This is a genomic window from Companilactobacillus insicii, from assembly GCF_003946015.1.
GTDB classification, from domain to species: Bacteria; Bacillota; Bacilli; order Lactobacillales; family Lactobacillaceae; genus Companilactobacillus; species Companilactobacillus insicii.
The window spans coordinates 115,344-159,211 of record NZ_RHNU01000001.1 but is presented as its reverse complement, the minus strand read 5'-3'; the positions used below and the strand labels follow the sequence as shown (position 1 = coordinate 159,211).

Below are 43,868 nucleotides of genomic sequence, written 5' to 3'. Positions count from 1 at the left end.
AGCGTCTTGAGGCGCTGGCTAGTGATGGAGGCTTATAGCCTCAGAGAAAACCACCCGTTTTACGGGTGGTTTTTATTGCTACATATATAATAGAAACATTGGTCTATTTTTGGAGGAATTATTTTGAATGAATTATTCGAAAAAGAAACTATTCCTAAAGCATATTTCACTCTAGCACTACCCGTTGTTCTCGGTATGGTAGCAAGTATGATTTACAACTTAGCGGATACTTTCTTTATCGCACAAACACAAAACACCGATTTAGTAGCCGGTGTTGCACTCTGTACCCCACTATTCTCATTTCTTCTTGCATTAGGTGATATCTTTGGACTAGGTGGTAGTTCGCTAATATCTCGTTTGCTTGGTCAAACCGAGCATGAAAAAAGTCGTCGTGTCAGTAGTTTCTGCTTCTACTGGGGTATTATTCTCGGTGTAATAACTGCCATATTACTTATTATATTTGAAAATCCAATTCTACATATGCTGGGTGCAAATGACTCAACTTACCATTTTGCGGCTAGTTTTTATCACATTATGGCTTTAGGAGCACCAATAATAATTGTTTCATTAGTTCCTAGTAACTTGATCAGAACTGAAGGATTCGCCAAACAATCTATGATTGGTACAATTATCGGAACCGTAGTAACTATAATTTTAGACCCTATTCTTATTTTTCCAATGAATATGGGGGCTGCTGGTGCTGCTCTAGCCACTGTTATAGGTTACAGTGTAACAGATATTATCTTGATTTGGGCAACTTTGAAATATTGTGATGTCATCAGTGTTGATTTTCATAAAATGTCTATTGACAAAAAACTAATAACACAAGTAATTATTATTGGTATTCCAGCTTCTATAACCAATTTAATGCAAGCATTTGGAACAGCTATCATCAACAGATATCTAGAAAATTATGGTGCCGTTCAAATTGCGGCAATGGGAATTGTTCTCAAGATTTACATGATTATTATGTTGATCATGGTTGGATTTGCCTTCGGTGCACAACCATTGATTGGCTATAATTTTGGAGCAAAAAACTTTGAGCGATTCAAAAAAATCATTCGTTTTGATCTGATTGTTGAAATAGTCTATGCATTAGTCCTTGCAGTTATTTTGATGATCTTTTCCCCACAAATAGTCGGATTATTCTTAAAGGACACTGAAGTCATCACAGCTGGTACCCACATTCTGCGTGCGTTCCTATGTACAACGCCTTTTGTTGGCGCCATACTTGTATTCACAACGGTCTTCCAGTCAACTGGTAAAGCTTTAGATGCCTTTATCATGTCAATTGCTAGACAAGGTGTTATTTTTTACCTTGTAATTGTAATAGCATCCAGAATCTTTGGATATTACGGAGTTATCTGGTCACAACCAACCGCTGATTTGGTTACCTTTTTAATTGGATTATTTTTATACAAAGAAACCTTCAAACTGACAAAATAGTCTGCTTGAAGGCTTTTTTTATATCCACCAACTAGAAGTAATATCTCCTAATTTGACAACTTCCTTATTTTCATAATTCAACATAATCTGAATAGATTGATAATTCTCCGCCATTAGTTGCACCATAAATTCTCTACAAGCACCACAAGGTGGGATTGCTTTTCCTTTACTATCAACAGCTATAACTCGACAAATATCTTTCTCACCATTTGTAATCATATTAGCAATAGCATTTCTTTCCGCACACATCCCTAAAGAGCATGCAGTATCAATACAGACACCGACATAAATATTTCCCTTATTCGTAAGAACTGCTGCACAAACACCTCCTGCTTCAATCAAAGAAGATATTTCTCTTTCATATTGAACGTTACGTGCAGCAAGATACATTTTATCCCATGTCCCATCAAATTGTGAGAGGGCTAGTTTTTCTATTTTTTGCACAAAATTCTCTTTTCCATCACAATATCCATCTATGTCATAAGGAAATTTCCTCGCAAGTTCTTTCTTTATCTTTGTATATTCATCTCGTTCCTTCTCATGAGTGCGCATATAATCACGAAAGGCAAGATGTCTTCCAATGTTATTCCAGTCCTCCGCCTGAAAGATATGAATTTGATATGTTCGTTCATCTCCTCCTTTACGAAGATACCGTCTACCTGCAATTCCAAATTCACCAAGATACTCATATCCTATTTTAGAAAAATCAGCTGCGGTATGATCAACCTTTTCAAGACTCTTTACTGCAACCATAATATCAATAATAGGTTTTGCCGCTAATCCTTCAACAGATGTACTACCGATATGGTAGATTGCAATGCAGTTATCTCCGAGAATATTCTTAATCAATAAGGATTCTTCTTCATATTTTCTTTCCCATAATGGATCATAGTCTATAACGGTTATGTGTTGGCTCATTACTTGTCCCCCCCTAAAATCTATTTTTATAATTGTAACATTTTAAAGAAAGCTCTTTTAATCTGCTCAAAAGCGAATACCTTTACAGAAATAATATCAATTGGTACAACAATAAACTCATTTCTTTAAAAAAAAATTTCTAATCATCTTACTGTAGGTATTTTACATAACTACTTACATAATGTCTTTTTTACTCTAAAGGAAAACACAGCAAGTAATTTTTTAAAATAAGAATTCATATATCTATTGTTTGTTTAAAAGCATAATTCTTATAGACATAAATACCATCTACTAAAAAAATAAATAAGAAAGCCAAAATTCCTACAGTTGCCGGAATCCAAGTAATTGAAAGCCATCCATCCTTCATTTGCGTATGTGTATAATATGAAGCTTGCATAATGGGAACATAAAGTAAGGCATTACCAATTGTTCCTTGAATAAAAATAATAGAACCGTAAATACTTGCTTCACCAATTTTCTCAAATAATAAATCCTTCACTGAAAAGCCGATAATACTTAATTGACTAATATTAGAAGACCTTTCAGAACTAGAAATTATTGTTAAAGAAATAGTATTAGCTAGAATTATCAAGAATGGTGCACCCAAAAAAAGTAATAATGTTCCAAAAATCTCTGATAGACTTCTTTTGTTGGAAATATTGGCCAAATCAAATGCCAAATACATAAAAAAAGATGAGACAAGTGAAAAAATAAAACTTGGAAGTGTAAGCGTGCGTAAAAATTCCTTCTTTTCAAGAACATTCCAGTATGCGGTCTGAAACGTCTTCATTAGCTTTGTTGGAATCCAGTACTGAAGAACTTTTACAAACATGGGTAAAATTACACGTTCTATTTCATTCATCGCAATAATCATTAAAATAGCAAGAATTAACAGTATTTGTAAATAAGTATTTTCTATAGTTTGATCACCCAATAGTTTAATAATTTTTCTGGGGCTCTTAAAAAACAGGCTGTATACATAAATTAACCCTCCATAGATAACGATTGTCCAAATAAAATGAGAAAACAAATACAATTCATTTATAATTTTGTGCCTTTTGTTCATATTTAAAAAAACCTTCTCTCCACTGATGAACCCTGTAATACCAATTAAAATACTTAAAATCATCACGGAAAGTATTAATGATTCATAATGCAATCTCATATTAAACTCTGGAAATTCAGTCATTCCAGGATTTGTTCGAATCCAATTATAAAATATATTGACAATAGGATACGCCATAAAATAACCTAGTAACCCTCCAATCATCCCTGTTAATCCCATTTGAATACTAATCATTACAGAAAGTTGTATTGAATTGGCACCTAATAATGACCATAAATCGTAATCGTTTTTGAACTTGTTTATCACTAATCTAGTAATTCCATTAATCAATAATGTTAATGTTATTAATCCAAAAATAGCTGGTGTTAAAAACAACCCCACAGGGTTAAAATTTCCATAATTTAGCTTTGCTTTAATTGTTGAATCCACACCGATTATGGTGAATCCGATGACAAAACCTGAAGCCAGGAATATAATCAATGCCCCGATCCAGGACATCCAAGTATAGCGAAACTGCCACATAGCTAATCGAACCATGATTATCACCCCTTTTCCATTTCTTCTAAAAGCTCTGCCGAGTTTGGTCTGTTCAAAATTTTGATTAATTTTCCGTCTTTCAAAATAAGCGATCTATCAGTTTTGGATGCCAAATCTATATCATGAGTTACCATTATCACACATACACCGCTACCAGCAAGCTTTCTCAAAATTTTAAAAATCAATCTCTTAGAGCTTTCATCAACAGCACCTGTTGGCTCATCAGCAAAAATAATTTTTGCATTTGTTACTAGAACCCTAGCAATAGCAACTTTCTGTCTCTCACCTCCTGATAAAGTATTTACAAAATTCTCTAAATCAGCTGAAAAATTCATACTATTTAGTAATTTTTCTATATTCGTCTTACTAATTTTTTTGCCAGACAGACGAAGTGGCAACACTATATTTTCAAAAACAGGTAATGCTGGAACCAAATTATAGGATTGAAAAATAAATCCAATCTCTGTACGTCTCATTTTGGCAACCTTAGATGGAGACAAAAGATAAGGATCTACTGAATTTATATTAATTGTTCCTTTTGTGGGTTTCAAAAGGCCAGAAATACATTTTAGTAATGTTGATTTACCACTACCTGAAGGACCAACAATACTAATGAACTCATTTGAGTAAGCCGAAAATGATATATTTTTTAAAATATTAACGGATTTACTTTTATCTAAAGCAAAACTTTTTGAAATTCCATTAATCTTTATGACCTGTTCATTCATCCTTAAATCCTCCAGCTATAATTTTTTTGCAATATTACTTTTTCGATACCACCTCATAAAAAATTGAATTAATATTATAACGATAATAAGCCTGTAATATTTTCCATATATATTTTGTTAATTTCCAAAGTACAGGAATCATTATCACTGAAATCAAACAAAGTACCACACTGCTTACAACTCGGAAACTCGTTAATGGTTGTATTTTTATTACTGATAGCCAAATTACGATAATAGGAGACACTAAGAAAGCACAAATAGTTCCCCAAAAAGCTAATTGCATTGTAATTAAGGCGATTGCTACAACTCCGAAGAACAAAAAATTTATTATTAAACTACCAAAAAAAGCAAAAAAATTGAATTTGTGTATAATAACTTCATTTTCTGCAAAAAAATATGAAGTATTTACATCAAATAACTTGCTTAAATCTTGGATAGCACTAATTGGTGGATTATGTTTACCACTTTCCCAACGTGCAACGGTTTGCTGCGTTACGTATAGCTTTTCGGCAACTTGTTCCTGAGTCATACTCTTCTCCATCCTCTTATCTTGGATACGTTGACCTATGGTTTCTGACATAACGGTAAATTTCCCTTCTCTTTATACTTCTAGTAAGACACTTACCCCTGAAAAAATCTAACAATTTTTTTGATACAAACCGTTATAACGCAAAAAAAGTATCTCCTTTCAGAGATACTAATTTAGTCTAGACTTTATTTAATGTAATTTAATAGCTCCTGATTAAAAGTATCAGGTTGTTCCGCCATAACGACATGACCTGATTGATCAATGGCCACATGACTTATATTTACGTTTTTAGAAACAAATTCATCCGCAAATTTACCATCAAAATAAGGACTTTGATTTGCTGTAACTAACAACATTGGCACTTTACAATTAACCAAGGAATCACGCCAATCTTTTCTTGCATGATCATAAAGCAATTCCAAATTATCGTCCTTAACAAAAGGAAATTGTTCCTTGGCAACCTTTAATTTCCAAAAGACATTGTCATCAATACCATTAAGCGTTTCTTTATTATGCATCTTAAGTCGTAATTTATAATTAGCCCTAGTAATATCCATATAACCATATTTCCAAGATGGAGTATTTAACATCTTAGGCGATTGATCAACAGTAACGACCTTTGACAATGGGTAATTAGAATATTTGGAGATGAAGCCATATATGACACTTGCCCCCATTGAATGTCCAACTAAAATAGGTTTATCCACTTGTAGTGAATCTAAAAGATCCTTTAAATCATCAATCAAAATATCAAATCTATCTAATTGAGGTTCTCTATAAGATGCACCATGATTACGTTGGTCATATGTTATTACTTGATATCCTTGCTGATCAAAAAAGTCAATTTGGTCAGTCCAAATTTGTTGATATCCACCAAAACCGTGAATAAAAATTATCGGTTGTCCAGAACCTTGAACATAATAATTTAGCTTCTTACCATCTCTAGTTATTATTTCCATTTGCCAATGCCTCTTTTGTCAATCCCAAAAATGCTGTAACTATTAATAAATCAGCCGTACCACCTAGACTTAAATGCTTCTTGGAAAATTCACTTTGAAGATCATTCAGAATCTTTCTTCCATTATCAGTATCTAATCCACCTTGGTCAAAGAAAGTTTTAATTTGCTCATTTTTCCAATCAATTATGTCAACAGTACCAGCACGTTTAATCAATGTAGAATCTTCAGTATGCAATGCTAAATTCATCAATGTAGTAATCAAGCGTTGATTCATACTGCCTTTTGTACGTAAAAATATTGGTAACCCATATTTAAATACAGCCGGATAACCCGATGCAGCCTCACCACGAATGCCTGTTACACCATACTTCAAATATTGTTTCTCACCTGCTGTTAATTTTTTATTTTCTGTACCGTTAAGTTGGCTATAATCTGTTTCTATTAATCCTCTTAACATTTTTTTAACAGCATCTTGGATAATGTTCTCATTAAAATTACTATCTTTAATATTGACTCCAACAGCTGTTACCATAACTCCAAGTGAGAATACCGCACCCTTATGGGTGTTAACTCCATTTGTTGCAGCAAACATATCCTTTTCCGCTATTTTACCAAATTCTCTTATTTCACGGAAAATATCACGATAATCTGTATCCGTTTGATAATTTAATCCTGCCCAAGCACACTTTCTTAGATAATTCTGTAAGCTCAAACTACTGTCTAAAAACATAAATATATCCATATCAGAATGGGCTCCCCATTCAACTGGATCCACCAAGCCGGGTTTTGGCCATGCAGTTACTTCGTATGTTATAGCTCGTAAGGCATTAGTAACTAGTAAATGTACTTTTTTCTTTTTGTCAGTCAATAACATCGAATCTTCAACTAGCTCGCTGACTTTAGACTGCAATTCCTCAACTGAATGACGTCTGGATCTACCGCACTCTTTAGCCGTTCTGCCGCAGATCAAGCATTTACGTTGAGGGTAACCTATTTCCGTTCTCGAAATAGATTGTACTGATTCCTCATCATTCAAAAAAAGTACGTCCAAGTCAAATAATCTACGATAAGATTTTGATTCCTCAAAATCCGTCGTAACTTGTTTTACCTTCTCAGCATTTCCTTCGACTACGTAAAATCTTTCTGGTCCAGTGGCAGCATCCAACCATTCTGTATTTTTGAAAAATACCAATCCTTCTTCTAACATTATGTCTTCAAACACTTCAAGTTGGTTAACAAAAAAGTTCTTTATTATACTGTTATTTTTTATTGGTCCCGGTGTATTTAACTTAGCCCCAATAACTATCTCTGATGGATATTGGCTTAGCAGTTTATTCTGTACAAACACGCGCTTATCACGATTCTCCAGCACAGCCGGAATGTCTTGCGTCAAGCCACTATCAAATAATTTAAGCATTACTTCACATCCAAATTCTCTATTAATTAAAAAGGAGCAAAAACCATTCACGATTAGTTTTTACTCCTTTAATATTAATCTTTAATTTCTTTAATAGCATCAACTAATGTACCATCACGGTATTCAACTAATGCGACTGTTCTATCAGTATATTGAATTTCTTCTGGCTTACCAACAATCTTCTCAGCGCGCTTTTGAAGTTCATCAATTGAAACAAGTGGTAATCCTGGAACCTTCTTGAAGGCTTCAACTAAATCTTTACGTTTAGGGTTAACTGCAATACCAACTTCAGTAACCAAAACATCGATTGAGTCACCAGGTGTAACTACTGTACTTACCTTGGGAACGACAGTAGCAATACGACCACGTGTCAATGGAGCAGAAATGATTGTCATCTTAGATGTAGCAGCATCTTGATGTCCACCAACGGCACCACGGATAACACCATTTGAACCTGTCATAACATTAACATTGAAATCTGTATCAATTTCAAGAGCTGAAAGAATGGCAACATCCAATTGATCAACCATTGCACCCTTATTATCGGGATCAGCATACCATGAAGCGTCGATTTCTTGTTGGTTCTTGTTATTCTTCATTGAACTAGCAGCACCCTTATCAAAGTCCTGAACATCCATAACTTTGTTAACGAGTCCTTCTTCAAGAAGATCAACGATAGGTTTTGTAATACCACCTAAAGCAAATGATGCCTTAATATCATTATCAATCATTGATTGACGTAAGAATCTAGCAACAGCAAGTGCAGCACCACCAGAACCTGTTTGGAATGAGAAGCCTTGTTTGAAGTATGGTGAATGAATAATTACATCATTAACCATCTTAGCAATCTTCAAGTCCTTAGGATTCTTAGTAAATCTAGTAGCACCTGTACCGATGCGGTCAGGATCACCAACTTTATCAACCTTAACAACATAATCAACTTGTGTTTGTTTGATTGAAGCTGGTGTGTTTGGATAGTCAACTAAGTTATCAGTTAATAAGACAACTTTATTAGCATAATTAGCATCCATCAAAGCATAACCAAGTGAACCAAAGGCAGCATCACCATTCATACCGTTAGCATTACCTAAACGATCAGAATTTGGTACACCTAAGAAGGCAACGTCAATATTGATTTCTCCTTCTTCTATTGATCTAGCTCTGTTACCGTGTGAACGGAAAATAACAGGGTTCTTTAATAGACCGTGAGAAACTGCTTCACCCAAACTACCACGCATACCTGAACTAGTGATATTTGTAATTGTTCCAGCCTTGATTGCTTCAACAACTTTGTCATTCATAACATTTGTTAATGATGAAGGGGCAAGTGTCAAATCTTTGATACCAGCATTGATGATGATATCCATAACTTTGTTAAATACAAAGTCACCTTCACGGAAGTGGTGATGGAATGAAATAGTCATACCATCTTTAACATTCTCTTTAACTACATCTTCTAGTGAATCAACAACCTTGTCGTCCCCAGTAGATACACTAACTTTAGGAGCAACACGTTGTTTTTCTGGATTACCAATATCTACAGACTTAAAAGTCTTATAATCCTTTTCATTTAAAATCTCATCTGGTATTTCGCGTCCGACATTATTCTTCAATGTATTCACCCTCCTCATTAATCAAATGTGATGCTTTGGCTAAGCGCATTACACGTTGTGCTCTCAAGACAACTGGACGATCGACCATTTGTCCATTCATTGAGATAACACCTGAACCCTTAGATTTAGCTTCCTCAATAGCAGCTTCAACATCCAAGGCATTTTCAATTTCTTTCTTAGTTGGTTCGAAGACTTTGTTTACCCAATCAATTTGACGAGGGTTAACTAATGACTTACCATCGAATCCTAATTGATGAATATGTTTAGTTTCACGTTCGAATCCTTCAACATCATTCATGTTTGTGAATACAGTATCAAATGCTGCGATTCCAGCGGCACGTGCAGCATGCAAAATCATGTTACGTGCAAATTCCAATTCTGCTCCATCTGGATAACGGTGTGTCTTCATATCAGTAGTGTAATCTTCGGCTGATAATGCTAAACCGATCATTCTATCTGAGCTTTCAGCAATTTCAAGACATTTCATAACTCCACGAGCACTTTCAATAGCTGCCATAACGTGTGTAGTACCGACTTTGATGCCGAATTTTTTCTCAGCTTCTTCAATTGTTGAAACAAGGTCTTTCATCATTTGTGCTGATTCAACCTTAGGTAGACGAATAACTTCGATACCCGCCTTAACCATTGCAAAAACATCACTTCTGAAAAATGGTGTGTCAATTCCGTTAACACGAACAACCAATTCAGCATTTCCATAATCTTGAGTCTGTAATGCTTCATAAACTAAAATTCTTGCGGCATCCTTTTGGTCCATTGAGACAGAGTCTTCAAGATCAAACATGATTGAATCTGCTCCATAGATACCAGCATCTTTAACCATTCCTGAATTATTACCAGGAACAAACATCATTGTACGACGTAAACGTTCTTCCATGATTAGAGTACCTCCCAGTTTGGTTCGTCAGTTGTACCCAAGGCACGTTGTGCGACTGCCATAGTACGAGCTTTAACTACACAATCCAAGGCACCCTTATCAACTGCTTTGACTTTTGCATCTGTAATTCCATATTTGTTCAATGTGTCTGTGATAACCTTTTTAATTTGATCACCATATAGTGCTTCAACTGAAGAATCCAAATCAATATTGATTCCAGTTCCCTCACTCAAAGTAATTTGAATATCTGATGATTCCAAAGTACCAGCAAGTGCTGTTTCTTTAATTCCCATTTTACTTACTTCCCTTCCTTATCAGTCTTTCTTTTAAATTTGGATAATTATTTTTAACGAATTCCCATGTTGTCTTTGGTAGGAATTCATGTAGTAAGTCTTGATCGTCATCTACAATTGCTTGGCGAACTTTTGTTGCGGAGATGATTTTGTCGTCTGCAGTTTTACGATCAATTATTTCAACATTAACTTCTGGAGGCAAAATATCTAGAAGCTCATGATTATAACTATCAGTTGTCTTTGAATATGGCTCTTTTCCAAGATAACGTGTGGTAATTCCCAGAGGCTTAGCAATTTGGTTTTTGAATAGAATTGCATCCAGTTTTGCTTGATAGGCTCCAATCTCCTGATCAGACTTTAAAAAGTAGGCTGGAAAAGTTGCAGGACTAATAATGTAATCATTCCCAGATACAACTGTCACATTCGTCAAATCCTTAACGTCCTGTTTTACTAGTTCAATACGCTCTGAATAAGTAAATAATGACACATCATTCTTCACGACAAAAACATAAACATGATCATTCTTGGAACTAGCGACTTCAACTAGTCGTCTGTGTCCCAAAGTGAATGGATTAGCATTCATTACGATTGATCCAATTTTACCTTCAAAATGTGGAAGTTTCTCAATGTATTCCGTAACACCGGGTACTCCTGTTTCTAGAATTGCCCCAGTATCACTGACAGCTAACTTTTTAAAGCCAACATATTCAAAACTCTGAACGTATTTTGGCTTGGTAAAAACGAATAAATGGAAACGTCCCATTTGTGCGGCTTGTTGCAACAAGTAACTTACAACTTGATTGAATAATGCACCGCCCTCTTTGTATTTAGAACAGACAGCAACATATTTAATCACATTACCAGCAATTGAACCCGTTGCAGCACGATCACCGTCTTCTTCCCAAAGAAAAGTCTTTTCAATTGTATTCACTTCATTAGGACTGAATTCAGTGATTCCATTTATCTCCATAAATGATTGCCATTTACGACGATAACGAGGAATTGCAATATTAATCTCACGAACTTCCATTTAAACACTTCCGATTACTATTAATTACTTGTTTTCTTCAGCATATTTAATAACTGCCAATGAAACCGTCTCTACAACACCGTTGTCAAATACACCGGGAACAATCTTCTCTGCATCAGGATTGGAAACTAGATCTGCCAATCCTTGAGCAATTGCTTGTTCCAAACCTAAAGTAACTTTCTTCAGACCTGAAGATAAGATACCCTTATATAATCCTGGGAAAACCAAGATATTATTAACTTGATTAGGATACTGACTTGAACCTGTAGCAATTACTGAAGCACCTGCTTCTTTAGCATCTTTAGGATCAATCTCAGGCTTAGGATTAGCCAAACCAAAAATAATTGGATCACTTGCCATCGTCTTGACTTGTTCTTTGTTCAAAACATCAGCGTCAGATAATCCGATGAAAACATCTTTACCAACAATCGCATCATCTAATGATTGATACTTAGTTTGGTTAGAACTCGCCGCAGCAACTTCACGTTGATACCTATTATAGGTAATGTCATCTTTAGATACTGGTCCATGAATATCAACCAATGTTAAGTCTTTAATGCCAGCTGCTAACAACAATCTAGCCGTTGCTACACCAGAAGCCCCAACACCGTTAAGTAGAACCTTCATATCTTCTAACTTTTTACCTGTAACTTTAGCTGCATTGATTAATCCAGCCAAAACAACAACCGCTGTACCTTCTTGATCGTCATGATAAACAGGAATATTAACTTCTTTAGCAAGCTTCTCTTCGATTTCAAAACATTTAGGAGCCGCAATATCTTCCAAATGAAATCCGGCAAATGATTTAGACATATTCTTTAATGTCTGAACAAATTCATCAACTGGAACTTGATCCACTGTCAAAGGAATAGCATCTACTCCAGACAAGTCCTTATACAACAAGGCCTTACCTTCTACAACCGGTAAGCCACCAGCTGGTCCAATATTTCCTAATCCCAATACCGCTGAGCCATCAGTCACAAGTGCAACTAATTTACCACTCATTGTGTACTTTGCTTTCATTTCTGGATAACGTTCAATGAACTTCGAAATAACAGCAACACCTGGTGTATATGCCTCTCCAAGTTCTCGTTTATTCTTTACATCGAGGCTAGGAGAAATACCTAGTACTCCTCGATTTTTGGCATGAAGAGATAAAATCTTATCATCATCTTCCATCCAATCATCTCCTGTTCTTTATCTCATATATAAAGATAGCACTCTTTTAAAATATTGTAAAATTTAGCTTTATTTTTTTAAAACTTTAAAAACTAATTTTAAAATATGAAAAATACTGCGATGATGATATAATTAATAAAAACACGAACAAGGAGATTCTAATGAAAGCAGAACATAATATTTTATTAGGAAATCTGGCGCAAGATTACTACTTAAGTAAAATGTCTATCAACGACATTAGTAAGAAGTACTCCATCAGTCGTTATTTGATCCTAAAATATCTAGATGAAGCATTAACAACTGGAATTGTTGATATTAATATCCATTCTGGTTACGAGAGAAATGTTGAGCTTGAACGAAAATTATTAAACAAGTTCAATATCAATCACTTATACGTCATAAAGGACCCAATAAATCCAACCAAGAGAGACGAATTGATTTCATCTTTCTCTGCGGTTCAAACACAAGCAATCATAAAAAATTGCAACGTCGTAGGGTTATCTTGGGGAGAAACAGTCTATGAAGTCTTAGACCATTTCAATAAAAGTTCTCAAGATGATTTAGTATTTACCCAATTTATGGGTGAAAACATGAAATATAAATCATCATCAGGTTCTATGCGCATGGTTCAACAAGCTGCATCAAAATATGATGTTCCTTACTACACCATGCCTGGTCCATTATATATCATAAATGATGAAGTCAGAGATGGTTTCATGGAGGAACCTTCATCAAAACGAGCCTTCGATATTGCTGAAAAAGCTGATTTGTTAATATGTGGACTCGGTACACTTGCCTCCGTGGATTCCATCGACGTATGGCACGACAACAAGACTAAGATATTCCCTAAAGTTGATCTCGATAAAATTGTCGGGATGGTCTACGGACGTCCATACGATATAGACGGTAATGTCTTAAATCTCGATGACGATAAAACCTTATCGATACCACTGAACAACATCATGAATGTTTCACGAAGATTTGCCATTGTTCAAAGTAAAGCTAAGTACAAAGCTGCACTTGGTGCTCTACGTGGTGACTTCTTTACCGATATGGTTATGACAGAGGCAATTGCTCTAAGACTTGAAAATGAAACTGATTAAACAAAAAGACGATATTGGAGGACTTCCAATATCGTCTTTTTAATGAAATCAACTACCAAAGACCGATAACTTTCATCCACAATGGTCCGACAATTCCGATTACTAATAGGTAGAAAATACCTAGAACAAAGTTCATCTTCCACCAATCACCTTGTTTAACATAACCTGATCCAGCAAGAACTGATGCAGGTCCGTTAGCATAGTGAGTTGTTGAAGCCATAACAGCTGTAATCATAGCTAATAGCATAGCTGACATTTGAGCTGGGGCACCAGCTGAAATAGCAACTGCTAAGAATGGAGCGTACATAGCTGAAACGTGAGCTGTTGCACTAGCAAATAGGTAATGTGAGTAGAATAGAACGATAGCCAATACTGCTAACATAACTACCCAACTAACACCATGTAATCCACTAGCAATACTCTTTGACATCCATGTAATGAAACCAAATTCAGTTAATTTACCAGCCATAAATACTAGAACTGATAACCAAATCAATACGTTCCAAGCACCTGTTTCGTGCAATAAATCTTTAACTGAAAGAACACCTGTAACAAGTAAGATAGAAATAGCTAGGAAAGCAACGAATGTAGCATCCATACCAATAATGCTTGAAAGCATCCATAAAACAAGAGTCAATAGGAATACTGAACCCATGATTTTTTCTGATAATTTCATCTTACCCATATCAGATAATTCTTTTTCAGCCCAACTCTTTGCGTTAGGTGTTTCTTTAATTTCTGGTGGATACATTTTATAGATGATCCAAGGAACAACTGCCAAACAAATTGCAACTGGAACTGATGCAGCAATGAACCAACCCATCCATGTCAAATTGACATGTAACTTAGCAGCTAATTGAGCTGTAACCAAGTTAGGAGCCATAGCTGTCATAAATAATGCACTAGTTAATAAGTTTGCGTGAAATTCTGTAAATACTAGATAAGCACCCATTTTTCTTTGAGTACCATCTTCTGTTTTTGAACCAAATGTTCTAGCAAGTGATTCAATAATTGGATATACAACACCACCAGCACGTGCTGTATTACTTGGAATAGCTGGTGAAGTAACAAGATCAATACCCATGATTGAATATGCTAATCCCAATGTACGTTTACCAAATAATCTAACGAAGTACAAAGCAACACGACGTCCCAAGCCGGTCTTAATAATACCACGTGATAACATGAATGCCATTGCAATCAACCAAGCGGCTGAATTACTGAAAGCTGACAAACTTGTCTTCATGTCTGATAGACCAACACCAACTGTCAATGTAAATCCGATCAGAGTAACACCGGCAATTGATAGAGGTTGTGTGATACATCCAATGATAGTACCAACGAATATTGCTAACATATGCCAAGCTTCAACGCTTACACCACTTGGTCTGATTCCTGTTGTAAACCAGATAATTAATCCAATTACAACAGGCCAAATAAATCCCTTATATTTAACCTTTTCTAACATATCTTCCATCTCCAAGAACTAACATACTTTTTATCAACTATTTTATATAAACTATTTAACCGTTAAGCTATCCAATACTTCTTGCATCTTTGTTGCTGAATGTTGCATTTTATGAACTTCTTCTGAACTCAAGGCTGTTTCAATAACACCGGCAATACCACTACCATTAATTACAGCTGGTGTACCAATATATAATTTTTCTTCCAATCCATAATGATGTTCGATTGGAGCAGATACTGGTAATACAGTATCTTGGTTCTCTAAAATTGCTTTACAAATTTGTGATAGACTACGAGCCACACCATAGAATGTTGCACCCTTCAAGCCAATAATCTTACCACCTTTTTTACGTACCTTAGTTTCGATATCTGACTTAACGTCTTCGGTCAAGTCTAGACATTCACTCAATGACTTACCTGCAACTAAAGCCTCATCAAAATTAACGAAAGAAGTATCACCGTGTTCACCTAAAACATATGCGTTAACTTGGTTGACTGGAACATTACATGTCTTAGCAAGAACAACGTGCAATCTAGCAGTATCAAGTGATGTACCAGTTCCGATAACTTTTTCTCTTGGGAATCCTGACAATTTTTGCGTTAATGTTGTCAAAATATCAACAGGATTACTCGAAACAACAAAAATTCCATCAAATCCGCTATCTACTATTGGACCAACAATTGATTTCAAAATCTTTTCGTTCTTTGCGACAAGATCCAATCTTGTCTCACCTGGTTTACGAGGAATACCAGCAGTAATAACTGCAATGTCAGCATCACTAGCATCATCATATGAACCAGAATGGACATTAACTGGTGAACTCATAGAAGTAACATCCTCTAGATCTAGAGCATCCCCTTGAATCTTATCCTGCTTAATATCGACAATAACCAATTCATCTAAGAAATCAGTATTTTGTAATAATGAAAAAGCAAAGGATGATCCAACAGCTCCATCTCCAACAAGAAGAACTTTGTTTTTACGTACCATATTGAAACCTTCTTTCTACTAATACAAATCCTTGTATCATCTTTCACAAACATAATAACACAAAGTAATGTGATTTTGTTAACAAAATGCAAAATATACCGAGAATTTTTAAGTTTTTAAAAATAGTTGTTTATTTTTTTACAAGTTTTTTAAATTTTCTTGTAAGCGTTGACATAAAATTGTGAAAAAAAAGCCACCTTGGCAGGTGGTTTCTATTTAATAAAGCTAACTTGTTTACTTATCTCTTTAATTTTCTCTTCTTTGCGACGATTGAATTCAACCTTATTCTTTTCGAATAGATTATCCCCATTAGTATCTATTGATACTATCAATGGACCAAAATCCTTAACTTGATTGACCCAAAGTGTTTCAGGCATCCCTAGATCCTTCCATTGTGCATCAATGATACGTTGTACCTTTGTGGCAGCATACACGGCATTTCCAGCTGGATATACCAGATGCAGTGCTTTGTAATTCTTACATGCACGCTCAGTCCCAGGACCCATGCCACCTTTACCAACAATCAATTTAACACCTGTTTCTTTAACAAATTGTTCTTCAAACTTTTCCATACGACTACTTGTCGTTGGACCAACCGCAACCATTTCATAACTGCCGTCATCTTTTTGACGAACAATTGGGCCAGCGTGTAAAATTGCTTTTCCTTTTACGTTAACTGGTAATTTACGTTTTTCCTCAACAACACGACGGTGGGCAACATCACGACAGGTTACAATAATACCATCTAAGTAGACAATATCACCGATACGAATATCTGCTAAATCTTCATCTTTGATTGGTGTTTTTAAGTGAAATTCTCTCATATCTCTACTCCTTTGTTTAATGGTAATTCATAATTTAAATCTCCATCTAATACAATACGACCACGACGATGTGACCAACAACCTACACTCAATCCAACACCAATAGTTGATGGATGACGAGCTGTATTAACAATATTGACTCCCATAACTGACTTCTTGCCACCTAATCCTTGTGGTCCCAAACCAATATAATTGATTCCATCTTCGAATAATCTTTCCATCTTAGCCGCATTAGCATTAGGACTTACACTATCTACACGTCTCATCAAAGCTAACTTCGAATTCATTGCAGCCATTTCAACCGAATTAGCAACTCCGATCCCTACTAATAACGGTGGACAAGCATTAATACCATAACTAGTCATTTGATCCATGACGAAACGGACAATTCCTTCATATCCTTCACCAGGCATAAGTACTTTAGCAATACCAGGTAATGAACAACCACCACCGGCAAGATAGACATACATATCAAGCTTGTCACTATTCCCATCAATCTCAGTAATAATATTGGGAACACCTTTACCGATATTCAAACCAGTATTGAATTCATCAAAGGTCTGAACGGCATTATGACGTAATGGAGCTTCCTTAGTAACTTCGACTACTGCATCTGTCAGAATGTCATGCAACTCTCCAAGTAATGGAAAATTACTACCAACTTTAACGAAGAATTGTACGACACCAGTATCCTGACAACTTGGTCGCTTGAGCTTTTCAGCCAGCATTTGATTTTCCTTCATTGTGCTATAAACCAATTCTTGTAGTGGATCGACTTCAATTTTTGATAACTCCACTAATTTCTTATTAACATCGTCTGGTAAACGACGACTAACAATCTTCATATAACTTACCAACATATCACGTAATCTAATCGCCTTTGGAGACAACGTTTTTGTTTCATACTCATAAGTAGCTACTGACATTTGACTACCTCCCTTATTTCTGACTACATGATACGATGCACAGACAAACTAAACTATCCGTTAGTCATTCAATTTGCGTTATGACCATCTCATTAAATTTGGTCAATTTTGCCATAATTATTTTGAACAATGGCAATTACACACTATGCTTTTGGCGATAAAATTAGTCTTTAATACATCACACAACAATATTTATAGTAAAAATTACCCCTAGGTCTTTTTTGTCATTTGACTATTAGAGTTAATTGCGGGAAAGGAGCTATACATCTAAATTATAAATAAAGGAAGGGATTATTATGCCAGAATACAAGGTAACAGTGAACTATGACGAACTAATTTATGAAATTGGCAGCTATCATTATAATTGGCATCCTGACATTGAACTACTCTGGTTACTAACCGGTACAGTTGAGGCCAATGTCGAAGGTGAAGTCTTTACTATGGCACCAAATGATTTGTTAGTAATCAATCCAAACCGTGGGCATGCGACATTTTCTAAAGTTGCTAATAGTGTGATGCTTAGGATACATATTAGACCAGAGGCTTTGAAAATCACTGGGTCTAACTATAATTCTGGAAAATTTCAGTTAAATACTGTAGCTGAGCACATCAATCCATTATACGAACCCATTCGTTCATCCCTTGCCAATCTAACTTATCCTGATAATAAGTTGTCGCAGACCTCTGCATACTTTGATTTTCTCAAACTGCTATCAAGATTTTATATACCTGATAAATCGTACAATACAACTATGGCAACTCCTAAACATCAAAACGCTATATCGAAGCTAACAGAATACTTAGAAAATCATTTTAGTGAAGAAATCTCACTTTCAATGCTGGCTAAACAAGTTAACTATTCACCGACTTATTTATCTAAGTTACTAAAATCACAACTAGGAATTACTTATTCCGAATACGTCACACGCTGTCGCCTTCAACAGGCAATTCGAGAATTGACCAGAAGTACTGACAATATTTCTTCAATCGCATATCAGGTTGGATTCCACGATTTAAAAATATTTAATCAAAGCTTTAAAAAACACTTCGGTATGACGCCAACTTCGTACAGAAAACAATTAACACCTAATTTGGTCAAATCTGATAGTAAATTCAAGCAGGAGCTTAGTTTAGATAATAAACACTTATCTGAAAAAATTATTAAAAGCCATTTGCAAATTGAAAATAATAATAGTCCATGCCGTACTTGTGAATTTCGTAAATATCAGAAAAAGTATAAATCACTTATGAGTGATATTCAGAGTGTGGTCAAACATAATTAAGACAAAAAGACCCAGGTAAAATATTTCTATTTTTACCTGGATCTTTTTGAATAGTTTAATAGTTGTAAAAAGTTATGATTAGTTCTCATGAATCATTATTTAGCTGTCCAAGAAAAGGCAATACAAGTTGGGCTACCTGTTTCTGCCATTAACGTTGGCTCAGTTAAAGTGCCATCATCTCCCTTCGTGTAACGATAAATAGTATGAGTATTCTTATTGGCAATATACAAATGACGTGCTGTAGGACCAAAAACAATAAATCTTGGATGGTGACCCATGCAACTAACATTGTCAATTAATGTTAAATAGCCTGTCTTTTGGTCAATGCTATACCACGTAACAGAATTATCTGACCTATTTGATACATAAACATACTTACCATCATTATCCATAGCAACGCCACTTGCCCAACAATCTCCAGTCTTAGTGTCCGGCATTGTACTCAAAATTTGCATTGGGATAGCTGCACCATTGACTTCATCGTACGAGTAATAGCCAATAGTACTATCCTTTTCACTTACCAAATAAGCAAACTTACCATTTGGATGCATTGCGACATGACGCGCTTCAGCACCCAATCTAGTCTTACGTTCAAAGACTTGTGTCAGTTCACCACTATCGGGATCAAAATCAAATACAACGACCTTACTTACCCCAGCTTCACGTCCTTGACAAGGTACTAATATTCGTTTACCAGTTTTGTCAAAACAAATCATATGAGGATGTGATACATCATCTTCGGTAATACCTTTAACAATTTTTCTTGATGCAACTTTGATAAGTTCACCAGTTTCAACATTCCGTTCAACTGTCACAACATCTCCAGTTTGTAAAAATGGAATAACTAAGAAACGGTTATTTGCGGACATTATTACATGAACAGGATTCTTTGCATCTAGAGTAATTGAGTTAAGTCTTTCCAATTTCCCATTTTCCAAAATTTTAAAAGCAGTAATGTCCCCAAAATCACCATGAATCGCATATAGGAATTTTTTAGTATTATCAAGTGTTAAAAAAGATGGATTTTCTAAATCCTTAGTTATGTTTAATAAATCCCAGCCACCTTGATCATTAACACCATAAACTGATATTCCTTTACCAATGGCATGACGTGCTTTGGTCGTACGACAGCCAACGTAAACGTACTTACGATAATTCATAATAATATCTCCTAATATAAGTATTTTTATGCTTTGTTGTGTTCAATTGGTTGAGCATCTACACTTGCACTCTCACAGCTAACCGTCTTATGGGCAAGTTTCATGACCAATTTGTAAATGGTCATTATGATAAGTGGTGTCAATAATGCTACGAAAACATCATTTATTCCAAATGGATCACCCATAACAAACCAAACTGTAGAAATAATTGCTGTACCAACTAATGAAATATTTGCTCCACGAGTATCAGTAAAATGTGGTAGGTAGAATGCCACAACGGCAACGATAGCAATTGAAACACGAACTGCTTTAGTAAAGAATGACATAGATAATACTTGTGGTGTGATTGATGCAAAAACAATTGGCAATAGACCAACAACAACAGAAATAATTCTAGTTACACGTAATTGTTGTTTAGGTTCTGGTTTCCAGTGTGGAACATAAAAATCTTGAACAATTAATGACACAGCACCTAGTGACAGTGCACTGACAGCGATGAAAACTGCGGCTAATAATCCAGTTGCGACAATAGTAGCCAATCCGATATTCATATGACCGATGAATACTGACAATGCATACAAACTATTAATCTTAGGAAATAGATAACGGGCACAAACACCAATCAAGGCCAAGATAAATGCTAATGGAAGTGTAATTCCAGCAGCTAAGAATGTTGCTTTTTGCGCACTCTTAGCATTTTTTGATGATGAAACTGACTGCAAAATATATTGTGTTGAAAAGATCGAACCAGTTGAAGTAATGATCCAACCAATTATTGTTCCCCAGCCAATCTTACCTGCTCCGGTGAAATAATAGTGGGGCAATCCGTGCATAACTGGACCAAGTCCTTTAGTTAAGAACAAGGCAACTGCTAATGTAATAACTAATCCTAAATACTTAACAAAAGTATGAATAGCCGTAACATATGCGACACTTTTCATACCACCAATACAGAAGTAAAAGGTACCGACGATACCAACAACGATCATTGCTACGTTGAGATTCATATTTAAAATAGTCGAAAGAATACTTGCACCACTAATATAGTTAGCCACATTAGTTAAAAATAGTGCGTAAATCATAATAATAGAAACGATGTACTTCGTTGATGGACCAAACTTGTTTTCCAAGATACCTGAAATTGTGAAACCGCCAGTTCCATACAACTTCTTAACAATGAAAAGTCCATAAATTATAAATCCTATTGTGGCAGCGATTACAGACCACATAGCAGCAACACCACTAGAGAATGCGGTTTGTGCAGTCCCAACCAAAGTAACTGCTCCAATAAACTGAGACATCAATAAAACACCAATAATAAAGGTTGGCAGCCCACGACTACCAGTCATAAAATCATCATTAGTTTTGCCGCTCCATCTAACACTTAAATAGCCGGTTAAGATTATATACGCGACTACCACGCCAAGAATAATAATGACGGAAGTTGATCCAAGTTTCATAAGTTTCGCCCCCATAAGTTAATTTCAAAATAGTTTTTGGATATTAATTCAAAATCAGGCAATTATTTATTACAAGTTATCAATCAATTTTGTTACATAGTCATTTGTTGTGAAATTATTATCAACGTTTGGTAAATCAGCTTTATTACTCAGCTTATTTAACGCACTGGATAATCGGTTTGCTTGATCAGTGTAACCAATATGATCTAACAGCATTACAACAGCACGCATCAAACTACGCGGATCAGCATAATCTTCCAAATGATGTTCAAATAGCCATGGTGCGGTTCCGTGAATAGCTTCAAAAATTGCATAGTTATCACCAATATTAGCTGATCCAGCTGAGCCAAGTCCACCTTGTAACTGAGCCGCAATATCAGTAATGATATCACCATACAAATTAGGCAGGACTACAACTTGAAGCTGATTACCAAATTTGGGATCATGCAGATTAGCAGCCATTGCATCAACAAAATATGGAGTTAATGTGATGTTTGGATAATCTTTAGCAACTTCTTGGCAAGCTTTAACAAAATTACCATCTGTTAATTTAACAATGTTTGCCTTAGTAACAACTGCAACCTCAGTCTTGCCATGTGCATCAGCATACGCAAAAGCTTTATGAGCAAGTCTAGTGGCTTCTTTCTTAGTCAAAACTACGAAATCAATTGCTAATTCATCGTCCACGGCTAGTCCCTTACTACCAAATAAATATGGTCCTTCAATATTCTCTCTAAAGAAAGTCCAATCCTGATTTCCAACTTGCATTGGACGAATACTTGCATATAGGTCCAGATTTCTACGTAAAAAGGCATTAGCACTTTCAACATTTTTTGATCCATCATTTCCACGTGGTGTGACCATTGGTCCCTTTAATAACACTGGATATGTTTTAATTTGATCCATAACCTCGCTTGGAACCGCCTCACCAGCAGCAGTTCTTGCTTCTATGGTACATCCAGTTATATCTTCAAGATGAAGCTTTCCTGAACCAATCTCAGGAGACATCAAGTAATTCAGAACTCGTTTAGCTTGATGTATTAATCTAGGTCCAATGCCATCCCCTGGTAGAATGCCAATAGTATTCGTTTTTAATTTTGGAGTGACTTGGTTATTGAGTTTATCCTCACGATCTTTCTCTTCTGAAATAATATCTGAAAACGCATCTGAAACACTTTTTTTAATTACACTATCCATAAGTTCTCGCCAACATTTCTTTCTTATCTAAATTGATTAAGCAACCAGATAACAATATTTTCCTTTCATCATTAGTAAGTTCACCGATTTCAAAAGTATAGGTTGTCCAATTACCCTCATGGAATAGGTAACCTTTCAGTTCACCGCTCTTTTGATTTAGAAAATCATGAATACCTGTGAGATACAAATAATCTTCAGGTGAAGCTTCGAAGTTTTGATTTAATAGTGGCAAGATACCCCAATTTATCAAGTTTGAACGATATCTCTTTGTAGCGTATTCACGTGCAACATTGACCATACCACCAAGAACCCTTTGACATGACGCAGCTTGTTCACGCGCTGAACCATCTCCAGGGCGATTTGCATAGATCATGCTTCCAAGCATTACTTGATCAACATCTACATCTGGAAAATCCTTTTTCATTGCATCATAAACAATTCCTAAATCCGGATCAGCTTCTGTTGGATTTTCTGAAGAAAGGCGTTCGTGTTCAGCTTTGCGCATAGTCTTTGCACGTCCAACATATTCTGGAACTTGACGTGATAATGCAAAGCTAGCTAATCTTTCTGGATTAGAACGATAACTCGAAGTGTCACCTGATGGAATCAATTCATCAGTTGTTGTAACAGGTTCATCCAAGTAAGCACCAATCTTAGTTAATAACTGATCAGGCATTTCAGAGAATTTAGGCCAATCTTTAATGTTTGGTCCAAAGATTAATGATTGATCTTTATTGGCTTTTCCTTCTCCATGGAAAATCAAATTTTGATAAATCTTTGGATTAAAACTATAAATAGGCTTAATCGGTTCTTCAAAATCAATGTCAGTTGCGGCAGTAATTGCTCCACCGTTCAAAGCACTTGCAGCAATTGAACGTGCATCCATCAATGCTACTGATGAAAGTTGTCCTTCCTGTGGCTTTGAACCTTCTCTATGAATAAAGTTTCTAGTCGTATGGCGAATAGCTAATGTATCATTAGCTGGTGTTTCACCACCACCAAAACAAGGTCCACAAAATGCCGTCTTAAATATTGCTCCCGAGGTCATCATCTTAGATGCATCCCCTGAATCAACTAGGTACTGATAGATTGGCATACTTGATGGATAAATCGATAATGGGAATTCCATTGTACTAATTGGATTACCATCCAAAATCTTAGCAGCAGCACGAATGTTGCCATATGTTCCACCAGCACATCCAGCAATTGATCCTTCTTGTGCATACAATCTGCCATTACGGACTTTATTTCTTAAATGAAGATGTAAATTATCTCCATCCAATTGAGATTCAGCATTATGTTCAACTTCAGCCAAAATTTCATCTAAATTATCATTCAAATCATGAATACTAAAAGCATTACTTGGATGGAATGGTAATGCAATCATTGATTCAATCTTACTTAGGTCAATTTCAATGCTTCTGTCATAATAAGCTCCATCATCGGGTGATAACTTCTCATAGTCGTCTTCACGTCCATGTGTCTTCAACCAGCCCTTGACAGTATCATCAGTCTCCCAAATTGACGATAAGCAAGTTGTTTCAGTTGTCATGACATCAATTCCGTTACGAAAATCCTGATCTAGAGAATGGATACCAGGTCCGACAAATTCCAAAATGCGATTCTTAACGAATCTCTTGTTGAACACTTCTCCGACAAGTTTCAGTGCAACATCTTGTGGTCCAATACCCGGACGTGGCGATCCAGTCAAATATACCGCGACAATTTCAGGATAATCTACATCATAGGTTTTGCCCATCAGTTGTTTGACCAATTCACCGCCACCTTCGCCAATGGCCATTGTTCCAATAGCTCCATAACGAGTATGACTATCCGAGCCTAGAATCATCTTTCCGCAACCCGCCATCATTTCACGCATATATTGGTGAATAACAGCCACATTAGGTGGTACAAAAATTCCACCGTATTTTTTAGCAGCTGACAAACCAAATCTATGGTCATCCGCATTGATTGTTCCGCCGACTGCACAAAGACTGTTATGGCAGTTGGTTAATACATATGGCATGGTGAAATGATCGATTCCAGATGCTTTAGCAGTTTGAATTATACTGACATAAGTTATGTCATGCGATGCTATTGCATCAAAACGTAGCTTCAAATGTTCCATTGAATCACTAGTGTTATGCTTTTTTATTATTTGATATGCCATCGTTTTTTTTCGACCATTTTCAATTTCATCATGGCTCTTACCTTCGGCATTGATCCAACGACCATCTTTATAAAACTGTCCATTATCATGCAGTAACATGCTCATCACTCCTGTTTCTCATTTGATTCAATCTGCCACCCCATTTAACGGTTTCAATATCTTCAATACTTAATGGTGTTGTGACAAAGAACTTGATATTTTGTGTTTCATTTGTGACAGTAATGTCTCCGTCAGGTGTCATTTCATTCAAATTTATTTTTAGATCATCGCCTTGATTAATGGCTTGATAATCTTCATCATTCTTAAACGTTAGAGGAACAACTCCCCAATTTACCAAGTTAGCTAAGTGTAATCTAGCAAAGTCTTTGGCAATAATTGCTTTAATACCCAAGTAACGTGGGATAATAGCAGCTTGCTCACGGCTCGAACCTTGTCCATAATTCTCACCCGCAACTAAAATGCCACCATTTGCAGCTTTGGCACGATCTGGGAACGTAGTATCAATTGTCATAAATGAATGCCTTGAAATTTCTGGAATATTAGAACGGATTGGTAAATACAATGCTCCAGCTGGACAAATATGATCAGTCGTAATGTTGTTAGGAAGTTTGAGCAATACCTCTCCTGACTCTGTATCTTGATGCCTGTCGAAATGAGGAATTGGCTTTAGATTTGGACCATAATGTACTTCATCAACATGGATTGGATTATAGAATAAATTGTCCAATTGAATAAATTCATTAGGTAAATCATAATGATATTCTGGAAAATCAAGATCACGTGGATCAGTAATTACTCCTTTAATAGCTGATGCTGCAGCGGTTTCTGGTGCTGCCAAATATACTTGGTCATCTTTGGTACCACTACGTCCTGGGAAATTACGTGGTGTAGTTCTGACTGATACACCATGTGTTTGTGGAGCAAACCCACATCCATTACATCCACCACACATTGGTTCAAAGATTCTAATACCTGCGTTAACTATAGGATTAAAGAACCCTCTCTTGATACTCTCAGCAATTACTGTTTTTGTTGAAGGATAAAGTGCAGCATCGACTGTGTCACTTACTTCATTGTTTTGGAAAATATTTGCTAACGATTTAACATCATTAAGCGCTGTGTTTGTACAACTACCTAACATTACTTGATCAATTTTTGTTCCTTCTACTTCACGAACAGGAACTACTTTACCTGGAGACGAAGGTAAGGCAATCAACGGAACTAATTTGTCCAAATTGATTTCAATTACATCATCATATTGGGCATCTTTATCAGCAGACAATGGAATCCAATCCTCTTCACGATGGAATGCATGCATCCACGCTTTAGTATTTTCATCACTTGGAAATATTGAAGATGTTGCTCCTGTTTCAGCACCCATATTGGTAATTGTTGAACGTTCAGCAACGTTTAATGTCTTAACACCGGGGCCAGTGTATTCGAGGATTTTACCAACTCCACCTTTGACATCGATTCTTCTAAGAACTTCAAGAACAATATTCTTAGCTGAAACTTTTTCTGGTAAATGTCCTGTTAAATGAACATTTGTAATGTATGGCATTTTTATATATAATGGCTCACCAGCCATTGCCATCGCAGCATCAAATCCACCAACACCAATGGCCAACATTCCTAAACCACCTTGGCAAGGAGTGTGTGAATCACCACCGATCAAAGTCTTACTAGGAATACCAAAGTATTCAAGATGAAGCTGATGACAAATACCACTACCTGGACGTGCACAAACAACCCCATATTTAGATGTCATCTCTTGTAAGAAACGATGATCATCAGCATTCTTGTAATCAGCTTGTATCATATTATGATCCATATATTGAACAGATAGCTCAGTTTTCACATGATCAATACCTAATTGATCTAGTGCCAAAAAAGTCATAATTGCGTTAAGATCATGACCCAAAGTTTGATGAGCTCGAATACCTATTCTACTGCCTCTCTTAGTCATATCACCATACACTATGGAACGTTTTATACATTTTTCTGCAACTGTTAAACCCATTATATTTCACGACCTTGCTTGTGATTTTGTTTACAAACTTAGTATAATAGCTGCTAGTCATACTGTAAAATATGGTATTATTATGTTAGCCATTACCAAAAGTTATGGAGGCAACAAAATGGATTTTAAAGACGTCAAGATATGGCTTACCTTATACAAGGAGCTCAATATTACTAAGACAGCTGAAAAACTATATTCATCACAACCTGCCCTGACAAAGCGCATCAAAAAAATGGAAGATGAATTTCAAACGCCCTTGTTAATTCGTGAACATAGTGGAATTCAATTCACACCCGCTGGAAAAAAATTAATCAAACACTGTCAAATCTTAAAAGATGAATACAATACTATGCAGGCAGATATGTTCAGTAACAAAAACAAATTGCAGGGTTCCCTATCAATTGGTGTTACTGCAATTTTTGCTAGATATCGACTTCCAAACATGTTAAAGACATACCTAAAAGAGAATCCACACGTCAATATTAGTGTTAAGACAGGACACAGCTGGGATGTCTATCCTCTACTAAAAAATAGAGAAACTTCTGTTGGTATATTGCGCGAGGGTTACGCATGGAACGATGAAAAGAAGTTGCTAAGTGATGAACCCCTATGCTTAGCAAGCTTAAAAGAAATCAGTTTTGACCAATTAAGTGACTCTGATTATATTCAATACAAAACAGATCCCTATTTGAACGATCAAATAAATCATTGGTACAATGAAAGATTCTCTGAACTACCAGCAGTTAGAATGAATACTAGCAACATCGATACAGCACTGGCATTTGTTGAAGCAGGATTAGGTTGGACAATTCTACCAAAAATAGTTTTAGATAACTTTAATGGCTATACTAAACCACTAACATGGATAAGCGGTAGACCATTCAATCGTTCAACTTGGATATGCTATCGAAAGGAAAGCCTGAGATCTCCGGTAGTTGCCAGTTTTGTAGACTATATTATTAAGCAATATCATGTAGATTAATTACTAATTTATGTGCAAAAAGTTCTGGTATTTAAATAAACTAGGTTAAAATAAACTTGTACCATCGAAATAATAAAAATGAATAAGCGAGGAGTTTCAATTTGACAGTAATCTACCCTGTAGCTATTACCAATAATGGACCTAGCAATAAAATTTCATGCGTTGTTTCAATTAACAAAATGGTCAGTTACAAATATGTGGTTGGATTTGAAAATTTTGAACACAGCATCCCTCCGTCTAAAAACTAAATTTAACGATTAAAATATTAAAGACAGGTAAAACTTAAAAATTTTACCTGTCTTTTTTCAACCAAAAAAGGCTCTAGACATTACATCCAAAGCCTTAACATTAAAGTAAATATTTAGAATCTTTCTCATGATCAAACGAAGTTAAAATCTTAGGTCCATCATCAGTAATTACTATCGTATGTTCATATTGACAACTCAAACTACCATCAACAGTTCTTATCGTCCATCCATCATTTTCATCTGGTTCGCTACATTCAAAACTTCCAACATTGATCATGGGTTCAATTGTTATTGTCATTCCGGCTTTCAGTCGCATACCATGGCCAGGCTTACCGTAATGAGGAACATCAGGTTCCTCATGCATCGTTGGACCAATTCCATGACCTATATAATCTCTGACTACGCCATACCCTAACTCATTTTCAGCATAATCCTGAATTGCAAATCCAATATCGCCTATCCTATTACCGACAACCGCTTGGTCAATCCCTTTATACAGTGCTGTTAAAGTTACGTCCATTAGGTTTTTTACCTCCGGACTAGCTGCACCAACTACCAATGCATGGCAAGCATCACTTAAATATCCGCGGTAGTCAATAACCGTATCTAATTTAATCAAATAGCCATCTTTAACAATAATATCCTTACTTGGACAACCATGACAAATCATGTCATTAACACTAATACAAGTGGAATACTTATAACCCTCAAAGTTGAGTTCTCCTGGAGTAGCACCATGTTCGGTAATATATTTGTACGAAAAATTATCAATATCCCAAGTTGATAATCCTGGTTTCACATATTTCTCAAGTTCATGAAACAAACCAGTTAAAATATCACCAGCTTCTTGCATGCCCTTTATTTCACGTGTTGACTTTAATGCTATCATTTTTTCCCTCTCAAAATCTAATTATAATTTTTTATGATAAATAAAATATGTCATCTTTTGGTTTAATGGCTGACTTGGTTCATGTGCCCTAACTGCAAAATCCCTTATAAAACCTCTATGTTCATAGAACTGATAAGTACAATTGCTATCAGTATACAAATAAATATTCTTTCCTGAATAACGTCTTGATAATTCCGATAATAGCTTTGAACCGACTCCTTGTCCATTAGCCTCAGGATCAACAGCAAATAAGGACAATTCACCATCAAGCTTCATTTTTTTCTCCAATTCTCGCAACATTTCAGCATTAACTTGATCATACACACCTGATTCAGATCCAAAACCAATATTAACTATCCTATTTGCCAATGTAGAATAATTTTTATTGAATAATCCTTGATCAACTAACACTTCGTTGTTAAATCTACCAAAAATAGCACCTCTAAATTGATTGTTATCATCATATGCACCCAGAGCCACTGTCGCATGAGAGTATTCATAACGAATAAGATATTCTGAATACATCTTTTCTAAAAACTTAGATTTAGTATATCTGTCAAAGTGCATTCCAATAGATGAAAACTCAGCTAACTTAGAAAGGTCTTTTTTATTAATTTGCTTAATTTTTATAATTATATTACCTCCGAAAACAATCAATTAAATTGATTATTAAATGATATATTAACCCTTTATTCAATGTAGACATTATAGCATTTTGTGAGCTTTTTTCTTCTAACTATCCACTAAACCATACTATTATTCGGGTAAAGAATTGAAGTGAGAAAAATGACTAAATATATTGACGTAAAATATCCTGATGGATCAGAAAAAAAATTTGAAAGTATTTCTTACATCGATAATGATGCTACCTTTTTAACATTAGATAATAACTTCAATGAATTCCACATTAGAATTCCTACTCAATCCGTCGCTCCCAAACTGTATTTTTATGTAATTGATGGTCATGATATAAATGACTCTTTAATAGAGAAACTACCTAACAATTACACTGCAGATACTGCTTTTATTAGATTATTCGATGGTAAATACAATATTCATGCAAAAGAAAAAATAAAGTTAGACGGTAAATACTCAGCTTATATTAGTGGCGATAATATTATATTTGTAAAAGATACAAAAAACCAGAAAGATTAAATTAAAATCTTTCTGGTTTTTGTTATCTAAGGTGAGTACAGGATTTGAACCTGCGCGCCGATATTAATCGGTTCGCCGGATTTCGAGTCCGGTGCATTACCACTCTGCCAACTCACCATAATAAGAGGCCTTCACCTCTACTATTATATTATTAATATTGCATCAAAGTAAACATATCATACCCTTTAATTTTGTCACGACCATGAAGATCTTTTAACTCAATTAAGAAAGCAGTTCCGACAACAATTCCACCTAGTTTCTCAACTAAATCAATTGTTGCGGCCAATGTTCCACCAGTTGCCATTAAATCATCAACGACAAGAACCTTTTGTCCAGGTTTAACAGCATCTTTTTGCATATACAATGAGCTTTGTCCGTATTCCAAATCATAAGTTACTGATTCAGTTTCACGAGGCAACTTGCCCTTTTTACGTGCTGGGGCAAATCCAACTCCCAATTTATAAGCAACTGGACATCCTACGATAAATCCACGTGCTTCGGGTCCGGCAATCATTTCAGCACCACGGCTCTTAGCATATTCAACTATTTCATCTGTTGCGGCTGCGTATGCTTTGCCGTCCAACATTAATGGTGAAATGTCACGAAATAGTACACCTGGCTCTGGAAAATCCGGAACATCAGCAACATATTTCTTAAAATCAATATCCATCTTTTAATTTCTCCATTCAACCTAACAGTGACAATCGTAGTCGCTCATCCACGATAACAAATTGTCAAAATCAGACTCAATTAATATTTTTTCAACATCATTGCGTTGTAATCTCTTAAGATATGTTGGAGATTCAATCAATTCGCGTTGTTGTGAAGCATTAGCTTTTTCAACAAAGCCATTTACCATTTTAACAAAATCTAGCTCAAAAAACACTTTTAAATAGAAATCTATATCAGTTTTTTTGTAACCTAAATATTCAGCTACTAGATCCATACCATCTACCTTAACATTTTGATGAGTATATAAATATTTCAAAAAACTTTTCATAGCTATCATATCAGGCTTTAGGTAGCGATTTGTCAAATTAGTATGTAAATACAAAGCAACGTGACTAGTTTGATTCTTTTTAATGAATTCTTTAAACAATTCAAGGTTGTGTGGACGATCATAAATCAAAATATTCTTTCCATCACAAGCCTCATTATACATGATTAGTTTCACACTTGGGTGTTGACGATTTGCGGCTTCATAATAAGTTGAATTAAAGAAAACAACTGCGTCAAATTTATCTAATATTGCAGCTGATATTTGTTTATTTCGATAATCAAAATAGACATTTTTTAACTTTTCAATTTTTAATCCTTCTGAAGAAACTTCAAAATCATCAAGCATTAATTGTAAATTCTTGCGCCCTGCCCATTCATTTATTCCTAACTCTCCATAAACATCACAGATATCTGTATTCATACCTTCAGCTTTTGAAAACATCCCAAAACCTATGGCACTAACTTGTTGATTATTATCAGTAACATTAGCCTTTAAATGAGTTCCATCTTTACCAATCGATTTAACTTGAGATAACGATACATTGCCCAACTTTATAACTGGCTTTGGATTACCCATACCAAATGGAGCTAGACGATTTATTTCCTTAATTAAATCAAAGTTCAGTTGACTCATATCAAGATTCAAATCAAAATATTTTGAAACTGAGCCTTCTGGATTAAAATTCTGCTTGGCAGGTTCTTCCAAAAGTAAAGGTGTTAATTTTTCTAACCCTTCTTTTGAAATCGAGAATCCACATGCCTGTGCATGACCACCAAAACTAGCAAATAATTCATTATGGGCATTCAGAGCATTAAACAAATTGAATCCTTCAGGACTTCTTCCCGAACCCTTATAAAGTTTAGAATCTTCATCATATTGCATAACTAACGCTGGCTTATTCTCTTGTTCAACAGCACGACTAGCAACAATTCCCAAAATACCTTGGTGCCAATTCTCACTTTTTAGAATCAAAACACCATCATCTTTTTGATCAACAATTTGTGATTCTGAATCATTAAAAGCCGTTGCAACTAATTCTTGTCGTTTAGAATTTATTTCTTCAGTTTCATCAACAATTTCTTTAGCAAAAGAAACATCCCCAGTAGTAAGCAATTCCACACCAGAAGAGGCATTAGTTAATCTACCTAAAGCATTAATTCTTGGGGCAATTTTAAAACCAACATCTTCCTCTGTCATCTGATTGATTTTTAATTTGCATTTTTTTATTAATGCTCCCAAACCAACATGATTGTTGTCTGCCATACGTTTTAATCCTTCAGTAACAATTACACGATTCTCTCCTAATAACGGCACAGAATCCGCAATAGTACCAATAGCGGCTAAATCAATCAATTCCAGAGCATCATCACCTAGCAATGCATCGGCAATTTTAAAGGCTACACCGGCACCAGACAAATATGGGCAAATATATTCTGAACCTGGAATCGTTGGATGAACGATTGCATCGGCTTCGGGTAACTCATCGGGTAAGTCATGATGATCAGTTACTACTACTTTTATACCTTGATCTTTCAAGTACTTGATTTCATCTTTACCACTAACACCATTATCAACCGTAATCAGTAAATCGATATTTTGATCAGCCAAGAACTTGTAAACGTCTAAGTTAGGACCATATCCATCTTTAAAACGATCCGGAATATAAAAAATGGGTTTAACACCCAACTTTTGAAGCGTTAACTTCATAATAGAAGTACTAGTTACACCATCGGCGTCATAATCACCATATATAGCTATCTTACTTCCACTTTCAACTGCCTCATCGATAACCTCAAGGGCCTTGTCCATATCATGTAAGCCAAAAGGATCTTGCAATTCAGTTATATCTGCGTGAATAAAGTCATCTATATCCGACTTCGTAGTTAAATCACGTGACATCAATAGTTCAGCCAAAATTGGACTGACATTGTTTTCATTTGAAAAATCTGAAATCTCTTTTTTAGTGGGATTTTTTCTTTTTTCCCAATTGATTAATACCACTACATCACCTACTAACTAAATCATTATAACAGTCTTTATCACAAAAAAATAAGCTTGACATTTGCCAAACTTATTTAGAAAATACCGCCAATGTACTCTTATTTGCAGGCATACTGCTTACTAATGAAGCCTGAATAGCCCAACGATTAGTTCCGCCATCTGCACAGGTTATTAATGTTAATAACTTCTGTCCCTTTTCATCGTCTAACAAGTACACTGCCGTTGGAGGGACAATTTTTTTATAAAAAATCTTGTACGTGTAAACACGCTTCATATTAGTAATATAAGCTAAATCACCTATTTGAGCATTCTCCAAGGGAGAAAACAAGGCACCCTTAGCCGTCATATAGTGGCCAGCTAAAGCATAATTATTTTGTCCCATTTTTTCATGTTCCTTCATAGTACCACCACCAGTGGAGAGAGAATTATCACTTAATCCCTTCACGATAGGAAGATACATTTTAACTGAAGGAACAGCCATCTTACCAATGACCGCTGCATCATTATTAACTGATGCCTTAGCCACTTGCGATGCTGTTAATGGTTTAACTTTTTTAAAATCAAACTCACCTTGTTTATTCTCATTCTTTTTAACTTTAGACGCCGTTAATGAATTCAAATGTTGATCTGATATTCGTCCAACAGCATACTCTTTAATAGGCTCATTAAAAATTAACGCTAAAGCTACTAATAATAGAACAACCGTCCCTAAAATTGTAAAAAATTTCTTCATGGCTCTTCATTCCGTTCAGATAATTTTATTTTTATAATAATATATTAAAGCATAACACAAAAAAAGTTAAATTTTTAAGCCACAGTTAAGCTATGAACCTTAAAATACGATAATACGTTATAATAGACTTAATTCAATATCGGAGGTAATTTTATGAGTATTCTTGTACTTGGTGGTGCGGGCTATGTTGGCTCACATACCGTTGATCATTTATGCAACATGGGCTATGACGTTGTTGTAGCTGATAATTTGGAAACTGGTCATAGGGAAGCCGTTAATGATAAAGCAAAGTTTTATCAAGGTGATGTTCGTGATAAGGAATTTTTGATTAAATTATTCCAAGCTGAAGACATTACAGATGTAATTCATTTTGCAGCCTTCTCTGTTGTTCCTGAGTCGATGAAAGACCCTCTTAAATATTTCGATAACAACACTTACGGAATGATTTCTCTATTGGAAGTTATGAATAACTTCGATGTTAAACATATCGTGTTCTCATCCACTGCCGCAACGTATGGAGAACCTAAACAAATTCCTATCAAAGAAACTGATCCAACTATTCCAACTAATCCATATGGTGAAAGTAAACTTGCTATGGAAAAGATTATGCATTGGTCAGATGTCGCATATGGAATTAAATTTATTGCATTGCGTTACTTTAATGTTGCTGGTGCCAAGGCTGACGGTACTATTGGTGAAGATCATAATCCAGAGACTCACTTAATCCCCGTTGTTCTACAGACAGCTGCTGGTCAACGTGATAAACTAACAATTTTCGGTGACGATTACGATACTAAAGATGGTACTAATGTCCGTGACTATGTACACGTTGAAGATTTGGCTGAAGCACATCGTCTAGCAATGGAATATCTTCGTGCTGGCAATGATAGCAACATCTTCAACTTAGGTTCATCAAATGGCTTCTCAAATAAGGAAATCTTGGAAGCAGCACGCGAAGTAACTGGCAAAGAAATACCTGCCGAAATAGGTCCACGTCGTCCTGGAGATCCAAGTACTTTAATTGCTGATTCAACTAAAGCACGTAAAGTTCTTAATTGGAAACCACAATACGACGATGTTCATAAAGTTATTGAGGATGCATGGAACTTTAAAACTAAGCATATGAATGGTTATGAAGACTAATTTCAAATGTACGATACCGAGCGGTATCGTATTTTTTTATCCCAATTTTCATGTAATTATTAGTTATATGGTTCTCTAAATTAATAAATGTTAAAATAATATTACAATTATTAAGTAATGGATCATTTATTATCGTGAGGGGGAAACAAATGAAACTGACAAAAAACGAAATAATTCGCTATAGTATCTTTGTAGCAATTTTTCTAGTTTTGCTAATATATCCAGGGCAAACGGTAAATCTCTTTAAACTAGTGTATTCCGTCTCTCTACCATTGATTATCGGTGGTGCACTTGCATACTGTATCAATCTATTAAGTAGCGCTATGGAGAGGTGGTTCTGGCCTAACGCAAAGAAAAAATGGTTAATTGGATTGCGGCGACCGATTGCTTTACTAATGGCAATTGTAATAATCATTGCTGTAATTGCCTGGGTACTTAGATTAGTATTGCCACAGTTTATTACAGCAATTGGCAGCTTCTTTTCTAGCCTCCCTGATGTAATTGATAATTTAAATAAATGGTTAAATAACTCTAGCCAAGCAAACTACATTACATCCCAACTCGAAACAACGCAAGTTGATTGGGCTTCAATTCAGTCTAAAATAATGAAATTCGTTTCAACTGGTCTTTCAGGAATCTTCTCGTCATCCATTTCTATTTTTGGCAGTTTATCAAAGGGAATTTTCAATTTTATTCTGGCTTTCACTTTCGCTATCTATTTAGTCAGTGGCAAAGAGAGAATTGCTAATCGATTAAATCGTGTTTTAGATGCCTTTATCTCCAAAAAAATAATGTCAAAGACAAGATATGTTTTAAGGATAACTGATAATGCATTCTCCAGCTTTATTAGCGGTCAAACTATTGAAGCATTCATTCTTGGTACATTATGCGCACTAGGAATGTGGATCTTTAAATTTCCAAGTGCCCTACCCATTGGTGCTTTAGTTGGTATTACCGCATTAGTTCCAATGATTGGTGCCTGGATTGGTGGTGGTGTAGGATTTGTTCTTATCGCTGTCACATCACCCCTTCAAGGTGTTCTATTCGTTATCTACATTATTATCTTGCAACAAATTGAGAGTAATCTTATATATCCACGAGTTGTTGGTGGATCAATTGGACTACCTGGTATATTAGTGCTAGCTGCAATCACCATCGGTGGTGGTTTAGCTGGTATTATAGGGATGTTATTGAGCGTTCCAATTGCTGCAACAATTTATCAATTAATAAAAAATGCTACATTAAGAAAAGAAAATAATGCACCAAAAAAGGCTGTCGAATAAAAATTCGGCGGCCTTTATTACTGCTATTTAGAAATCAGTTGTATCAGGATCTGTAGCTAAACCAGCAACACCATGTAATCCATCAATTGTCTTCATGTCATCATCTGAAATTTCAAAATCAAACAATTGAGTATTTTCCTTGATTCTATCAGCATGAACTGACTTAGGAAGTGGCAAGAAACCTAATTGTAATGACCAACGTAATACTAGTTGAGCCACTGACTTGTTATAACGTTTTGCCATTTCTTGTAATTCTGGAACTTGGAATATTTTACCTGTACCAAGTGGGCTGTATGCTTCACTTAAAATATTGTATTCGTTGTTATAATCAACAACATCTGGTTGTAAATCACTTGGATTAAGAAAGATTTGGTTAACCATTGGTGTAACGTTGGCTGTTTGCATCAATTCATTCAAATGTTCACCACGGAAATTTGAAACACCAATTGCTCGTGTCTTTCCACTCTCTAATAGGTCTTCCATTGCACGCCATGTTTCAGCATTAACTTCTTGCCAATTATCACGGAATTTAACTGGGTTTGGCCAGTGAATTAAGTATAGATCAACATAGTCAACATCCAATTCCTTTAATGAATGGTCCATAGCCTTAATTGTTGAATCATAACCATGATCATCATTCCACAACTTTGTAGTTAAGAATAAATCATCACGCTTGATTCCTGAAGCTTTGATCCCTTCACCAACACTATCTTCATTACCATATGCTGCAGCAGTATCTATATGACGATATCCTGCCTCAATCGCAGTCTTAACACTTTGCTTAGCAACTTCACCATCAGGTGTTTGCCATGTACCAAATCCTACAATAGGAATTTCGACACCATTACTAAGAGTATATGTATCCTCTAAACTATTTAAATCTGCCATTTGCTACTCCCTCAAAAATAATTTTATATATATAATAATAACAAAATATTTCAGATGATAAAAAAATAAGGACTCGACATTTTAAAATGCCAAGTCCCATTTGATTTTACACTAAGCCTTGAGACATCATTGCATCAGCAACTTTGGTGAATCCTGCAATGTTAGCTCCGCTTAAATAATCACCACTAACATCATATTCATCAGCGGCAGCAACTGAGTTATCAAAAATATCTTTCATAATTTGTTTCAAACGATCATTAACTTCTTCGAAAGTCCAATTTAGACGCATACTGTTCTGACTCATTTCCAGAGCGGATACAGCGACACCACCTGCATTTGCGGCTTTAGCTGGCCCATATAATAATCCAGCTTCTTGATAAGCCTCAATTGCTTCAGGACTACTTGGCATATTTGCACCTTCTGCTACTGCTTTAACACCATTAGCAATTAAATTCTTAGCTTGTGTGCCATTAATTTCATCTTGTGTGGCACAAGGTAATGCAATATCATAAGGAACCTTAGCATCCCAAACTGAACCTTCATGATATTTTGCACCCGCAACCTTTTCGGCATATTCGCTGATGCGACCTCGTTCTACTTCTTTGATTTGTTTAACAGTATCAACATCGATTCCACGTTCATCAACTATATAACCACTAGAATCTGAACAAGTAATTACTTTTCCGCCTAACTCTGTAACCTTTTGAATTGCATAAATAGCAACGTTTCCTGCACCAGAAATAGCTACACGTTTGCCTTTAAAGCTGGAATCATTTGCCTTTAACATCTCATCAGTATAATATGCCAAACCATAGCCAGTTGCCTCAGTTCTAGCAAGTGAACCACCATAGTTAAGTCCTTTACCAGTTAAAACTCCTCGATCTGCACCACGAAGACGTTTGTATTGGCCATATAGGTAGCCAATTTCACGTCCACCAACTCCAATATCACCTGCTGGTATATCAACGTCTAAACCAATATATTTGCTTAATTCAGTCATGAAACTTTGGCAAAAACGCATAATCTCATTATCAGTCTTACCCTTAGGATCAAAATCAGATCCACCTTTACCACCACCAATTGGTAATCCAGTTAAGGCATTCTTGAAGATTTGTTCAAATCCTAAGAATTTTACGATACTTAAATTAACAGATGGATGTAATCTCAAACCACCCTTGTAAGGCCCAATAGCTGAATTGAATTGCACCCTGAAGCCACGGTTAACACGAGCATGTCCAGCATCGTCTAACCAAGGAACACGAAATTGAATGACACGTTCAGGTTCGGTTAAACGTTCCAATATATTAGCTTCAATGTATTCTGGATGTTTTTCAAATACCGGTGTCATTGTTTGAAAAAAATCATGCACTGCTTCCAAAAATTCGGTTTGATGTGGATCCCTCTGTTCAATAACCTCGTACACTTGCTGCAAATAATCGGTTGCTTTCGTCAAAATACCATCCTCCATTATTAAATAAATTCTAATAATAGTTTAATTGTTTTTAATAAAAATTGCACTAAAAAAAGCATTTGAATTATTCAAATGCTTCTTTAGTGCTTTAACACTCTCTTTTTAACCATTAATACCTAAGGCAATCTGAGCAAAACGACTCATTTTACTCATATCCCAAATTGGATACCAAACCAAATTGATATCACAAGTATCGATACCGTCTACTGATTCAGCAGCATTATGAATATCATTTGAAATCATATCACTTAAAGGACATCCCATAGTTGTTAGTGTCATTGTAACTGTACAGGCTGTACCCTCGATCTCAATACCATAGATCAATCCGAGATTAACAATATCAATACCCAGCTCAGGATCAATAACATCCTCTAGAGCCTCCATGATGGCTTCACGTTGTTTGTCTTCCTTAGTTGTTGCTTTTTCTTCACTCATAGGTGCACCTCAATTCAATTACTTAACAATTTTGTGGCTTCCAGAAATATAAACTCTTTGTAGTAGTACTAAACATATTATAGCAAATACCGCAATCAAGTATATTCCCAATTGATAACCGCCAGTAGCTTGTTTGATTACACCAAGAACGATTGGTGGGAAATATCCACCTAGACCACCCATGGCACCAACAAAGCCGGTAACGGCACCGGTATTACTGTCAGAGACGAATGGAACCATCTTAAAGATAATTCCGTTACCAACTCCGACTAAAATACCTATCAATACCATAATAGTCAAAAATATTCCTTTTGTATGTAGGAAAATCCCTAAAATAATCGCTACAATTATAATTCCAATAAAATCATACTTCAAAAGTGTCATCGGTCTAATCTTATCTGATAAGTAACCTCCGAATGGACGAGTTAAAGTACCCAAAACTGCAAATATTGCGGCCCATAACCCTGCATCTACTAAATTACTATTAAACAGATTTACCATGAACATTGAAAGCAAGTTCGTCATAGCCATAAACATACCGAAAGTTAAGAAGTAAAACAATGCTAGATACCAAGTATCCTTTTCTTTCGCAACTGCCAAAGACTTACCCATACTTGCATTTTCATTTTTCTTAGATTCAGGAGCAATGAAAATCATCAATAATACAAAAATAACTAGTAAAATGATTAACAAATAAAATACACTATTCAATCCCATTGATTTTTCAATTCTTGGAAAGAAAAATGACGAAAAAGCAGTACCAATATTACCAACACCAGCAATACCAAGAACTAATCCTTGTTTTTCTGGTGGAAAGAATCCAGTAACATAAGAAATACCAATGGCAAAAGATGTACCACTCATACCAAGAAGCAATGCAGCAAACATCATCATTCCAAATGAACCAACTCTAGGAACCATCAAAACTGGAATGATCAAAAATAGCATTAAGATAATATAAATCTTCTTACCACCATATTTATCACTCAAAATTCCCATTGGTACACGCATAATTGAACCTAAAAGAATCGGTGTCGCAAGTAAAAATGTACGTTGAAATTCACTTAACTCAATTCCATTATGAGTTAATATAACTCCAATTAATGGTGACAAACTTAACCAAACCATAAAACAAACCATCATGGATAAGGTACCCATGGTTAACGCAATAATTGATTTTGATTTACTTTCCATTATAAAAAACCCCCTCGAAATTTTAGCCTCCACTGACAGGTGGGATAATTGCAATTTCAGTTACATCTGCAAGTTTAAACTGCTTATCGTCAGCGTATTCTTCATCTATAGCGACTAAAGACTGATCTAATACCTCTTTATACTTAGGATGGGCATCTTCAATAGCCTTTTTAACATCTGATGGATAGAATTCTGACTTCAAGTCAACATTTATCGTCGAACCTATTTCCTCAGCCAGGATAGAAAATAATTTTATCTTCAATCTTCAAGACCTCCCCAACGGATTTTGTCACGGTCATATTCTTTTTTCCAAATTGGTACTGTATGCTTCAACTCATCAATCAAAAACTGGCAGTTTTCAAATGCCTCCGCTCGATGTGGAGCTGCAACGCCTATAAATACTGCAATATCACCTAATTGCAACTCACCAACTCGATGTACCATGACTACATCCATTCCTTTGGCAATTACTTTATCGGCAAGTTTTTGCATTTCTTTTTCTGCCATTTGTTTATACGTAGTGTATTCAATCTTTTCCGTTTCAATATCACCAGTGAATTGGCGAATATTACCGATAAAAATATCTACTCCACCATATTCATTGTGAATCAAACTTTTGGTCAATTCCTCCGTATTGATGGGTTCATGTGTAATTTGTATTTTCACTTGATAACCTCACCATTAATAATTTGATTAATTTCTTTATTACTAAACTTATGATTGAAAAATTCTTTGTAGAACGATTTAAACTTAGAATTTAAATTAACATCCTTCATTAATTCGGGATGGAACTTCTTGGCTGCCCACCAAATTTGTAAGTCTTCCTCTGCACTATATCTATCTAACATAAATATTCCAGTCGGATTACCATAAACTTTTTTGTTCTTAACAGCTTTTAATGACTTATAACGACTGTCCTTTTTAAGAAGTTTCAAAGCCTTTTTATCGGTCGTCCCACCAATAATAATAATATCTGGATCTGCCTTAATGATTTCTTCTGCTGAAACCGAGATCATATTTCCATCGGTTTTAATGGCATTTTTCCCTCCGGCAATTTTGAGCCATTCATCAACAATGGTTTTGCGGCCATCTACTTTTGTCAGATCACTAGTGTTCACAATATGTAAGACACTAGGCTTGGATTTGGCTTTAGAAACCTTTTTCTTTACCGCTTTAATGTCTGAGTTCAATTTTTTATTATATTTTTTAGCTTTAATTTTGGCAGATTTAGTTCCAACTAGCTTTGCAGTTAAATTTACAGTCTTCTTTAAACCCTTATAATCTTGAAACATTGAATTTACCGCTGGAATATCAGACTTTTTTAATTCACTAATCTGAGATACATCCGAACTAATAACAACATCTGGCTTTTGTTTAATAAGTTCCTCCATTTGGAAATCCTCACCATTAAAAGGAACCGTCTGCTTCTTAATCTTTGGGTACATTTTAGTTAGCAGAGCATTGTCACGAGTCATCTTAGTCGTTGCTACAAGTTTATCTTCTCCACCTAGCATTAAAAAAATGGGGTTGTTTGCGTGCCACAAATCAGCAACTCGCTTAATTTTTTTTGGAATTTTCACTGGAGCACCGGTGTTGTCATAAATTGTTCGAGTTGATGCTGCTTCAGTATTAATACTACTACTGAAGAAAACAAGTAACCCAAGCAATATGATAATGATATTTCGCTTTTTTCTCATAAATTAATCCATCCCTATTCCAAAGATCTTCCTATTCAATGATTCATTATAAGTTGATGTAATTGGTATACCGTACAAATTAGTCAAATATTCATCATTTAAGATATCAGCAACTGGACCTTGATGATAAGTTTGATTATCAATCAACAATCCAACCACATCACCAATCATCTGTGCTTGGTTAGGATCGTGTGTACTCATAATTATCGAGATACCCTGATCTGACAACATCTTAATTAATTTCAAAACAACCGTTTGATTACGATAATCAAGTGCTGAAGTAGGCTCATCCATTATCAATATCTGTGGTTCTTGAGCTAAAGCACGTCCAATTATTGCTAACTGCCGCTGTCCACCACTCATGCTTTGTAAACTAATATTAGTATAATTTTGTAGCCCTATTTGATTGATAATCTTAAAAACGACTTCTTTGTCACGTTCATCAGGCTGATCAAATATTGAATGAAACGAACTACGTCCCAGTAATAAATAATCAAACAATGTCAAGTTTGATTTGATGTTTACACCTTGACTAACTAATGCCAAATGATGGGACAAATCCTTAATTTATAATGAATCGAGTGAATTATTATTAACTAAAATATCACCTTGATATTTCTTTAAAACTCCACTCAGACAATTTAACAAAGTACTTTTACCGATACCGTTGGGACCTAGGATGACTAGGACTTGTCCAGCTGCAACATTCAAATTTACATTATTGATAATTTGTTTTGATTTATATGCAAATGACAAGTTTTTTGTAACTATTCTAGATTCCAATATTTCTTCTCCTTACAAGAATCACAATAAAAATTGGAACACCAATGAAGCCAGTGATTATACTCAACGGAATATCGTTCACTGAAATACTTCGTGCCAGTGTATCCGCAATCAGAAGTAATATTGCTCCCGTTATAGCTGTCATTGGTAAAGCATATCTATTATCTTCACCAACCAAACTACGGCTTACATGGGGTACAACTAAGCCGATCCAGCCAACCACACCACATAGACACACGGAAGCCGCTGTCAATAATGTAGCAAATAAAATCATTAAATTTCTATTTAATGTGGGATTAATTCCAATTGTTTTTATTGTATACGTATCTAATGATAACGCATTCAAGCGCCAACGTGTTAGTAGCAAAAAAACTATTCCAATAATTAAAATTGGACCTACTGACAATAACGCCTGAGTATCAACCTTCATAAAACTTCCTAATTCCCAATAGACGATACTTTGCAGCTGATTTTCAGGGTCGGAGATATATTTAACAGAACCTAAAACTGACTGCATTAAACCAGACATAATAATTCCCGACAGTATAAGAGTAATATTTGAATTACTATGCAATACCCTATTGATCATTAATGTTAAAAATACAGTCACTATACCAGCCACGAAGGCACTAACTTCAATCCAGTAAATCGATTTACCATTCAAAATAGCAATTGCGGCCCCCACACTCGATCCAGTGGAAACACCTAACAAGTTAGGTGACGCTAAGCCATTACTAAAGACAGATTGAAAAGTG

The 43,868-nt window shown here is 35.4% G+C and carries 40 protein-coding genes, 1 tRNA gene and 1 pseudogene (1 of these 42 only partly in view); 7 read left to right on the top strand and 35 right to left on the bottom strand.

The annotated features are described in order from the left end of the window. Positions 1-123: 123 nt before the first annotated feature. Positions 124-1,446, top strand: coding sequence for an MATE family efflux transporter (locus EKM79_RS00800; protein ID WP_125565227.1), 1,323 nt, complete (start codon positions 124-126; stop codon positions 1,444-1,446). A gap of 18 nt (positions 1,447-1,464) precedes the next feature. Here EKM79_RS00800 and EKM79_RS12435 read toward each other — a convergent pair whose 3' ends face one another. The 11 genes from EKM79_RS12435 to EKM79_RS00745 all read right to left on the bottom strand — a co-directional run bounded on the left by EKM79_RS12435 (position 1,465) and on the right by EKM79_RS00745 (position 12,610). Further along, positions 1,465-2,364, bottom strand: coding sequence for a GrpB family protein (locus EKM79_RS12435; RefSeq protein ID WP_125565226.1), 900 nt, complete (start codon positions 2,362-2,364; stop codon positions 1,465-1,467). A 235-nt stretch (positions 2,365-2,599) separates the two neighbouring features. Next, positions 2,600-3,967: an FtsX-like permease family protein gene (locus EKM79_RS00790; RefSeq protein ID WP_125565225.1), complete on the bottom strand. Its 1,368-nt coding sequence runs from the start codon at positions 3,965-3,967 to the stop codon at positions 2,600-2,602. Positions 3,968-3,972: 5 nt separating this feature from the next. Further along, positions 3,973-4,695 (bottom strand): ABC transporter ATP-binding protein, encoded by a 723-nt coding sequence (locus EKM79_RS00785; protein ID WP_125565224.1) that lies wholly within the window; start codon positions 4,693-4,695, stop codon positions 3,973-3,975. A gap of 34 nt (positions 4,696-4,729) precedes the next feature. Then, positions 4,730-5,275, bottom strand: coding sequence for a helix-turn-helix domain-containing protein (locus tag EKM79_RS00780; protein ID WP_125565223.1), 546 nt, complete (start codon positions 5,273-5,275; stop codon positions 4,730-4,732). 134 nt (positions 5,276-5,409) lie between these two features. Continuing rightward, positions 5,410-6,183, bottom strand: a complete 774-nt coding sequence (locus EKM79_RS00775) for an alpha/beta fold hydrolase (RefSeq protein ID WP_125565222.1) — start codon at positions 6,181-6,183, stop codon at positions 5,410-5,412. Further along, positions 6,167-7,600 carry a triphosphoribosyl-dephospho-CoA synthase CitG gene (gene citG / locus EKM79_RS00770; protein ID WP_125565221.1) on the bottom strand — a complete coding sequence of 478 codons (1,434 nt, stop codon included), beginning with the start codon at positions 7,598-7,600 and terminating at the stop codon, positions 6,167-6,169. The genes EKM79_RS00775 and citG overlap by 17 nt, the downstream gene beginning before the upstream one ends. Positions 7,601-7,674: 74 nt before the next feature. Beyond that, complete coding sequence (gene citF, locus EKM79_RS00765; RefSeq protein ID WP_125565220.1) at positions 7,675-9,213, bottom strand: citrate lyase subunit alpha; 1,539 nt, start codon at positions 9,211-9,213, stop codon at positions 7,675-7,677. Then, positions 9,203-10,108, bottom strand: a complete 906-nt coding sequence (gene citE / locus EKM79_RS00760) for a citrate (pro-3S)-lyase subunit beta (protein WP_125565219.1) — start codon at positions 10,106-10,108, stop codon at positions 9,203-9,205. Before citE ends, citF begins: the two co-directional genes overlap by 11 nt. A 2-nt stretch (positions 10,109-10,110) precedes the next feature. Then, positions 10,111-10,401: a citrate lyase acyl carrier protein gene (gene citD / locus EKM79_RS00755; RefSeq protein ID WP_125565218.1), complete on the bottom strand. Its 291-nt coding sequence runs from the start codon at positions 10,399-10,401 to the stop codon at positions 10,111-10,113. Between the two features lies 1 nt (position 10,402). Further along, positions 10,403-11,431: a [citrate (pro-3S)-lyase] ligase gene (gene citC, locus EKM79_RS00750; RefSeq protein ID WP_125565217.1), complete on the bottom strand. Its 1,029-nt coding sequence runs from the start codon at positions 11,429-11,431 to the stop codon at positions 10,403-10,405. A gap of 24 nt (positions 11,432-11,455) precedes the next feature. Further along, positions 11,456-12,610 carry an NAD(P)-dependent malic enzyme gene (locus EKM79_RS00745; RefSeq protein ID WP_125565216.1) on the bottom strand — a complete coding sequence of 385 codons (1,155 nt, stop codon included), beginning with the start codon at positions 12,608-12,610 and terminating at the stop codon, positions 11,456-11,458. Positions 12,611-12,771: 161 nt separating this feature from the next. Here EKM79_RS00745 and EKM79_RS00740 point away from each other — a divergent pair, with 161 nt between their 5' ends. Continuing rightward, the gene (locus EKM79_RS00740) at positions 12,772-13,713 is read left to right on the top strand and encodes a sugar-binding transcriptional regulator (protein ID WP_125565215.1); all 942 of its coding nucleotides are present in this window, start codon (positions 12,772-12,774) and stop codon (positions 13,711-13,713) included. A 52-nt stretch (positions 13,714-13,765) separates the two neighbouring features. On the opposite strand, the gene EKM79_RS00735 is transcribed toward EKM79_RS00740, so the two are convergent. The 4 genes from EKM79_RS00735 to ttdA all read right to left on the bottom strand — a co-directional run bounded on the left by EKM79_RS00735 (position 13,766) and on the right by ttdA (position 17,921). After that, positions 13,766-15,190 carry a DASS family sodium-coupled anion symporter gene (locus tag EKM79_RS00735; RefSeq protein ID WP_125565214.1) on the bottom strand — a complete coding sequence of 475 codons (1,425 nt, stop codon included), beginning with the start codon at positions 15,188-15,190 and terminating at the stop codon, positions 13,766-13,768. Between the two features lie 42 nt (positions 15,191-15,232). After that, entirely contained in the window at positions 15,233-16,171 is a 939-nt protein-coding gene (locus EKM79_RS00730; protein WP_125565213.1) for an L-lactate dehydrogenase, read from the bottom strand. 212 nt (positions 16,172-16,383) lie between these two features. Beyond that, complete coding sequence (ttdB, locus tag EKM79_RS00725; protein ID WP_125565212.1) at positions 16,384-16,995, bottom strand: L(+)-tartrate dehydratase subunit beta; 612 nt, start codon at positions 16,993-16,995, stop codon at positions 16,384-16,386. Next, positions 16,992-17,921 (bottom strand): L(+)-tartrate dehydratase subunit alpha, encoded by a 930-nt coding sequence (gene ttdA, locus EKM79_RS00720; protein ID WP_125565211.1) that lies wholly within the window; start codon positions 17,919-17,921, stop codon positions 16,992-16,994. The genes ttdB and ttdA overlap by 4 nt, the downstream gene beginning before the upstream one ends. 296 nt (positions 17,922-18,217) lie before the next feature. Here ttdA and EKM79_RS00715 point away from each other — a divergent pair, with 296 nt between their 5' ends. Next, entirely contained in the window at positions 18,218-19,204 is a 987-nt protein-coding gene (locus tag EKM79_RS00715) for a helix-turn-helix domain-containing protein (RefSeq protein WP_125565210.1), read from the top strand. A 95-nt stretch (positions 19,205-19,299) separates the two neighbouring features. Here EKM79_RS00715 and EKM79_RS00710 read toward each other — a convergent pair whose 3' ends face one another. The 5 genes from EKM79_RS00710 to EKM79_RS00690 form a co-directional block, all read right to left on the bottom strand. Next, positions 19,300-20,364, bottom strand: coding sequence for a lactonase family protein (locus tag EKM79_RS00710; RefSeq protein ID WP_125565209.1), 1,065 nt, complete (start codon positions 20,362-20,364; stop codon positions 19,300-19,302). A 26-nt stretch (positions 20,365-20,390) separates the two neighbouring features. Next, the gene (locus tag EKM79_RS00705) at positions 20,391-21,824 is read right to left on the bottom strand and encodes a sodium:solute symporter family protein (RefSeq protein WP_125565208.1); all 1,434 of its coding nucleotides are present in this window, start codon (positions 21,822-21,824) and stop codon (positions 20,391-20,393) included. A 69-nt stretch (positions 21,825-21,893) separates the two neighbouring features. Beyond that, positions 21,894-23,021 carry an isocitrate/isopropylmalate family dehydrogenase gene (locus tag EKM79_RS00700; RefSeq protein ID WP_125565207.1) on the bottom strand — a complete coding sequence of 376 codons (1,128 nt, stop codon included), beginning with the start codon at positions 23,019-23,021 and terminating at the stop codon, positions 21,894-21,896. Beyond that, a complete protein-coding gene (locus tag EKM79_RS00695; protein WP_125565206.1) occupies positions 23,014-25,290 on the bottom strand; it encodes a hydratase in 2,277 nt (758 codons plus the stop codon). The genes EKM79_RS00700 and EKM79_RS00695 overlap by 8 nt, the downstream gene beginning before the upstream one ends. Beyond that, the gene (locus EKM79_RS00690) at positions 25,277-27,211 is read right to left on the bottom strand and encodes an aconitate hydratase (RefSeq protein WP_125565205.1); all 1,935 of its coding nucleotides are present in this window, start codon (positions 27,209-27,211) and stop codon (positions 25,277-25,279) included. Before EKM79_RS00690 ends, EKM79_RS00695 begins: the two co-directional genes overlap by 14 nt. 118 nt (positions 27,212-27,329) lie before the next feature. On the opposite strand from EKM79_RS00690, the gene EKM79_RS00685 reads away from it, so the two are divergent. Further along, the gene (locus EKM79_RS00685) at positions 27,330-28,193 is read left to right on the top strand and encodes a LysR family transcriptional regulator (protein ID WP_164505960.1); all 864 of its coding nucleotides are present in this window, start codon (positions 27,330-27,332) and stop codon (positions 28,191-28,193) included. Positions 28,194-28,541: 348 nt separating this feature from the next. Here the strand turns inward: EKM79_RS00685 and map are convergent, their stop codons facing one another. Both map and EKM79_RS00675 read right to left on the bottom strand, forming a co-directional pair. After that, entirely contained in the window at positions 28,542-29,330 is a 789-nt protein-coding gene (gene map / locus EKM79_RS00680; RefSeq protein WP_125565203.1) for a type I methionyl aminopeptidase, read from the bottom strand. Between the two features lie 21 nt (positions 29,331-29,351). Next, positions 29,352-29,987: a GNAT family N-acetyltransferase gene (locus tag EKM79_RS00675; protein WP_125565202.1), complete on the bottom strand. Its 636-nt coding sequence runs from the start codon at positions 29,985-29,987 to the stop codon at positions 29,352-29,354. Positions 29,988-30,116: 129 nt separating this feature from the next. On the opposite strand from EKM79_RS00675, the gene EKM79_RS00670 reads away from it, so the two are divergent. Next, the gene (locus EKM79_RS00670; protein WP_125565201.1) at positions 30,117-30,485 is read left to right on the top strand and encodes a hypothetical protein; all 369 of its coding nucleotides are present in this window, start codon (positions 30,117-30,119) and stop codon (positions 30,483-30,485) included. Positions 30,486-30,514: 29 nt separating this feature from the next. On the opposite strand, the gene EKM79_RS00665 is transcribed toward EKM79_RS00670, so the two are convergent. The 4 genes from EKM79_RS00665 to EKM79_RS00650 form a co-directional block, all read right to left on the bottom strand. Further along, positions 30,515-30,602, bottom strand: a tRNA-Ser gene (locus EKM79_RS00665). A gap of 34 nt (positions 30,603-30,636) precedes the next feature. Then, positions 30,637-31,155 carry an adenine phosphoribosyltransferase gene (locus EKM79_RS00660; protein WP_125565200.1) on the bottom strand — a complete coding sequence of 173 codons (519 nt, stop codon included), beginning with the start codon at positions 31,153-31,155 and terminating at the stop codon, positions 30,637-30,639. 21 nt (positions 31,156-31,176) lie between these two features. Further along, positions 31,177-33,486, bottom strand: coding sequence for a single-stranded-DNA-specific exonuclease RecJ (recJ, locus tag EKM79_RS00655; RefSeq protein WP_125565199.1), 2,310 nt, complete (start codon positions 33,484-33,486; stop codon positions 31,177-31,179). Positions 33,487-33,556: 70 nt separating this feature from the next. Then, entirely contained in the window at positions 33,557-34,219 is a 663-nt protein-coding gene (locus EKM79_RS00650; protein WP_125565198.1) for a class A sortase, read from the bottom strand. 153 nt (positions 34,220-34,372) lie between these two features. On the opposite strand from EKM79_RS00650, the gene galE reads away from it, so the two are divergent. Together galE and EKM79_RS00640 are read left to right on the top strand one after the other, a co-directional pair. Next, entirely contained in the window at positions 34,373-35,362 is a 990-nt protein-coding gene (gene galE, locus EKM79_RS00645; protein WP_125565197.1) for a UDP-glucose 4-epimerase GalE, read from the top strand. Between the two features lie 149 nt (positions 35,363-35,511). Further along, on the top strand, positions 35,512-36,645 hold the full coding sequence (locus EKM79_RS00640; protein WP_125565196.1) for an AI-2E family transporter: 1,134 nt from the start codon (positions 35,512-35,514) through the stop codon (positions 36,643-36,645). 27 nt (positions 36,646-36,672) lie between these two features. Here the strand turns inward: EKM79_RS00640 and EKM79_RS00635 are convergent, their stop codons facing one another. The 9 genes and pseudogenes from EKM79_RS00635 to EKM79_RS00590 all read right to left on the bottom strand — a co-directional run. Next, on the bottom strand, positions 36,673-37,533 hold the full coding sequence (locus tag EKM79_RS00635; protein WP_125565195.1) for an aldo/keto reductase: 861 nt from the start codon (positions 37,531-37,533) through the stop codon (positions 36,673-36,675). Between the two features lie 106 nt (positions 37,534-37,639). After that, positions 37,640-39,001: an NADP-specific glutamate dehydrogenase gene (gdhA, locus tag EKM79_RS00630; RefSeq protein ID WP_211331252.1), complete on the bottom strand. Its 1,362-nt coding sequence runs from the start codon at positions 38,999-39,001 to the stop codon at positions 37,640-37,642. 105 nt (positions 39,002-39,106) lie between these two features. After that, entirely contained in the window at positions 39,107-39,439 is a 333-nt protein-coding gene (locus EKM79_RS00625) for a metal-sulfur cluster assembly factor (protein ID WP_125565193.1), read from the bottom strand. A gap of 18 nt (positions 39,440-39,457) precedes the next feature. Next, a complete protein-coding gene (locus tag EKM79_RS00620; RefSeq protein WP_125565192.1) occupies positions 39,458-40,633 on the bottom strand; it encodes a nitrate/nitrite transporter in 1,176 nt (391 codons plus the stop codon). Positions 40,634-40,655: 22 nt separating this feature from the next. After that, positions 40,656-40,895 carry a MoaD/ThiS family protein gene (locus tag EKM79_RS00615; RefSeq protein ID WP_125565191.1) on the bottom strand — a complete coding sequence of 80 codons (240 nt, stop codon included), beginning with the start codon at positions 40,893-40,895 and terminating at the stop codon, positions 40,656-40,658. Then, the gene (locus EKM79_RS00610; protein ID WP_125565190.1) at positions 40,892-41,299 is read right to left on the bottom strand and encodes a molybdenum cofactor biosynthesis protein MoaE; all 408 of its coding nucleotides are present in this window, start codon (positions 41,297-41,299) and stop codon (positions 40,892-40,894) included. Before EKM79_RS00610 ends, EKM79_RS00615 begins: the two co-directional genes overlap by 4 nt. Next, entirely contained in the window at positions 41,296-42,330 is a 1,035-nt protein-coding gene (locus EKM79_RS00605; protein ID WP_125565189.1) for an ABC transporter substrate-binding protein, read from the bottom strand. The genes EKM79_RS00610 and EKM79_RS00605 overlap by 4 nt, the downstream gene beginning before the upstream one ends. A gap of 3 nt (positions 42,331-42,333) precedes the next feature. After that, positions 42,334-43,086 (bottom strand): annotated as a pseudogene (locus tag EKM79_RS00600) (ABC transporter ATP-binding protein). Between the two features lie 16 nt (positions 43,087-43,102). Next, positions 43,103-43,868: the 3' portion of a FecCD family ABC transporter permease gene (locus tag EKM79_RS00590; protein ID WP_125565233.1), read on the bottom strand. The gene runs 197 nt beyond the window's last position; the window shows 766 of its 963 coding nt (coding positions 198-963); the start codon falls outside the window, past its right edge — the gene reads right to left on this strand; its stop codon occupies positions 43,103-43,105.

Bases quoted from the DNA above. Each gene is read 5' to 3' on its own strand.
- EKM79_RS00735 (WP_125565214.1), bottom strand. From the start codon at position 15,190: ATGGAAGATATGTTAGAAAAGGTTAAATATAAGGGATTTATTTGGCCT.
- EKM79_RS00620 (WP_125565192.1), bottom strand. From the start codon at position 40,633: ATGGAAAGTAAATCAAAATCAATTATTGCGTTAACCATGGGTACCTTA.
- EKM79_RS00625 (WP_125565193.1), bottom strand. From the start codon at position 39,439: ATGAGTGAAGAAAAAGCAACAACTAAGGAAGACAAACAACGTGAAGCC.
- EKM79_RS12435 (WP_125565226.1), bottom strand. From the start codon at position 2,364: ATGAGCCAACACATAACCGTTATAGACTATGATCCATTATGGGAAAGA.
- EKM79_RS00690 (WP_125565205.1), bottom strand. From the start codon at position 27,211: ATGGGTTTAACAGTTGCAGAAAAATGTATAAAACGTTCCATAGTGTAT.
- EKM79_RS00745 (WP_125565216.1), bottom strand. From the start codon at position 12,610: ATGGAAGATGATGATAAGATTTTATCTCTTCATGCCAAAAATCGAGGA.
- map (WP_125565203.1), bottom strand. From the start codon at position 29,330: ATGATAGCATTAAAGTCAACACGTGAAATAAAGGGCATGCAAGAAGCT.
- EKM79_RS00775 (WP_125565222.1), bottom strand. From the start codon at position 6,183: ATGGAAATAATAACTAGAGATGGTAAGAAGCTAAATTATTATGTTCAA.
- EKM79_RS00730 (WP_125565213.1), bottom strand. From the start codon at position 16,171: ATGGTACGTAAAAACAAAGTTCTTCTTGTTGGAGATGGAGCTGTTGGA.
- citE (WP_125565219.1), bottom strand. From the start codon at position 10,108: ATGGAAGAACGTTTACGTCGTACAATGATGTTTGTTCCTGGTAATAAT.
- EKM79_RS00785 (WP_125565224.1), bottom strand. From the start codon at position 4,695: ATGAATGAACAGGTCATAAAGATTAATGGAATTTCAAAAAGTTTTGCT.
- citC (WP_125565217.1), bottom strand. From the start codon at position 11,431: ATGGAAGTTCGTGAGATTAATATTGCAATTCCTCGTTATCGTCGTAAA.
- EKM79_RS00670 (WP_125565201.1), top strand. From the start codon at position 30,117: ATGACTAAATATATTGACGTAAAATATCCTGATGGATCAGAAAAAAAA.
- EKM79_RS00705 (WP_125565208.1), bottom strand. From the start codon at position 21,824: ATGAAACTTGGATCAACTTCCGTCATTATTATTCTTGGCGTGGTAGTC.
- EKM79_RS00640 (WP_125565196.1), top strand. From the start codon at position 35,512: ATGAAACTGACAAAAAACGAAATAATTCGCTATAGTATCTTTGTAGCA.
- EKM79_RS00685 (WP_164505960.1), top strand. From the start codon at position 27,330: ATGGATTTTAAAGACGTCAAGATATGGCTTACCTTATACAAGGAGCTC.
- EKM79_RS00695 (WP_125565206.1), bottom strand. From the start codon at position 25,290: ATGTTACTGCATGATAATGGACAGTTTTATAAAGATGGTCGTTGGATC.
- ttdA (WP_125565211.1), bottom strand. From the start codon at position 17,921: ATGTCAGTAGCTACTTATGAGTATGAAACAAAAACGTTGTCTCCAAAG.
- gdhA (WP_211331252.1), bottom strand. From the start codon at position 39,001: ATGGAGGATGGTATTTTGACGAAAGCAACCGATTATTTGCAGCAAGTG.
- EKM79_RS00635 (WP_125565195.1), bottom strand. From the start codon at position 37,533: ATGGCAGATTTAAATAGTTTAGAGGATACATATACTCTTAGTAATGGT.
- EKM79_RS00660 (WP_125565200.1), bottom strand. From the start codon at position 31,155: ATGGATATTGATTTTAAGAAATATGTTGCTGATGTTCCGGATTTTCCA.
- citG (WP_125565221.1), bottom strand. From the start codon at position 7,600: ATGCTTAAATTATTTGATAGTGGCTTGACGCAAGACATTCCGGCTGTG.
- ttdB (WP_125565212.1), bottom strand. From the start codon at position 16,995: ATGAGAGAATTTCACTTAAAAACACCAATCAAAGATGAAGATTTAGCA.
- EKM79_RS00700 (WP_125565207.1), bottom strand. From the start codon at position 23,021: ATGGATAGTGTAATTAAAAAAAGTGTTTCAGATGCGTTTTCAGATATT.
- EKM79_RS00650 (WP_125565198.1), bottom strand. From the start codon at position 34,219: ATGAAGAAATTTTTTACAATTTTAGGGACGGTTGTTCTATTATTAGTA.
- EKM79_RS00740 (WP_125565215.1), top strand. From the start codon at position 12,772: ATGAAAGCAGAACATAATATTTTATTAGGAAATCTGGCGCAAGATTAC.
- EKM79_RS00605 (WP_125565189.1), bottom strand. From the start codon at position 42,330: ATGAGAAAAAAGCGAAATATCATTATCATATTGCTTGGGTTACTTGTT.
- EKM79_RS00715 (WP_125565210.1), top strand. From the start codon at position 18,218: ATGCCAGAATACAAGGTAACAGTGAACTATGACGAACTAATTTATGAA.
- EKM79_RS00710 (WP_125565209.1), bottom strand. From the start codon at position 20,364: ATGAATTATCGTAAGTACGTTTACGTTGGCTGTCGTACGACCAAAGCA.
- EKM79_RS00780 (WP_125565223.1), bottom strand. From the start codon at position 5,275: ATGTCAGAAACCATAGGTCAACGTATCCAAGATAAGAGGATGGAGAAG.
- citD (WP_125565218.1), bottom strand. From the start codon at position 10,401: ATGGGAATTAAAGAAACAGCACTTGCTGGTACTTTGGAATCATCAGAT.
- EKM79_RS00790 (WP_125565225.1), bottom strand. From the start codon at position 3,967: ATGGTTCGATTAGCTATGTGGCAGTTTCGCTATACTTGGATGTCCTGG.
- galE (WP_125565197.1), top strand. From the start codon at position 34,373: ATGAGTATTCTTGTACTTGGTGGTGCGGGCTATGTTGGCTCACATACC.